The organism is Streptomyces sp. TAA204, from assembly GCF_000424965.1.
In genome coordinates this window covers 115343-171967 of record NZ_AUKW01000002.1, presented here as the reverse complement: position 1 = coordinate 171967, position 56625 = coordinate 115343, and the positions used below count along the sequence as shown (strand labels likewise).

The following is a 56625-nucleotide window of genomic DNA, read 5'->3' as shown; positions in this document are numbered from 1 at the left end:
CCTGCTCGAAGGCCCCGGAGACCCCAGCAGGGTCATCGACAACAAGATCACGGGTCCGGCGGACTCCTTCGGTTTCCAGATCGTCGCGGGGGAGGAGGCCGGCGCCGGAGCGTGGATGTATCACTGTCATGTGCAGAGCCATTCGGACATGGGAATGGCCGGGCTGCTCCTCGTCGCCAAGCCGGACGGCACCGTGCCCGGGCACGAGGGTCACCACTGACGCCCAGGAGTGTGCTACGTTGAGCGAGTTGCAGTTTTGGTACCCATGACTTGTGTGCGCCTGACGGTTGTGACCTTCAGGCGCATTTTTGTTTTCCGTTCTCTCGGATGGGGTCATTGCGGCGACGGAGCTCCGCGCAGTGCGGAACTCCAGCTTTACCTTTGAAGGAGATCGACATGGCATCTGGCACCGTGAAGTGGTTCAACTCGGAAAAGGGCTTCGGCTTCATCGAGCAGGAGGGCGGCGGCGCCGACGTCTTCGCTCACTACTCGAACATCGACGCCCAGGGCTACCGGGAGCTCCACGAGGGCCAGAAGGTGACCTTCAACGTCACCCAGGGCCAGAAGGGCCCGCAGGCCGAGAACATCGTTCCTGCCTGATCTTGAAGTAAACGGTTGGGGTCCGCACCTGACGGGTGCGGACCCCGACGCGTGCCCGGACGCACCCGCGTCCCGCTGAATCTCTCAGCCAATTCGCATTCCCCCGGCTCGTTCTTGTGGTCTCTCCACGGCCTCCCGCCGCGGAGCCCTCCTCGGCGCGCGCCGCCTCGAGGAAGGTCTCTTCCGTGAATCGCCGTACCCGCTCCGCCTCCGCCCGGCAGCGCCCCGCCCGCTCCCGCGGTCCGGCACCCGCCCGCAGGCCCTCACCCGCCGCGCCCAAGGACTTCGCCGTACCGGTCAGCACCACACCCGTGCTCCCCCCGGCAGAGGCCTTCGCCGACCTGGACATGCCCGCCCCGCTGCTGGCGACCCTCGCCCAGCAGGGCGTGAGCGTGCCCTTCCCCATCCAGGCATCCACGCTGCCGAACTCGCTCGCCGGCCGCGACGTGCTGGGACGCGGACGCACCGGGTCCGGCAAGACCCTGGCCTTCGGCCTCGCCCTGCTCGCCCGTACCGCCCCCCGGCGTGCCCAGCCGCACAAGCCGCTGGCACTGGTCCTGGTGCCCACGAGGGAGCTGGCCCAGCAGGTCACCGCCGCCCTCACCCCGTACGCCCGCTCGCTGCAGCTGCGGCTGGCCACCGTCGTCGGCGGCATGGCCATCTCCCGCCAGGCAGCGGCGCTGCGCGGCGGCGCCGAAGTGCTGGTGGCCACTCCCGGCCGCCTCAAGGACCTCATCGAACGCCGCGACTGCAGCCTGGACGAGGTGCGCATCACCGTCCTGGACGAGGCCGACCAGATGGCCGACATGGGCTTCCTGCCGCAGGTCACTGCCCTGCTCCGGCAGGTTCCGGCGGACGGTCAGCGCATGCTGTTCTCCGCCACGCTCGACCGGGACGTCGACCGGCTCGTGCGGATGTTCCTGACCGATCCGGTGGTGCACTCCGTGGATGCCTCGGCGGGAGCGGTCACCGAGATGGAACACCACATAGTGCACGTCGCGAGCACGGACAAGATGAGCACCGCCACGCAGATCGCTGCCCGCGACGGGCGCGTGCTGATGTTCCGCGACACCAAGCGCTCCGTGGACCGGCTGACCAAGGACCTGCTGCGCAACGGCGTACGGGCGGTGGCCCTGCACGGCGGGAAGTCGCAGCCGCAGCGGACCCGTGCCCTGGAGCACTTCAAGAGCGGACACGTCAATGTGCTGGTGGCAACGAACGTCGCCGCCCGCGGAATCCACATCGACGACCTCGACCTGGTCGTCAACGTCGATCCGCCCACCGACCACAAGGACTACCTGCACCGGGGCGGCCGCACCGCCCGTGCGGGCGCCTCGGGCAGTGTGCTCACCCTCGTGCTGCCCGAGGAGCGGCGAGAGATGGACAGGCTCATGGCCACCGCCGGGATCTCCGCGCGTACGGTCAAGGCCGCCTCACGTCAGGAGGACCTGGTCCGCCTCACCGGTGCCCAGGACCCCTCGGGCGTGCCTGTGACGGTCGCCGAGCCGGTCACGGCCCAGGCGGCCGGCGGAGGCCGGAGCCGCTCCGGCAAGCGCGGCGGCGGCAACCGCGGCCGTGCCGGGGGCGGCGGCAACCGCACGAGCGGTGGCGGCCGGAGCGCAGGCGGCGGCCGGACGGCCACGGCAGGGCGAGCCGACGGCAGCAGCAAGAGCACCGCCGGCAACGGCAACGGGCAGGGGCCGGGTGCGCGCGGTGCCGCCGGCGGCAGGTCCCGCCGCCCCGGGGGCGGGCGCCGCACCTCCGGCCCCGCCGCCCCCGGCAGCAGAGCCGCGTAACGCGCGGGCGGGGCCAGGGCCGCGGGCTGTTTGCCGCGGGCGGGGCCCGGGCACCTCGTGACCTGGCCGGGCACGTCGTCGCATGCCGTCTCCGACCGGCATGACATCGCACCGCGTGCACGCCTCGTCCCCGCCCCGCCCCGTTCGTCTGGAGGGTGAGATGGCCGGTGCACCTCACGCAGCCTCCGCCCGCACGGCGCCGGAGGCCCCCGGGCCTCCGGCGGCCTGGGTGGGTGTCGAGGAGGAGTTCCCGGTCGCCGACGCGGCGCCCGGCACTCCCGTACCCCGCTGCCCGGAGACGATCCGGGCAGCGGCGGGCGGACTCGCCCCCGTAGGCGGCACACAGCCGAAGGGGGAACCCCACACCGCCCGGGCTGAAGCCGCCCCGGGTGTCCGCACCCGTCTGAGCGATCCGGCACGGCAGCTCCGTGCCGGAAGGCGGTCCGTGCGCCCGGTGGCCGGCTCGCGGAGCGCGGCGTGAAAGCCCCCGTCGTGTCACCGCGGCCGGAAACGGGGGGCGCGGCGGCGCTTCCGCAGCCGCGCGGCGCCCTGTCCGCCGCGGTGATCCGGGCCCTTCGTACGTCCCCCGGGCCTGCCGGGCCCGCCTGGCCTCCCGCGGCCGGGAGCGGTCCCTTCGGTGAGGACCTCCAGCTGGCGCTGCACCTGTGCTACGAGCTGCACTACCGGGGCTTCCGCGGCGTCGACGCCGGGTGGGAGTGGGAGCCGGAGCTGCTGCGGCTGCGCGGAGTGCTGGAGCGGACCTTTCTGCACGGGCTGCGGACAGGCGTCGGCGGTGGCGACGACGTCTCCGCGGAGCTGGACGCGCTGCTGACTCAGCCGCCCGGGGGAGGGGGGATTCCCCGCCGGCTGGAGAAGCGGGGGGAGTGGTGGCAGATGCGGGAGTTGTTCGTGCACCGCTCCGTCTACCACCTCAAGGAGGCGGACCCGCACGTGTGGGTCGTGCCGCGTCTGCACGGCCGTGCCAAGGCGGCGCTGGTGGCCGTGGAGTACGACGAGTTCGGCGCCGGGCGCGCGGAGAGGGTGCACGCCCGTCTCTTCGCCCGGCTGCTGGCCGGCGCGGGGCTGGACCCCGGCTATCTGAGCCACCTCGAGGACGTGCCGGCGCCCGCGCTCGCGCTCGTCAACATGATGTCCCTGTTCGGACTGCACCGCGGACTGCGCGGAGCCCTCGTGGGGCACTTCGCCGCCGCGGAGACCACCACGGCGCCCGGCGCGCGGCGGCTGGCGCGGGCCCTGGAGCGGATGGACGGGCACCCGGACTGCGTGTTCTTCTACCGCGAGCACGTCGAGGCGGACGCCGTACACGAACAGGTGATGCGCCGGGACGTCGTCGGCGGTCTGCTCGAGGACGAGCCGGAGCTCGCCGCGGACATCGTGCTGGGCATCCAGGCCACACAGCTTCTGGAGGAGCGGCTGGCAGCGCACCTCGGCCGGGCCTGGGACGCGGGGGCGACGTCACTGCGGCGGCCGCTGCCCCGCTGACCCCGCGGGGCCTTCGGCTTCCGGAGGACCGGCCGATTCCGCCGGGCCCGCGGACGTCCCCGCGCCGGGCGAACGCGGACGGCGCCGGTGGCTGGTGTCGCACCACGGGTAGTCGCCGCTGCGGCGGCAGGCGCACAGGGCCACCATGAAACGGTCCGAGGTGACGGTACGGCCGTCGCCCAGGTCCACCTCGACCGGACCCTCGACGAGGACGGGACCGCCGGGATCGATCACCACGCGACGGGCGGCCCGCCCGGTGCGGGACTCCGGCCGCGCACCGGACTCCGGGCGGCCGGCCTGCGGCAGGACAGCGTCAGGCCGACCGGGCTCGTGACGGTCATGTTCCGGACGGTTCGCGTCGGGCACGGACGACCACCAACTCCTCTTCTCGCTGTCCGGGAGCGATGAGCCCCCGCTTCTCCAGCCATGCCGCCCGGCTGCGCAGTACCGGTCCGAAGGGCTGCCCGCTGCGAGCGGTCACCCGGGCCTCCAGCCCTCCCGTCCGCAGCGCCCGCAGGGTGGGGAAGTCCCCGCGGTGGACGGTCACGGGCAAGCCGGACAGCCGGGCGTTCCACCGTGCGGCGAGCGCCGCCCGCGCGGACAGATCGACGGCGTGCACCTCGGCGGCGCCGTACCGGGCGCCGGCGAGAGCGACCACGCCGGTGCCGGTGCAGATGTCGAGCATGCGGGCCCCTCGGGGCAGGCCGAGATGGCGGAGTGCCTTGAGCAGCAGATCCGAATCGCTCTGGGGACGGTGGACACCGGGCGGTCTCAGCAGCCACACGGACGGCCGGGTGCCTCGGCCTGAGTCCGCGAAACGGGCCGTGGGGCTGCCCGAGCGGCCCGTCGTCACCGCCCTCGCGGCGCCACGTACACGCGGTAGCCCGCCGGCATGTGGGGCAGTTGCGCCGAGGGCCACTCGCCGGCCCAGCGCGGGGGCGTCTGCCGGGGCGGCACCGTCACGGCCATCGGCTGCTTGCCGCCCGCGAGTTCTCGCAGGCCGGAGGCGGTGATGTTGATGTCGTGACCTCGGTCCTGGCGCGCGGCGCACCCCGCGTAGTGGCTGATGGGAACGGCGAGCGGACCGGTCAGGACGCACGGCTCCCGCAGACCGAGGCCGTGCATGGTCTCGGCCGCGGCGGTCATCTTCCGCGTCATGCGGTGGTTGCTGTCCAGCACGGAGCCCAGCACCTGGTACTGCACGCCGAAGTGGCTGCCCAGCAGCAGGGCGGGCACGGCGATCAGGACGAGGGGGCGCCGGCCGTTCGGCCTCTGGGCGAAGGCCCTGCGCACGCACTCGGCGACCGGAAGGGCGAGCAGCGCGTAGGAGGGCAGCAGGAAACGCGGCGCCGCGTACTCCATGAGGAACAGATACGGCAGCGCCAGCACCACCGCGGTGACCGCGGCCAGCACCGCGGCGTCCCGGCGCCCCGCGCGTACCGCCGCGGTGATCCCCGCCGCGGCCAGCAGCGGCAGCGCGAACCACCACAGCGCCGTCAGCGGGTCCTCCCAGGCCATGTCGCACGGACGGCACAGCATCCGCCCCTGCAGGCTGCGCACGTGGTCCCCGATCGCCACGTTCCATCCCATGCCGCCCTGGATCTCACTTGCACGGTGCAGACGCGCGAACAGCCCTCCGTACGCCGTGTACGCCTCCGCGATCCAGGGGCCGGCGCCGAGCAGCGCTCCGGCCGGCAGACCCCACAGCAGGGCCGGGCGGCGCCAGTGCGGCACCAGGAGGGCGGCGCCGCCCAGGGCCAGGAGCAGCCAGGCCGCGTCGGGCGGACGCATCAGCGCCACGACGCCCACGGAGAGGACGAGACCGGCCGCCGCCGCTCGGTCGGGCACGTTCCGTACGCACCGCAGGAAGCAGCCCACCGCTGCCAGCGTGCCGAAGGCGCACCACAGGTTCGGCATGGCCTGCGGCCCGTAGAAAAGGCTGATCCACAGTCCTGCGAAGAGCCCGCCGCCCCAGGTGAGGACGGGCACGGGCAGCAGGCGGCGCCAGACCCACAGCGCGGCGAACAGGCTCAGTCCGGACAGCACGGCGAGGAAGACGCGAAGGAGGAGGGTGGAGGAGGTGAAGGCGGCCACCGGTGCCACCAGATAGGAGATGCCGCGTGCGCGCGGGGCGCTGAAGTAGGCCGCGGGGCCCTCGTCGACCTGGCTGATGTAGACGGTCTCGTCCCAGCCGAGGCCGGTGCCGGGCAGGACGAGGAGAAGCTGCGCCAGCGTGTAGGCCGCCGCGACGGCTCCGAGGGGGAGCAGGGGACGTCCGGGAGGGCGGGGCCCGTACTCGGGGAGGCGTCTGAGTCGGTCGATGACTGGCGCGCTCGGAGCCGCAGGCAGCACGTACATGGCCGAACCTCGTCCCGCTCAATGAAACCGGCAGAGAGGTCTATGCGTAACACCCGATATGTCAGATTTGCGGTAATGGATGCCCCGGCCCGGTCACTTGCGTGCGCACATACGATCGCCCGTATGCGTTCTTCAGATCAGGCCGCGCACATAGCGGTGATCGGCTCCGGCGCGGTCGGCGGGCTCACCGCCGCCTTCGCGCACGAGGCCGGCCATGACGTCACACTCTGTCTGCGGGCGCCGCTCGATGAGCTGACGGTCCGTACGGGCGGCGAAGTGCTCCGCCCCGCCCTGCGTTTCGCGCGGCGCCCGGAGGAAGTCGCGCCCGCCGACTGGGTGTTCCTGACCACCAAGGTCCAGGACACCGAGGGTGCCGCAGGCTGGCTGCGGGCACTGTGCGGACCTGGGACCGTCGTCGCCGTCATCCAGAACGGCATCGACCACGCCGAGCGCGTCGCTCCGCTGCTGCCGCCGGGGACACGGCTCATGCCGACGCTCGCGTACATGCAGGTCGAGCGCGTCGCACCCGGCGAGATCGTCCACCACGCGGGCAGCGAACTGCACGTGCCCGAGGGCGGGGAGGCGGACGCCTTCGCCGGGCTCCTCGACAGCAGCCGTCTGAGAGTCCGCGGCGCCGCCGACTTCCGTACGGCCGCCTGGCGCAAGATGTTCACCAATGTCGCGGCCAACCCCCTCACCGCGATCCTCAAGCAGCGCATGCACATCCTGGGCGACCCGGAGATGCGGAAACTCGCCGAGGACGTCCTCAACGAGGCGCTTCTCGTCGCCCGCGCCGAGGGCGCACGGATGGACGGGGAGGACGTACGCCGCGCACTGCGGCAGAACACCTCGGTACCGCCCGACGGCGGCACGTCCATGCTCTACGACCGGCTCGCCGGCCGCCCACTGGAGCACGAGCACATCACCGGCCCCGTGGTGCGCGCCGCCGAGCGGCACGGCATCCCCGTACCGCTGAACCGCATGCTGCTGACACTGCTGCGGGCCGCGGACCGCGAACTGCGCGCAGAGACCTGAGACGTTCCGCGCCGCCTCCCGGCCGGGAGCGGGTTCACCGCGGTCCGCCGGGCAGCCCCCGCAGGCGCTCCATCTCCCGCCGGTCCCGCTTGGTCGGCCGCCCCGTGCCCCGGTCCCGGTGTCCGGCGGGCGCGACGGCCTCGCGGGGCGGTGGCGGCGGGCTGTTGTCGACGTAGCACTCGACGGCCACCGGAGCACCGACGCGTTTGCGGATGACGCGGGAGACGGCCACGACGCGCTCCCGTCCCGCGTGACGCAGCCGCACCTGGTCGCCCTCACGCACCGGATGGGCGGGCTTGACGCGTTCTCCGTTGACCCGCACATGTCCGGCGCGGCACGCCGACGCGGCCATCGCCCGGGTCTTGGTGAGCCGTACGGACCAGATCCAGATGTCGACCCGTACGGTTCCTCCGTCTGCAGCCATGGGTCCGACTCTAGAGGCACCCGGCCGGTGCGGGTCGGGCCCCGTGCGCCCGGGCGGCCGCGGGCGGACTTCAGCGGCGGGCCAGCCGCCGCTCTCCGCCCGCACCCGTCTCGTAGTCCAGTTCGTAGTGCGCGAAGACGGCGCGCTCGTCCGCGGCGGGCAGCTCGCCGTCGGTGGGGATCGAGGGGGCGGCCCGTACGTCCCGCCGGGAGTGGACGACGCGCAGATACTCCGGGCCGACCGTCGCGCCGGTCAGCGGTACGAACACCAGCCGGCGCCGCGTGGGCATACCGACGGTCACGGTGGCGAAGGAGGGCTTGTCGGTGCGCGTATCGACATAGACGGCCTCCAGCGTGCCGATCTTGCTGCCGCCGGGATCGACGACGTCACGGTCGCGCCACTCACGGATGTCGCCCGCTTCGAACATCTCCGCCGTCCCTCCGCAGTGTCGCCGGCGCGGCTGTCCGTCCGCCCGCACCGGTCCGTCACTCCAGCCTGCCGCGCCGCCCGGCTGTGCGCACGCGGCCCGCGTCCGCACGGCGGCAGCCCGCTGTTGCGGCAGGTTTGGTGCCGTGAGGCCGGGTGGTACTGGCGCGGGGTGGACACTCACCTCAGCCTCCGGGTCGACGGCCGGCAGCGGTCGCTGACCGTGGACAACCGCACCACGCTGCTCGACGCACTGCGCGACCGGCTGTCCGTCACCTCGCCCAAGAAGGGCTGCGACCATGGACAGTGCGGCTCCTGCACGGTGCTGCTGGACGGGCGGCGCGTGGTCAGCTGTCTGACCTTCGCCGTCGCACACGACGGCGCCGAGGTCACCACCGCGGACGGACTCGCCGGGACGGACGCGGAGCTGCACCCCGTACAGCAGGCGTTCCTCGACCACGACGGGTTCCAGTGCGGCTACTGCACGCCCGGACAGATCACCTCGGCGGTCGGCATGCTCGCGGAGGTGGCCGCGGGGCATCCCAGCGCCGTCACAGAACCGGACGGCCACCTGGGCCTGGACGAGGAGGAGATCCGCGAACGCATGAGCGGGAACCTGTGCCGCTGCGGCGCGTACGTGAACATCGTCGCCGCGGTCAAGGCGGTGAGCGGCCGGTGATCCCCTTCGACTACCGGCGCGCTCCGGACGCCCGTACCGCCGTCGCCACCGTCATGGCACGCCCGTACGCCGCCTTCCTCGGCGGCGGCACCAACCTCGTGGACCACATGAAGCTCGGTCTGGCAGCGCCCGAGCTCCTGGTGGACGTGAGCCGGCTGCCGCTCGACCGGATCGAGGAAATGCCCGACGGCGGTCTGCGCATCGGCGCGACGGTCCGCAACAGCGACCTCGCCGCGCACCCTGTGCTGCGCCGCCGCTATCCCGTCCTCTCCCAGGCGCTGCTGGCAGGCGCCTCGGGCCAGCTGCGCAACGCGGCGACCACGGCCGGCAACCTGCTGCAGCGCACCCGGTGCGGCTACTTCCAGGACGTGACCACGCCCTGCAACAAGCGCGAGCCCGGATCGGGATGCGCGGCGGTCGGCGGATGGAACCGCCACCACGCCGTCCTGGGCGCCTCCGAACACTGCCTCGCCGTGCACCCCTCGGACATGGCTGTGGCCATGAGCGCCCTCGACGCCGTGGTGACCGTGCTCGGTGAGGACGGCGAACACCGCATTCCCCTGCGGGAGTTGCACCGGCTGCCGGGCGACCTGCCCGAACGGGACACGCTCCTCGGACACGGGCAGCTCATCACCGCCGTCGAGCTGCCGCCGCTGCCCTCCCACGCGCGTTCGGGCTACCGCAAGGTGCGTGACCGCGCCTCGTACGCCTTCGCGCTGGTCTCCGCCGCCGCCGTGCTGGAGATCGAGTCAGGCAGGGTGCGCGAGGCGCGCGTCGCGTTCGGCGGGGTCGCGCACAAGCCCTGGCGCGCCACCCGCGCGGAGGAGGTCCTGCGCGGTGCCCGCGCGAGCGAGGACATCTTCCGGCAGGCGGCCGACGCGGAACTGGAGGCGGCGCAGCCTCTCCCCGGCAACGCCTTCAAGATCCCCATGACGCGCAACACGCTCGCCGTGCTGCTGCGCGAGCTGGCCGCACAGGAGCAGCGATGACCCGCGCCCACGACCTCCCGCAGACCTCGCAGCGGCCGGCACCCCTCACCCCGCGTGTGGTCGGCAGCCCGCTGCCGCGCCTGGACGGGTACGCCAAGGTCACCGGCACCGCGCCCTACGCGTGGGAACATCAGCTGGAGGACCCCGCGTACGTGCATCCCCTGACGGCGGCCGTCCCCCGCGGCAGGGTCGTGGCGGTCGACTCGGCTCAGGCGGAGGCGCTGGAGGGCGTCCTGGCAGTGCTCACCCCGGGCAACGCCCCGCGCCTGGCGGAGACCGGCGACGCCGAACTGGCGGTGCTGCAGTCCGACGAGGTCGCCTTCCGCGGCCAGGTCGTCGGTGCCGTGCTCGCCGAGACACCCGAGACCGCGCGGCACGCGGCCTCACTCATCCGTATCGAGTACGAACTGCAGCCGCACATCACGGAGTTGGACGCGGACGACCCGGACCTGTACCGGCCTGGGCTGGTCAACGCCGGTTTCCCCGCCGACTCCGCCGAGGGCGACGTCGAGGCCGCACTCGCCGCCGCGCACACCACGGTCGACGAGACCTACAGCACCCCCATGGAGCACAACAACCCCATGGAGCCCCACACGAGCGTCGCCGTCTGGGACGCGGAGGCGGCCGGGGGCCCGAGGCTGACGCTCTACGACTCCACCCAGGGGGCCCACCTGCTCCGGCAGACTCTCGCCCCGCTGTTCGGGCTGCCCGTCGAGTGGGTGCGGGTGATCTCCCCGCACGTGGGCGGCGGTTTCGGATCGAAGGGGATGCCGCACGCGCACAATGTGCTGGCGGTGCTCGCGGCGCGTCTCGCTCCCGGACGGCCCGTCAAACTGGCGCTCACACGGCAGCAGATGTTCCCGCTCACGGGTCACCGCACCCCGACGCTGCAGCGCGTACGGCTCGGCGCGGACCCGCGCGGACACCTGACCGCCCTCAGCCATGAGGTCGTCGAACACACCTCCCGGATCAAGGAGTTCGCGGAGCAGACGGCCGTGCCGTCGCGGCTGGTGTACGCCGCGCCCAACCGGCGTACGAGCCACCGGCTCGCGGCGCTCGACGTCCCCGTCCCGTCCTGGATGCGGGCGCCGGGTGAGGCACCGGGCATGTTCGCCGCCGAGGTCGCCATGGACGAACTCGCTCTCGCCTGCGGGCTGGACCCCATCGAGCTGCGCGCGCGCAACGAGCCGGGGAGGGACCCGGAGACCGGCAGGCCATGGTCCGGCCGGCATCTGCTGGAGTGCCTGCGCACCGGAGCCCGCCGCTTCGGCTGGGAGCGGCGCACCACCGCGGGAGTGCGGCGCGAGGGCGACTGGCTGGTCGGGCTGGGAGTGGCCGCCGCCACCTATCCGGCATGGACGCTCCCGGGCTCGGCCGCCGAGATCGAGTACCTCGGCGCCGACCGGTACGCCGTCCGCATCGGCGCCGCCGACCTGGGCACCGGCACCTGGACGGTGCTCAGCCAGATCGCCGCCGACGCCCTCGACCGCCCGTTCGAGGCCGTCCACCTCGAGATCGGCGACACCGACCTTCCGAACGCCAGCGTCGCGGGAGGGTCCTCCGGCACCAACGGCTGGGGTTCGGCGGTCGTGGCCGCGTGCCGGGCCTTCCGCGTACAGCACGGCCAGGACCCCGCCGCCGGCGCGCGTACGGTCTCCGCCGCGCCCGCGGACCCGGAGCTGGAGAAGTACGCCGCGCACTCGTTCGGGGCACAGTTCGCCGAGGCACGTGTCCACGCGGAGACCGGCGAGATCCGAGTGCCGCGCATGCTCGGGGTCTTCTCCGCGGGACGGATCATCAACCCCCGTACCGCACGGTCCCAGTTGATCGGCGGCATGATCATGGGGATGTCGATGGCGCTGTTCGAGGAAGGCGTCCTCGACCACGGCACGGGTCACGTCGTCAACCACGACCTCGCCCAGTACCACATCCCCACCAGCGCGGACGTCCGCGACATCGAGGCCGTCTGGCTGGACGAACCGGACCCGCACGCCAACCCGATGGGCTCCAAGGGCATCGGTGAGCTCGGCATCGTCGGCAGCCCCGCCGCGGTCGTCAACGCCGTGCACAACGCGACGGGCGTCCGGGTGCGTGACCTGCCCGTCACCCCCGACAAGCTGATGAGGTACTGAAGGCGCCCCGCCCGCAGGTATCTTGCGCCCCATGCCCCGAGACCGGACACGGACCGCGGACGCGGCCGCCGCCCCCGAAGCGTGCCCGCTCAAGGTCGTCGTGCTCGACGTCAACGAGACGCTCAGCGACATGACGCCGCTGCGCCGCCGCTTCGAGGACATCGGCGCCCCGGGCGATCTGCTGCCCACGTGGTTCGCCGGCGTGCTGCGGGACGGCTTCGCGCTGAGCGCCGCCGGTTCGTACGCGCACTTCGCCGACGTCGCACGCGAGGGTCTGCGTACGCTGCTCCCACAGGTGGAGGGCTGGTCCGGGGACACGCGGGCGGCGGCCCGGCATGTCCTGGAGGGCCTTGCCGGGCTGGACGTGCACCCGGACGTGCCCGCGGGGGTGCGTACGCTCCGGCGCTCCGGGTTCCGGCTGGTGACGATGACGAACGGAGATCCCCGGCTGACTGCCGGAATGCTCGAACGGGCCGGTGTCCGCGACCAGTTCGACGCGGTGCTCGGCGTCGGCGGCCCGCGCTGCTGGAAGCCGGTGCCGGAGGCCTACCGGTACGCCGTGCGCAGGGCGGGCGTCGAGCCCGAGGAGGCCCTGCTGGCGGCCGTGCATCCCTGGGACGTCGACGGTGCGCAGCGCGCGGGGCTCGCCGGGGCCTGGCTGCGGCGGGGGAGTGTCCACTATCCGGAGGTGATGTCCCCGCCCGTGTGGGCTGCCGAGGACCTGGAGGAGCTGGCCCGTCTGCTGACGGAGGCCGGCGGTCCGTCCGCACGGCAGTGACCGGGCGGTGACGGCGCGGCCGCCCTGCCGGGACGGGGGAGGCCGGCCGGGCGTGATCCGGAGACCTTGACAGGCAGGTCCGTTGCTGGATTACTGGACCGCGCCACAAGGCTAACCGAATGGTCGGTCGGGAAGTGCGAGGGCGTGGAAGGTATGACGCAAGCCATGAGCGGCGGTGCGGCGCAGACGATGTTCGCCGCGGACCAGGCGTCACAGGACCTGGGCATCACCCTGCTGGAGGCCGGGGGCGGCACCGCGAGACTGCGGATGACCGTGACGGCGTCCATGGTCAACGGCCACGGCATCGCACACGGCGGATATCTCTTCCTCTTCGCCGACACGGCGTTCGCCTGCGCCTGCAACAGCCACGGCCCGGTGACGGTCGCCTCCGGCGCCGACATCTCCTTCGTGCGGCCCGTCAGAGAGGGGGACGTGCTCACCGCGGTGGCCCGGGAGCGGACCCGCTACGGCCGCAGCGGCCTCTACGACGTGAGCGTCGTGCGCGACGGCAGTGGTGACGGCGACGGCAGCGGCGGCCAAGGCGCTGACGTCGTGGCGGAGTTCCGCGGGCGAAGCCGCACCGTGGGCAGCACGGAGGAGTCCTCATGACGGCGAGCGGGACGACCCCGGTGCCCTCCGGCGCGCCGCGCGGGACCGGCGAGCCGCTCCCGTCCGGGCTGCGGGACGCGGGCGAACGGATGGACCGGGACGAGCTGCGCGTACACCAACTCCGGCGGCTGCAGGCGACCCTGCGCACGGCGTACGACGAAGTGGAGCTGTACCGCAGGAAGTTCGACGCGGCGGGAGTGCGCCCGGAGGACTGCCGCACACTGGAGGATCTCGCCCTCTTCCCCTTCACCACGAAGGCGGACCTGCGCGAGACCTACCCGTTCGGGATGTTCGCCGTCCCCATGTCGCGGGTGAGCCGCATCCACGCCTCCAGCGGGACCACCGGCCGTCCCACCGTGGTGGGTTACACCGAGGGCGATGTGTCGATGTGGGCCGACATGGTCGCCCGCGCGATCCGCGCCGCGGGCGGCAGGCCCGGCCACAAGGTCCATGTGGCCTACGGATACGGCCTGTTCACCGGCGGACTCGGCGCGCACTACGGCGCTGAGCGTGCCGGCTGTACGGTCATCCCCGTCTCCGGGGGCATGACGGCCCGCCAGGTCCAGCTCATCCAGGACTTCGAGCCCGAGATCATCATGGTCACGCCGTCCTACATGCTCACCCTGCTGGACGAGTTCGAACGGCAGGGCGTCGACCCGCGCTCGACATCCCTGAGGACCGGCATCTTCGGAGCCGAGCCGTGGACGGAGGGGATGCGCGCGGAGATCGAGGAGCGCCTGGGCATCCACGCCGTCGACATCTACGGCCTCTCCGAGGTGATCGGGCCCGGAGTGGCCCAGGAGTGCGTGGAGACGAAGGACGGGCTGCACATCTGGGAGGACCACTTCTTCCCCGAGATCGTCGACCCCGTCACGGACGAGGTCCGGGGGGAGGGCGAGGAGGGGGAGTTGCTCTTCACCTCGCTCACCAAGGAGGCCATGCCCGTCGTGCGGTACCGCACCCGCGACCTGACGCGGCTGCTGCCCGGCACGGCCCGTCCGGCCTTCCGCCGGATGGAGAAGGTCACCCGCCGCTGCGACGACATGATCATCCTGCGCGGTGTCAACATCTTCCCCAGCCAGGTCGAGGAGATACTTCTGCGCACGTCCGGCCTCGCCCCCCACTTCCAGCTGCACCTGAGCACGCGCGCCCGCACGGACCGCATGACGGTACGTGCGGAGGCGCGGTCGGGAACGGGTGCCGGGGAGCGCGAGGCGGCGGCCTCGGCGGTCACCAGGGCCGTCAAGGAGGGTGTCGGGCTCAGCGTGGCCGTCGAGATCGTGGACCCCGGCACTCTGGAGCGCTCCGTCGGGAAGATCCGCCGCATCGTCGACGAGCGGGAGGGGCGGGGCTGAGCGTCGGGGCTGAGCGCGAGCGGTCAGCCCTCTTCGCCCGCGCCGAGGCCGGCCGTCGTGAACTGCGGGTTGGCGATCGTGAATCCGCCGTCGACCACGAAGGACTGGCCGGTGGTGTAGGCCGCCGCGTCCGAGGCGAGCCACGCGATCAGGGACGCGACTTCCCGTGGGTCGCCGGGGCGGGCCACGGGCAGGGCGGGCCGGCTGACGGTGTGGACGTCCACGCCCGCCAGGTTCGACATCGCCGTGGCGATGAGGCCCGGGGCGACGGCGTTGACGGTGATGCCGTGCGCGGCGAGTTCCAGGGCCATCGACTTGGTCAGTCCGCCCAGACCGTGCTTCGCCGTGTTGTACGCGGCCGCCGACGGCAGCGGCGTGTGCTCGTGGACCGAGGTGATGTTGATGATGCGTCCCCCCTCGCCCTGGCCGATCATCCGGCGGGCGGCGCGCTGGCTCAGCAGGAACGGGCCCTCCAGGTCCACCGCGACCACGTGCCGGAAGTCCTCGAAGGTCATCTCGGTGAACGGCGCCATGCGGTTGGTGCCCGCGGCGTTGACCAGGACGTCCAGCCGCCCGAAGACGTCCGCGAACTCCTCGACCACCTCCTCCGCGCCGGGCAGCACGGACAGGTCCAGGAAGCGGGTCTCGCTCCGCCGCCCGTGCCCGTGCACCTCCTCCGCCGTGCGCCGCGCCTCCGCCTCGTCCGCGAACCAGGTGACGCCGATGTCGTACCCCTGCGCGGCCAGCGCGGCAGCCGTCGCTCTGCCCATCCCGGACTCCGATCCGGTGACGACGGCGACCTTCCCTGCGGGGCTGCGGTTCGTGTGGTCCATGCTGGGCTGCTCCTCTGTCCGCGGACGCCTGTCACGGGCCCGGCGCGTTCTGCCGCCGCCGGGTGCTCCCGATGCTGCAAGAGTGCCCGCGATCACCGTTGCGGGCACGGGGAGGGGCGGGCGGCCGACGGCGGCGAAGTGCCTGACGGGCGGCGTGCCGTCAGGCCGCCGCTTCCAGCCTCAGCAGTGCCCGCTTGGCCGCTGCGCCCCCGACGTAGCCGCCCGCCGAACCGTCCGAACGGACGACGCGGTGGCATGGGATGACGACTGGCAGCGGATTGGTGGCACACGCACTCCCGACGGCACGGACCGCTCCGGGGCTGCCCGCCGCTGCGGCGACCCGGGCGTAGCTGGCGGTGCCGCCGTAGGCGATCGAGGAAAGACGAGTGATCACCTCGCGCCGGAAGCCCTTCGAAAGCCGCAGGTCCAGGACGAGGTCGAACCCGGTGCGTCTGCCCTCGAAGTACTCCTCGATCTGCCGCGCCGCCGGTGCCAGCCGTTCCGGGGCCTCCAGGACACGCGGGCTGATGCGGGCGGCGAGGTCGTCCAGCACGGCCTCGTGGCCGCCGTGGTCGACGGTGTCGTAGGCGACCCGTACGAGCCCTTCCTGAGTGGCGGCCAGCAGCAGCGGACCCACGGGCGTCTCCAGCGTGCGGTAGGCGACATCGAGCAGTCCCTCGCGCTCCGCGTCCGCGACCAGACGCGTGTGCAGCCGGCTCTGCGCCGCGGGGTCCTCGACCGGAAGTGCGTCGAACAGGTGCCCGCAGCCCCCCTCGGATGCGGCTGTCATCATCACTCGCCCCTCTCGTCGGTACCCCCGGGGTAGCTGCCGCGCAGCGACCTGATGCCGTCGGCGGCGGCTCTGCGCGCCGCGTCCGTGGTGCCGCCCGTGATCGCGGCGATCTCCTTGTAGGGCAGCCCGACCAGATAGTGGTAGGCCACTGCCGAGCGCTGGCGCTGCGGCAGAGACTTCAGGGCGTCCCACAGATCCCCGGCCCACAGATCCCCGGCCCACAGCTCTCCGGAGGCGGGCTCAGCGTCCGTCGCCGCCGCACCGCCCGGGGCGGCCGAGGGCTCCGGAACCTCTCCCACCGCGATGGGACGGCGGGCGTTGGCGCGGGCCGCGTCGATGGCCTTGCGGTGGGCGATCGTCACCAGCCACGCCTCCACGCGGGCGTCCTCCGGCAGGCGCGGATACGCCTTGAGCGCCGCCAGGAACGTCTCCGACCAGGCGTCCTCCGCGTCCGCCGGACCCACGACGGCGCGGCACACGCGCAGCACCAGCGGCCCGTACTCGGCCACGATCTGCTCGAAAGGTCTCAAGGTCACATCCTGTAGACGAATCACGGCCCGCGAACGTGAGCCGTCACAGCACCGCCCCTCCTCAGAAGAGACGGCCCGTTCCCGCCGCCGACTCCTCCAGGTCCAGCAGGAACCGTTTGCGCTCCAGCCCGCCCGCGTAGCCGGTCAGGGAGCCGTCCGCCGCCACGACGCGGTGGCAGGGGACGATGACGCACAGCGGGTTGCGGCCGTTGGCCGCGCCCACCGCCTGTGCCAGCCCGGGGTCCCCCAGCCGGCGGGCCAGCGCTCCGTACGAGCGGGTCTCGCCGTAGGGGATCGCCTCCAGCAGTTTCCACACGCGCTGGGCGAACTCCTCGCCCCGTGCGGCGAGCGGAAGGTCGAAGTCTCTGCGCCCTCCCGCGAAGTACTCCTCCAACTGCCGCCGCGCGTCAGCGAATCCCTCGTCCACGCGGGGGCCCAGCGCCTCCGGGGACGGCCCGCGCCGGTGCCCCTCGAAGTACAGTCCGCTCAGCGCGTCGCCCTCCGCGACCAGCGTCAGCGCGCCCAGCGGCGAATCGACGACCGTGTGCCTGGGTGCCGTCATGGCCCTGCTCCTTCCCTCCGGTGCGGCCCGTCGAAGCGGTCCGCACCAGGAAGACGCCGCGGGGACGCGGAACGTGAGACCGGCCGGCGGGAAACCGCCGCGGAGACCGGCCCGGCCCACGGCCTCCTCGCACCGCACGCGCACCGCACGCGCACCGTTCTCCTTCACCGGCAGCCACGCCTCCCGGCCGTCACCGTCCAGCAGCGCCCGGGAGAAGTAAGCCGTCGGAGAGGGGACGATAGGTGCCGTTGTCCCGGACGATGACGGTGCCCGCCCCGTACTCACCCGAAGGGATGACGCCCTTGAACTCCCGGTGTTCCAGCGGATGGTCCCGCGACCGGCACGGGCCGCGCCGCTCGCGTGCACTCCGGCGGGGGAAGAAAAGGCACCCGGTACACGCTGTAGTGAAGGCCGCGGTCACGGGTACTCCCGCCTTTGCGGGAGGACTTGCCGTACGGCCGTACGCCCGCTCGCACACAGCCGGTAAGGAGCATCTGTGAAATTCGGTGTATCGACCTTCATCACCGACCAGGGCATCCGGCCCGCCGCCCTCGGACGCGCAGTCGAGGAACGGGGGTTCGACTCCCTCATGATCGCCGAACACACCCATATCCCCGTGGAGCGCCGCTCGCCCTACCCGGGAGGCGGTGACCTCCCCGAGATGTACTACCGCACCCTCGACCCCTTCGTCGCGCTGAGCGCCGTGGCCGCCGTCACCGAACGGCTGCTGCTGGGCACGGGAATCGCGCTGGTCGCGCAGCGGGACCCCATCGTCACGGCCAAGGAGGTCGCCTCCCTGGACCTGATCTCCGGCGGTCGCGCCCTCTTCGGAGTCGGCGTGGGCTGGAACCGGGAGGAGATGGAGAACCACGGCGCCGACCCCGCCACCCGCGGCCGCATGGTCAACGAGCGGCTGCGGGCGATGCAGGAGCTGTGGACGAAGGAACAGGCGGAGTTCCACGGGGAGTTCGTCGACTTCGACCCCGTCTGGTCGTGGCCGAAGCCCGTGCAGAGCCCGCACCCGCCCATCTATGTCGGCGGAGGGGAGGGGGCCTTCGCGCGGGTGGCCGAGTTCGGCGGCGCCTGGCTGGCCAACAGGGTCTCACCGGAGAAGCTGGCGGAGCAGATCGAGCAGATGCGGGGCATCGCGGGACGCGACGTACCGGTGACGGTCTACGCCGTCGGCGACGACCCGGAGCAGATCGAACGGTACGCACAACTCGATGTGGAACGGCTGCTGCTCCATCTGCCGACCCTCCCGGAGGACGAGTCGCTCCGGACGCTCGACCGGCTCGCCGCGACCGCCGGCCGGCTGCGCTGAGCGGCTGCCGCGATGCCGGGGATGACGCGGGAAGAGGCGCGGGAGCACTTCGCACGGGCGCGGGTGGCCACTCTGGGGACCGCCGGCGCCTCGGGGCGCCCGCACCTCGTCCCCGTCGTCTTCGCCCTGAGCGGTGACACCCTCGTCTTCGCCGTCGACCACAAGCCGAAGCGGACGGGCCGGCTGAGGAGGCTGGAGAACATCCGCGCCGAGCCCGCCGTCTGCCTGCTCGCCGACGCATGGGACGAGGACTGGGACCAGTTGTGGTGGGCGCGGGCCGACGGCACGGGACGCGTCCTGGACGCTCCCGCCGGCTCGGCGCTCGCCGCGCGGTACGCCGGTCTGCTCGTGGAGAAGTACCGCGCGCAGTACGACAGCCGTCCGCCGTCGGGGCCGGTCGTGGAGGTCACGGTGGAGCGGTGGTCCGGCTGGCGCGCGTCCTGACGGCAGAGGCACGGGCACACGGGCGGTGGCCGAAGCTGTGGTTCCGCATGTCCGGGCCCGGCGTACGCGTTGTCGGCCACACGTGCGACGATCCGCCCCATGGCGACAGTGAGTGAACTCCTCCCCGTCGGCGCCGTGCGGCTGGACGCCCCGGCGGCCGACTGGCGGGAGGCGGTACGGGCCGCCGGCGAGCTGATGGTGCGGACGGGCGCCTGCACCGGCCGGTACACCACGGAGATGACCGAGAACGTCGAGGAGAACGGTCCGTACATCGTCATCGCCCCCGGCATCGCGCTCGCCCACGCGCGGCCATCCTCCGCCGTGCTGCGCACCGGTATGTCCTGGGTGCGACTGGAGCGGCCCGTCGAGTTCGGGCACGAGACGAACGACCCGGTGGATCTCGTGGCCGGTCTCGCCGCGAAGGACTCAGGCGCCCACCAGTCCGCTCTCGCCGAACTGGCACGGCTGCTGGCCGACCCCGGCACCGTACGCGCCCTTCGCGAGGCTCCCACCGCCCGCGCGCTGCACGCACTGCTCGCCGGTGAGAGCGATGGCGGAGCGAGCGGCGGGCAGGACCAGGCCGGCGGGCGGGCCGATCCGGGCAGCCGTGGCGGAACCGGCAGCCGGGGTGACAGTGCCGGGCAGGCACGGCGGCGGGCCGGAAGCAGCGGGCAGTCCGTGCACAAGATCCTCACCGTCTGCGGCAACGGCCTCGGCACGAGCCTGTTCCTGAAGAACACCCTGGAACAGGTCCTCGACCGCTGGGGCTGGAGTGCCCACGTCACCGTGGAGGCCACGGACACCGTCTCCGCGAAGGGCAGGGCGTCCGAAGCCGTCGCCGTACTCACCTCACGCGAGATCGCCGCGACGCTCGGGGAGGTGGGCGTGCCGGTGCGCGTCATAGAGGACTTCACCAGCACCGCCGAGGTCGACGGTGCGCTGCGGGACACCTACGACGTCTGAGGACGGGGAAGGGGGCGGCTGAGTGGGCCCGCTCATCACCATCGCGGAGTTTCTCGTCAACGAGATCCTCAGCCAGCCGGCGTTCCTGATCGGCATCATGACAGGCGTGGGCCTGGCCGCGCTGAAGAAGCCGGCCGGGCAGATCGCAGGCGGAGCCATCAAGGCGACGCTCGGATTCCTGCTGATCAGCGCCGGCGCGGGGCTCGTCGTCGACGCGCTGGCCCCGCTGGGCGAGATGATCAAGGGGGCGACCGGGGCGCACGGGGTCATCCCGACCAACGAGGCGATCGTCGGCATCGCGCAGGAGCAGTTCGGTGCCCGTGTCGCGTGGCTGATGATCGTGGGCTTCGCGCTCAGCCTGCTGCTCGCCCGCTTCACACCGCTCCGGTACGTCTTCCTGACCGGACATCACATGCTGTTCATGGCGACGCTGACGACGATGGTGCTGGCCACCGCGGGGCTGCCGTCGGTGGCGGTGGTGAGCGTCGGCGGCGTGCTGATGGCCGTGATGCTCGTGTCCATGCCCGCCTTCGCCCACCCGTGGACGAAACGCGTCACGGGCAACAACAGCATCGCCATGGGCCACTTCGGCACCGCCGGCTATGTCGCGGCGGGCGCCGCCGGACAGCTCTTCGGCCGGCGCAGCCGCAGCACGGAGGAGATCCGCCTGCCGGAAGGGCTGCGCTTCCTGCGTGACTCGATGGTGGCGACCGCGCTGTCCATGCTCGTGATTTACCTGGTCATGGCCGTCGTACACCTGGTGAAGGCGGGGGAGAAGGCCGCGTTCGAGGCGTTCGCGGCAGGCGGCGGTGAGGCCGCCGCAGACGTCGGCGACTATCTGATGAACGCCGTCATGCAGGGGCTGCAGTTCGGGATCTCCGTGGCCGTCATCCTCTTCGGCGTCCGCACGATCCTGGGTGAACTCGTCCCCGCCTTCCAGGGCATCGCGGCGAAGGTGGTGCCGGGCGCGGTGCCTTCGCTGGACGCGCCGATGGTCTTCCCCTACGCGCAGAACGCGGTGCTCATCGGCTTCCTCTCCAGCTTCACCGGCGGGCTGGTGAGTCTCGGCCTCCTCACCTACGTCCTCGGGCCCGCCTTCGGCCTCGCGCTCGTGCTGCCGGGCCTCGTACCGCACTTCTTCACCGGCGGTGCGGCGGGCGTCTACGGCAACGCGACGGGCGGCAGGCGCGGCGCGGTCGTCGGCGCCTTCCTCAACGGCGTGCTGATCACCTTCCTGCCCGCGCTGCTGCTCAAGGTGCTCGGAACCTTCGGCGAGGAGAACACCACCTTCGGCGACGCCGACTTCGGATGGTTCGGCACCCTCATCGGCAACGCGGCCAAGGCGGGCGAAGTGGGCGGCGTCGTGCTGATGCTGCTGATAGCCGGGATCGTGCTGGCGGGCGCCGTGGTCGTACAGAAGCGCGTCGTCGAGCCCGGCTGGGACCCGGGCGCGCGCCGGGACGCCCTGCTGCCCCCGGACGGGGACGCGCCGTCGGACGGAACGGCGCCGGGCGGGGCCGGGGGCTCTCCGGCCTCAGAAGACGCGCGGATTCCGGCGCAGAAGCGGATCGCACCACCGCCCGGTGCCCCGGCACCGCCGCCGCCCCCGGACGAAGAGGGGCGCTGAACGCGGACCGTCACACCGAGCCGGCCGTGAGTACGTGCGCGCTGACGCCGAGCAGCGACGGTACGGACTCGGTGCGGCGCAGCGCGCCCATGACCTGCCGCTGCCGGTCCTCGCCGTCCAGCCAGGACGGAGCGTCACGCATCAGCCGGACAGCGCCCTCGACGCCGTACTGTCCCCGCGTCACCAGCCCCGCCTCGGCGAACTCGCCCACAGTCAGTCCGGGTCCAGAATGCCCGTGACCGCCTGGAGTTGGAGGCCCTCCAGGACCTCCCCCTGGGTCAGCGCCCGCTGGTGGAGCTCCGTCAGCTGCTCCGCGTCCAGGGCACGGCTGCGCGTCCCGTTCAGGGCGATCAGCGCCTGCCACATCAGCCGCTTGCCCTCCACCCCCACACGCAGCGCCTCCAGTTCGACGATGCTGCTGAGCGGGGCGCGGCGCAGGACGAAACCGTTCGTCTTGGCCCGGCCCGCCTTCTCCAGCACCCATCCGGCGGCGATCCTGTACCGCCGGGCGGGCACGCCGAGGTCCCTCATGATCCGCAGCAGCGCGGAACGGTCCTGTGCGACGTCGTCAGCGAGGCGGACGAGTGTCTGTCCTGCGGGTGACCGCGCGTGCTGCTTGGCCACGCGGCGCGCCAGTTCGGTGCCGCTGGTCGCTCCCAGCAGGTGGTCGTTGAGGTAGAGGGCCAGCGGTGCGGTCATGTGCACCGAGTGGGTGGCCCCCCTCTGTGCCCTGCTTTGCGACCTGCCTTGTGCTGTGCCTCGTGGCGTGCTCGCTGCCTGGGTCATGGTGCCTCCCGTCCGGGGCGGCGGTGCCCTTCCAGGCTCCCACCGGGGCACCCTCTGTCAACTTGTGTCTGATCCCGCCGCCGCTCCGTCCGCGGCGCTGCCGGCGGTCCCGGTGCGCAGCAGTGCCGTGACCGCGGCGTCGAGCCGGCCCAGGCTGGGGACGTACGCGCGCTCCGGCGGCGAGGAGCGCGCGGAGGGCCTCGGCCGTGCCGGGTCCGGCGGTCGCGCACTCGGTGAATTGCTCCATCCAGGTTTCCGTGCCGCCTCGTGCGGCGGTACCTCCCGCAGCAGGCCTGCTGTCCGTCCGCCCAGCCGGGTCAGCTCGTCGCGGTGTGCCGCTTCGACGAGGGTGCCCCCGGGTGGGGAAGCGGCGGCAGAGGGTGCCGATGCCCACGCCCGCGTCCTTCGCGACCGCCTCCAGAGCCGCGCGTCGGACGCCCTGGCCCGAGAGCGGCCAGCGGCACGTGCGTGCCGTTCAGCGCGAACGCCCGTACCGCCGCGGGCGGCAGCCGTGTGCGGTTGCGCCTCGCGTCTGCCCGCCCGGGGCCGGGGCAGGGGTCGGCAGGGCTTCTCCTCACCGGCGGGGCAGCTTGATGAGCGGGGGGCGCTCCGGTGGAGTGGACGTAGTGGAGGCTCCTCCGTTTCGCCTCGTACCGGAGGGTCTCCTCCGCCGCGCGAGACGGGACAGACCATGGCCGACACCGCCCCCATCAGCACGCCCTTCACGGACGGGTCCACCGCCGGAGAGGTCATCTCCGGAATCGACCTGACCGGGCGGCGGGCCGTCGTGACCGGCGGGGCCTCCGGCATCGGCACCGAGACGGCCCGTGCGCTGGCGCAGGCGGGGGCGCAGGTGACGCTCGCTGTACGCGACACCTCGGCGGGGAAGAGGGCGGCGGAGGAGATCGGCGGGTCCACGGGCAACCGCCCGGTCGCCGTCGCCCCGCTGGACCTCGCCGACCGCAGGTCCGTGGCGGCGTTCACCGGCGCCTGGGAGGGCCCGCTGCACATCCTGGTCAACAACGCCGGAGTCATGGCGACTCCCGAACTGCGCACCCCGGAAGGGTGGGAGCTGCAGTTCGCCACCAACCATCTGGGGCACTTCGCGCTCTCCGTCGGGCTGCACCGGGTGCTCGCCGAAGCGGGCGGGGCACGGGTGGTCTCGGTCAGCTCCAGTTCGCATCTGCAGTCCCCGGTCGTCTTCGAGGACATCCATTTCCGGCTGCGCCCGTACGACCCGTGGGAGGCGTACGGGCAGTCCAAGACCGCCAACGTGCTCTTCGCGGTCGAGGCGTGGGAGCGATGGGAGAGCGACGGGATCGCGGTCAACTCCGTGATGCCCGGGGCGGTCTCCACGCGGCTGCAGCGTCATGCGGGTGAGGAGGAGATCGAGCGCATGCGGGCGGCGGCCGGTCCGGACGTCCCGGCGTGGAAGACGCCTGAGCAGGGTGCGGCCACGTCAGTGCTCGTCGCGGCCTCCTCCCTGCTGGAGGGAGTGGGCGGCCGGTACTTCGAGGACTGCAACGAGGCCGCGGTGAACACAGGCGGATCGGGCCGGGGCGTAGCGGCTCACGCGCTCGACCCGGAGGCCGCCGCGCGTCTCTGGCAGGTCTCCGTGGAGTCCTTCTCCTCCTGAGAGAACTCGGCGGCGGAGCCTCCCCGCGGACGTTCCGGCGGGGGTCGCCGCCGGCCTGCGGGCCGGTCGTCTTCAGTGGGCGCACCTGCGAAATCCGCGGTGTCGCGCTGTCTGCACAAGAAGGCACTTCTGTCCGGATGTCCCAGTCCGCTTGTGTCCATCAGGTGAAGGTCCGTCCACGGGGGGAGCGATTCCGGTGAGCGCGACACCAGGATGTGCCTGCCTTCGGGCGTCGTCCCGGAGGCAGGGCAGATCTTCCCCCCACTCCAAGGACAGAACATGTCTCTTACGTCTCTCAGCCGGCGTGCGCGTCTCTCGCTCGCCGGTGTGGCGGCCGGAAGCGCCGCCGTACTGGGCTTCGCGGTCATCCCCGGCAACGCGACGGCGGCTCCGCCGCAGAAGCCGGCAGCGGCCGCTGCGGCCAAGAGCGAGCAGGGCGTCAAGGCCGATGCGATCACGCGGGCGCAGATGCTGGAGCGCGCCGCCACCTGGCTCACCGCCAACGACGGCGCGCAGGTTCCCTACAGCCAGACGGAGGTGTGGTCGGACGGGTACCGCCAGGACTGCTCCGGCTACGTCTCGATGACGCTGGGTCTGTGGAAGTCCGGTCCCAACACCGTCGAACTGGCGGGCAACCGGGACCTGACCACCCCGATCGAGCTGGGCGACCTCAAGCCCGGCGACCTGCTCATCGACGCGGACGGTTCCAACACCACGCGCCACGTGGTGATCTTCGAGGGCTGGACCGACGACTCGCGCACCGCCTACTCCGCGTTCGAGCAGCGCGGGGGCCACGGCACGGACCACCGGGTTCTCGACTACGGCCTGGACGCCGGAAGCGAGTACAAGCCCTACCGTCCCAACAACCTGACCGACTGAGGCGACACCGGCCGCTCGACGGCCCGTCGCCCCCTGCCGGAGCGCTCCCGTCCCCTCGGGCGGGAGCGCTCCGCCACGGTGCCGCTCACTCCTTCACGGCGCCCGCGTTCGCGCCGCGGACGAAGTACTTCTGGAAGCAGAAGAACAGCACGGCCACCGGGATCGTGGAGAGCAGCGCCGCCCCGAGCTTGAGCGGGTACTGCGTGCCGGAGCCCAGCCCGCCGGCGACAAACCGGGCGAGACCCGTGGTGAGGGTCTCGTAGTCGCTGGACTGGGTCGCCACCAGGAAGTGGGTGAACTCGTTCCAGGAGCCCTGGAAGGACAGCAGCGTCACCGTTATCAGAGCGGGCCGCGACATCGGCAGTACCACGTACCAGAAGATGCGCCCCACGCCCGCTCCGTCGATCCGTGCCGCTTCCTCCACCTCGCGCGGTACGGACTCGAAGAACTGCTTCATGATGAAGATCCCGGCCGCGTCGAAGAGCAGCGGGACGATCATCCCCGTGTAGGTGTCGAAGATTCCCAGGGTGTTGAGCACCAGGAACTTCGGGATGAGCAGCACGACCGGCGGGACCGCCATCACGGCGATCACCAGCGAGACGAGCACGGCACGTCCGCGGAAGCGCAGCCGGGCCAGCGCGTAGCCGGCCGCGGAGTCGAAGAGCACCCGGCCCAGGGTCACCAGGACCGTGACCAGCGTGCTGTTGCCGAGCCACCGCAGGAACGGCACACCGTCCCCGGCTCCGCCGGTCCCGCTGAGCTTCTCGAACACCGCGGTGGTCGGGACCTGCGGCAGCAGCGACAGCGGGTTGGAGGCCGCCTCCGGGTCGGTCTTGAAACTCGTCGACACCTGGATCAGGAAGGGCAGCGCGTACAGCAGGGCGCAGCCGAGCAGCAGCGCGTACCCGGCGAGCCGAGCGGGCCGCGGGAAGCGGGCCAGTACCGGCCGTTCCTCGGTGGTCGTCCCCGGGTCATTCCTGCGCACCGCGTGCTCCCTTCCGCATCTTCGTGAGCGGCGTGCGCGCACCGCGCTCACGCAGCAGCCAGCGCTGGACCGCGGTCATCAGCAGCACGATTCCGAGCAGGATGAAGGAGATCGCGGCGCCCTGGCCGAACTCCGCGTTGTCGAACCCGTAGGAGTAGGACAGGAACGCGGGGGTGAGCGTGGTGTTGGCCGGTTCGCCCTGTCCCAGCACGTACACCTGGTCGAAGACCTGCCAGGTGGCGATCAGCCCGAGCGTCGTCACCAGGAACATCACGGGGCGCAGTGCCGGAAGCAGCACATGGCGCAGAACGTGACGTCGCGACGCCCCGTCCAGGGCGGCGGCCTCCTCCAGTTCGCGGGGGATGTTCTGCAGGGCCGCGAGGAAGATGAGCATGAAGCTGCCCGAAGTGGTCCACACGGCCAGCATGATGAGGGTGCACATGGCCACGGAGGGCCCGGCGAGCCACTCGGACCAGGGCAGTCCCATCAGTTCGTGCTCGGCCAGCACCCCGCCGGGCCGTTCCGCGTCGATGATGCCCAGGGCGCCGCACAGCACCCACAGGACACCGCGCGGATCGTCGAACCAGTTCGGTCCCTTCACGCCGATCCAGCCCAGCAGCTGGTTGACGGCGCCGCTGCCCTGGAAGAGGAAGAGGAAGACGGTGCACACCGCGATGGAGCTGGTGACGGAGGGAAAGTAGAACGTGGTGCGCAGCAGGCTGCGGCCACGCAGCATGCGCTGATTGACGACGATGGCCAGGGTCAGCGCGAGCCCCGTCTGCAGCGGCACCGTCAGAAGCACGTAGTAGAGGTTGTTGCGCAGGGACGTGGCCAGCAGTGAACGGGCGAGAGAGTCCTCGGCGAGGAGGCCGCGGTAGTTCTCAAGACCGACGAAGTCGGCGCCGGGAGTGAACGGATTGGACTGTCCGTCCCAGTCGAGAAGGCTGACCCACGCGGCCATCAGTATCGGCAGCGCGACGAAGAGCCCCAGGCCCACGACGACGGGACTGACGAACAGCCAGCCCCACGCCCCCTCACGGCCCCGGGCCGTGAGGGCCGTCCGGGACGGCGAGCGCCCCCGGCGTCCGGGCCGCCGCGGAAGGGGCGGCGGCGCCGGACGCTCGGTCACAGAGGTGGACATGCGGGTCAGTCGCCCTTCTTCATGGCCTGCTCGCCGTTGCGCTGCAGCGTGGAGAGGATCTCGGCGGGATCGCCCGTACGCAGCGACTGCAGGTCGGCGTTGAACTGGTCGAGGACCTTGGTGAAGCCGGGGACGGTCACCGGGCTCTGGGCGTACTCGGCGCCCTCGGCCCATCCCTTGGCCTCCGGGTGCTGCTCCGCGAAGGTCTTCATCGCGCTCTCGCGCGAGGGCATGACGCCGATCGCGTCGGAGGAGGCCAACTGCTCCTTCGCCGACGTCAGATGGCGCACGAGATCGACGGCGGCCTCCCGGTGGGCGCTGTCCCGGGCCACTCCCCAGCAGTTGCTGAAGACGAGCGTGGCCTTCCCCGCGGGGCCCGCGGGCAGCGGCACGACCTCGTAGTCGACGTCGGGGAAGTCCTGCTTCATCGCGCCGGCCAGCCAGTTGCCCTCGACGACCATGGCCGCCCTGCCCTTGCCGAGCGCTTCACCGGCCCAGCCGGTGTCGACCTGCTTGGCGTACTTCATCGATCCGGAGCGCAGCATCTTCTTCGCGAACCGCAGTCCCTCGGCGTTCTCCTCGGTGTCCGCGGTCATCCTCGACTCGGTGCGGTCGGTCATCCAGCCGCCCGCCTGCTTCATGAAGGCCCCGAGCCGCTGGTGTTCGGGGGTGATGACCAGCCCGGTCGTCCTGCCGGAGGTGAGCTTCCGGGCCGTCTTCTCCAGCTCTTCCCAGGTGGTGGGGTGGTCCTCGTCCGTCAGCCCGGCCTTCTTCCACTTGTCCGTGTTTATCGCCAGGCCCAGCGTCGAGGAGTCCTTGGGGAGGCAGACCAGCTTGCCGTCATAGGTGAAGGCCTCGCGCAGCTCGGGGGCGAAGTCGTCCGCGTCCGGGACCTCGTCGCCGTAGGCGTGGAGCGAGCCGCCCTTGGCGTAGTTGGCGAACTGGTCGGAGTTGACGTAGAAGGCGTCGGGCGGCCGGTTGCCCGCGAAGGACTGCGCGAGCTGCTGCTCGATGTCCTTGGCGAGCTGCACGGTGACCTCGTGCCCGGACTTCCTCTCCCACGCGGTCGTGGCCTTCTTCACGGCTTTGGTCTCGGCGTCGCCCGAGGTGGCGATCAGTACGCGCAGCGACTGCTTCTTGCCGGTGTCCTGTTCGGGTCCGCTGTCGTTCTTGTCGAATCCCGAAGAACAGGCCGTCGCGGTGGCGGCCAGCACCGCGCATGCGGTGACGGCCACGGTGGATCGGCGGAACATGCGGGCCTCCTGGGGCAGTTGATGAGGGAGCGGCGATGAGGAGTGAGTGATGGGGAGTGAGTGATGAGTGGGACGAGGAGGGGAAGCGGTGGAACAGGCGCTGCGCACGGGCCCGGCGGCTCAGCCGGAAGCGGCGCCGATGCTCGCCCGTACGACGAGTGAGGGCGGCAGCAGCACCCGCTCGGGCGGCTTCGCCGCGTCGGACATACGGGCCAGCAGCAGCCGCATGGCCTCCCGGCCCACGGCGTCGATCGGCTGCGCGACGCTTGCGAGGCCGGGAGTCAGCAGCGGGGCGAGAGAGGAGTCGTCGAAACCCACGACGGACACCTCACGCCCAGGTGTGCCGCCGCGCTCGCCGATCGCCCGGTAACAGCCCAGCGCGAGCGTGTCGCTGGCGGCGGCCACCGCCGTGACGCCCGTCTCCAGCAGGGGCCGTGCCGCCTGTGCCGCGGCGCCCACGTCGTCGAGGCTGTACGCGCGGTGGCCCGGTGCTTCAAGTCCGAGCCTGTGCAGGGCGCGCCGCCAGCCCTCGGCGCGGTCGTCGCCGGACCCGGAGCCGGCGGGCCAGCCGAGGAAACCGATGCTCCGGTGTCCCTCTGCCGCGAGCTTCTCCACGGCGGCCTCCGTACCCGCGGCGCCGTCCACGTCGACCCAGTCGCCGATCTCCTGCCGGGACCACATCCGGCCGAACGCGACGAAGGGGATGCCGCGTTCGTCCAGCCACGCCTGACGGGGGTCGCCGCGCTCGGTGTTGGTCAGGACGAAAGCGTCGACGCCGTGCTCGCTCAGCAGTTCCTCGTACGCGCCGAGCCGCCGCTCACCGGAGCCGGCGGCGAACAGCAGCAGGCGGTAACCCGCAGCGTCCGCGGTCTCCGACAGCGCGTGCAGGAAACGGTCGAGGACGACGGTGATCGTGCCGGGGCCGCTCGGCTCGACGCCGTACCCGATGAGCCTGCTGGCGCGCGTGCGCAGCGAGCGGGCCGCGCGGTGGGGGCGGTAGCCCATCTCGTCCACCGCCTGCCGGACCCGCTGCAGAGTCTCCGGGCGCAGCAGATCAGGGGTGTTGAGCGCGTTGGAGACGGTCTGGGTGGAGACTCCCGCACGCCGGGCGACCATTGCCATGGTCACCGGGCCCGGGGCGCCGGACTCCGGTGGCTGCGGGGGCTGGGGCGAGGCGGAACGTGCGGGCATGGGTTCTCATTTCGGTGCCGGTCACCGGCCGGGCGGGACTCAGGACGGGTGTGCTGGACGTGCGGCGTGCGGCGTACGGACCTGCGGGACGGGGGTGCGTGGGACGGAGACGGGCGGGGTGGAGCGATCCCCGGGCAAGATGGGCAAATTGGGCTCTTGACCGCCTTGTTAGGGTCGTTGGATCGATCCAATGACTGAGAGGCTGCGCCCACGTGGACACGACTGTCAAGGCTCATGACGGCACCGGCGCCACGAACGCAGGCGTCGTGCAGGAAGGGTTCCAGCCCTTCCTGCACGACGCCTGCCTCACGCTCAGTGCTCCCAGCATGGTGGTCTCCCGCCCGGACGGTCAGCTGACGGGCGGACCCGACGGCTTCTACCACGGCGACCGCAGAGGACTCTCACTGCTGACCGTGACTGCCGCCGGGGTGCCCAACGCCCCCATCAGCGGGGGCCCCGACAGCGCCGAGCGTGCCTCGTTCCGTACGGTGCTGCGCGGGCTCGCCGAGCACAGTCCCGACCCCGCCGTCACCCTGGAGCGCGAACGCGGCGTGCAGCCGGGGGAGTTGACCGAGACACTCACCGTCGCCAATGCCGGGCGCAGCACCGCCCGCGTGGAGCTGGTCCTGCACGCCGCGAGCGATCTGGCCCCCATGGAGGCCGTCAAGACCGGCCGTCCGGGCGCCTGCCTGCCTCCCGCGCACCAGCCCGACGGGTTCACCTGGTCCGATGCGTCGCTGACCGTACGGCTGTCGTGCTCACCCGCACCCGACCGCACCGCGCCCGACCGCACCGTGCCCGACCGCACCGCGCCCGACCGCACCGCGCCCGACCGCACCGCGCCCGAGCGCGGCGGCACGGGCGAGATGCGCTTCGGTCTCGAACTGGCCGCCGGCGAGCGCCGGCAAATCACCCTGCGCTGCACCGCCGAGGACCGCGAAGGCGACGCCTTCCCCGCCGCGTCATCCGGCGCGCGTGCCGCCCTGGCGGCCGGCGCCGCGCTGCGCAGCGCCGACCGCGGTCTCGACCACTGGTTCGCCCGCTCCACCTCCGACCTGGGATCACTGCTGCTCGCCGATCCGCGGGAGAGCGACGACACCTTCCTGGCGGCCGGAGCACCGTGGTTCCTGACCCTCTTCGGACGGGACTCGATCTGGGCGGCCCGCATGCTGCTGCCGCTGGGCACCGATCTCGCGGGCGGCACGCTGCGCACCCTCGCCCGCCGCCAGGGCGGCGTCAGCGACCCGTCCACGGAGGAGCAGCCCGGCAAGATACTCCACGAAGTGCGACGCGGCGGGCTCCACTTGAGCGACCACCTGACCCTGCCGCCCTGCTACTACGGCACCGTGGACGCCACCCCGCTCTGGGTGACGCTGCTGCACGACGCATGGCGCTGGGGCATGGACCCCGAGGAGGTCCGACGCCTCCTGCCGCACGCCGAGTCGGCGCTGGAGTGGATGGAGCGGTACGGCGACGCCGACGGCGACGGTTTCCTGGAGTACGTGGACGGCACCGGACGCGGACTGGCCAACCAGGGCTGGAAGGACTCCGGCGACGCCGTACGGCACCGGGACGGCAGGCTCGCGCAACCCCCCGTCGCGCTGTGCGAGGTCCAGGCGTACGCACACGAAGCGGCGCTGGCCGGTGCCGCGTTGCTGCGCGCCTTCTCCCGTCCCGGCGCGGACCGCTGGGAGGAGTGGGCGCAGCGGCTGAGGCTGCGCTTCCGGGAGAGTTTCTGGGTCGGGGACGCCGAAGGGCCCTATCCTGCCGTCGCGCTCGGGCATGACAAGCAGCCGCTGGACGCGCTGACTTCGAACATCGGCCATCTGCTGGGCACCGGACTCCTGGACGAGGAGGAGAGCAGCCTCGTGGCCGCCCGCCTGGCCGCCCCGCACCTCGACTCCGGCTTCGGCCTGCGTACGCTCGCCGACGACAGCGAGGGCTACAGCCCGCTCGGTTACCACATCGGGTCCGTCTGGCCGCACGACACGGCGATCGCCGTGCAGGGCCTGGTCCGGGCGGGACAGTACGCCGCCGCGGAGCCGCTGGCCGCCGGACTGGTGCGTGCGTCGGCCGCCTTCGACGGGAGGCTGCCGGAGCTGTTCGCCGGACACGGCTCCCGCATCGACAACCGGCCCGCGCCCTATCCCGCTTCGTGCCGTCCGCAGGCATGGGCGGCGGCTTCCGCGGTGGCGGTGCTCCAGTCCGTGCTGGGGCTCCGGGCGGACGCTCCCGCCGGCGAACTCACGGTACGTCCGCGACTGGCCGCCGCGTACCGGCCGTTGGACGTCGGCGGACTGCGGCTGGGGGAGCGGGAGTTCGGTGTGCGCGTGGACGGAGACGGCAGCCCGCACGTGACCGGACTGCCGGAGCAGCAGGTGGCCTGTGCCGCGGCGGACGTGTTCTAGACCGGGGCCGGTACTCGTCGCATACTGGTTCCCTCGGGGATGAAGGGGGACAGATGACTGTTTTCGTGCTGCTCTTCGCTGCCGCCGCGTCAGCCGTCGGATGGCTGGCGGCAGTTCTGGTCCGCAGGGAGCGCCGCCGCGGCGAGGTCAGCGCCGACGGTCTGCGCATCGAAGCGACCGCGACCGCCGGACTGCGTGAGGGACGGCGCCGTGCGCGCGCCGGCCGCGACATGACCACGGCCTCGACCGACGTGTATCTGCGGGACCGCTGAGGAAGAGGGCGGCGGGGCAGGGGCGGTGCGCGAACGGTTACGCCGCTGCCCCGCCGTTCCCCGCCAGGGTGCGCACGAACTGCTCCAGCTCGGCGACACGGTCCGCCAGTTCGGGCGCGTTGTGCGTCTCCGGGTCGCGCAGCAGCAGCTCGATCTGGACGAGCTTCTCGGTGATCTCCGCCAGCCGTTCCGCGCCTCCCGCCCCGGCGCCCAGGGTGCCGGGCTCGCCCGTAGCGTCGGGCAGAGTGCCCTCCAAGGGGCCCTCCGCCGTCGGTCTGCCCGCCCTGCCGGGTGACTGCTCGGCCACCAGCAGGCGGCGCAACTGCTCAGCTTGAACAGCGAGTTGACGGTTCTTGCGGTCCAGGTCCAGAAACACGTTGACCTTGGTGCGCAGCACCCACGGGTCGATCGGCTTGGAGAGGAAGTCCGCGGCGCCCAGGGCGTAACCACGGTAGGCGTAGTCCGCGTCCACATCGGTGCCGGTCAGCAGGATGATGGGCACGTCCTTGGTCTGGTCGAGCCGCTTGATGTTGCTGGCGGTCTCGAACCCGTCCATGCCGGGCATCAGGACGTCGAGCAGTACGACCGCGAAGTCTTGGCGCAACATGGCCTTCAGCGCGTCCTCACCCGAACGTGCCGTCACCAGCTGCTGGTCCAAAGGCCCCAGTACGGCCTCCAGCGCGATGAGGTTCTCCTCCATGTCGTCGACGATCAGGATGCTGGACCTGTCGGGTGTGAGCGCGGTCATGGCGCGGCCCCGGGGGAGTCGCTGCCCTCGTCACCGGACGCCTCTCCGGTGTGGTGCGCGCGTTCCCCGTCGTCCTCCGCCGCCGGCCCGCCGCCGTTGGGGGAGGGAGCAGCGGGCGGCTGCGCGCTCCCGGAGGCCGGTGGCGCGGGCTGCGGGCCGGAGCCGGACCGCGGCCGGAGCAGCCGGTACATCGCCCCGAGCAGTTCGTCGAGGTCCACCGGCTTGGGGACGTAGATGTCGGCGCCGCTGTCGAGGGCCTTCTGCGAGTCGCCCGACATGGCCTTCGCCGTGAGCGCGATGACCGGCAGACCTGCCAGGCGGGGCGTCCGGCGGATGCTGCGGATCGCCTCGTAACCGTTCATCTCGGGCATCATGATGTCCATCAGGACGATCGACACCTCGGGCGAACGGTCGAGCACGTCCAGGCCCTCACGGCCGTTCTCCGCGTACTTCACGGAGATCCCCACGCGGCCCAGCACGTGGGTGAGCGCGAAGACGTTGCGGATGTCGTCGTCCACGATGAGCACGTTGCTGCCCGACAGGATCCGGCCGGGCTCCCCGCTGAGCCACCGCTTGAGCTGCGTCGTCTCGGGCCAGGTGTCGTCGTGGCCCTCCTCGCCCGCCGTGGAGGGCCCGGCTGCGGTGGCGGCGCCGGCGGCCGAGCCGGGGGAGGGCGGCCCGGCGGGGCGTGAGGGTGCGCCGGCAGCGGGTCCGGCGGGTTCGGGCCACGCGGTGGGAGTGCGTCCCGCGGATTCCGTCTCCGCGGGGGGCGTCTCCCGGGGTGCGGGCCCGGCCTGCTCGGTCCGCTCGTGCGCAGGCTCCGGCAGCGCGGCGGGAACGGGCGGGGACGTGACCGCCCGCGCGTCCTCCCGAGCGGTGGTGACCGCGGGCCGCTCGGCCGATCTGGCGACCGGCGGCTCCGTCGCGGTCGGCTCCGGCGTGGTGGAGACGGTGCCGGGGTAGATCGCAGGGACGTACAGGGTGAAGCGCGAGCCCACGCCCTGCTCGCTGTCGACGTCGATCCGGCCGCCGAGCAGTCCCGCGATCTCGCGGCTGATGGACAGGCCGAGCCCCGTTCCTCCGTACTTGCGGTTCGTGGTGCCGTCGGACTGCTGGAACGCCTCGAAGATCACCGCGAGCTTCTCCGGCGGGATGCCGCTGCCGGTGTCCTTGACCGAGAAGGCGAGCACCGATTCGGCCTCCCGCAGTGTCTCCTCCTCGAACTCCCGCGTCGTCACGCGCTCCACCCGCAGCTCCACACCTCCGGAGTGGGTGAACTTCACGGCGTTGGAGAGCAGGTTGCGCAGGATCTGCTGGATCCGCTGCTCGTCCGAGAACAGCTCGCGCGGCACGTTCTCGCCGACCGCGATCTCGAAGGCGAGGCCGCGGTCGATGGTCATGGGACGGAACGTCGCGTGCACGTAGTCGAGCAGCTTGGTCAGCGGCAGCGTCTTGGGACGTACGTCCATGCGTCCGGCCTCGACCTTGGACAGGTCCAGGATGTCGTTGATGAGCTGGAGCAGGTCCGAGCCGGACCGGTAGATGGTGTTGGCGAAGTCCACCTCCTGCTCCGAGAGCCGGCCGTCGGGGTTGTCGGCCAGGAGGCGGGCCAGGATCAGCAGCGAGTTGAGCGGGGTGCGCAGCTCGTGCGACATGTTCGCCAGGAACTCCGACTTGTACTGCGAGGAGGTGGCCAGGAGGGCGGCCTTCTCCTCCAGTTCGGCGTTCGTGCGCTGGAGTTCGTCCGAGCGCTGCCTCAACTCGGCGGTCAGCCGCTGGGATTCGGAGAGCAGCACCTCGGTGCGGGCGTTGGCGATGATGGTGTTGATCGAGACCCCGATGGTGTGCACGAACTGGTCGATGAAGGTCAGGTAGATCTCGTTGAACTTGCTGAACGAGGCCACCTCGATCACGCCGAGGGCACGGTCCTCGAAGAGGATCGGCAGGATGAGGATGTTCGCGGCGGGCGCCGCGCCCAGCCCCGACTCCACGCGCACGTAGTCCGGGGGCGCGTCCTCGATGAGGATGCGCTTCTTCTCGGCGACGGCCTGTGCGATCAGGCCCCGAAGCCTGGACTCGGCCTGCGCTCCGCTCTCGTCCGGGCCGCTGATGCCGTACCCGGCGATGAACTCCAGCTCCTCACCCGGCGCTCCGGCCGGCCCGACCAGGAAGAACGCCCCGGCCTGCGCGTTCACCAGCGGTGTCAGCTCCCGCAGGATCAGGTCGGCGACCTCCACCAGGTCGCGGTGACCCTGCATCAGACCGGCGATACGGGTCAGGTTCGACTCCAGCCAGTCCTTCGTGCGGGTGGTCTCCCGCAGATTCCCCACCATCAGATTGACGTTGTCCTTGAGTTCCGCGACCTCGCCCCGCGCGTCGACGGAGATGGAACGGGACATGTCGCCCTGGGTGACGGCGCTGGCGACCTCGGCGATCGCGCGGACCTGCGTGGTCAGGTTCAGCGCGAGCTCGTTGACGCTGGTGGTCAGGCCCTTCCAGGTGCCGTACACGCCTTCGACGCGGGCCTGCCCGCCCAGTTGCCCTTCGCTGCCGACCTCACGTGCGACGCGGGTCACCTCGGAGGAGAAGGAGGAGAGCGTGTCGACCATCGTGTTGAGGGTGGTCTTCAGCTCCAGGAACTCGCCGCGGGCGTCGACGTCGATTTTCTTGGAGAGGTCGCCGTTGGCGACGGCGGTGGCGACCTGGGCGATGTTGCGGACCTGCGAAGTCAGGTTCGTGGCCATGAAGTTGACGTTGTCCGTGAGGTCCTTCCAGACCCCGGAGACGCCGTGCACCTGCGCCCGGCCGCCGAGGTTGCCCTCGGTGCCGACCTCGCGGGAGACGCGGGTGACCTCGTCCGAGAACGCGCGGAGCTGGTGGACCATCGTGTTGACCGTGTCCTTCAGCTCCAGGATCTCGCCGCGGGCGTCGACGTCGATTTTCTTGGAGAGGTCGCCGTTGGCGACGGCGGTGGTCACCTGGGCGATGTTGCGGACCTGCGAAGTCAGGTTCAGCGCCATGGAGTTGACGCTGTCGGTGAGGTCCTTCCAGACACCCGAGACGTCTCTGACCTGGGCCTGTCTGCCGAGGTTGCCCTCGGTGCCGACCTCGCGTGCGACGCGGGTGACCTCGTCGGCGAAGGCGGAGAGCTGGTCGACCATCGTGTTGAGGGTCGTCTTGAGCTGGAGGATCTCGCCCTTGGCGTCGACGGTGATCTTCTGGCTGAGGTCGCCCTCGGCGACGGCGGTGGCCACCTGGGCGATGCTGCGGACCTGGGAGGTGAGGTTCGAAGCCATCAGGTTCACGTTGTCCGTCAGGTCTCTCCACACGCCCGAGACGTCCCTGACCTCGGCCTGTCCGCCGAGGTTGCCCTCGGTGCCGACCTCGCGTGCGACGCGGGTGACCTCGTCGGCGAAGGCGGAGAGCTTGTCCACCGTGGTGTTCACGGTGCCCATGAGCTGGAGGATCTCGCCCTTGGCGTCGACGGTGATCTTCTGGCTGAGGTCGCCGCGGGCGACGGCCGTGGAGACCTGGGCGATGTTGCGGACCTGGGAGGTGAGGTTCGAGGCCATCAGGTTCACGTTGTCGGTGAGCTTCTTCCAGACACCCGAGAGCCCCCTGACCTCGGCCTGTCCGCCGAGGTTGCCCTCGGTGCCGACCTCGTGCGTGACCCGGGTGACCTCTTCCTCGAAGACGGAGAGCTGGTCGACCATGGTGTTCACGGTGAGCTTCAGCTCCAGCAGCTCACCGGCCGTCTTGACCGTCACCTTCTGTGTCAGGTCACCGCGGGCGACCGCCGTGGTCACCCCCGCGATGTCCCTGACCTGCTTGGTCAGTTGTTCGGCCATCGTGTTGATGGCTTCGGTCACGCGCCGCCAGTCGCCGGAGAGGTCCCCGACGTCGGCCCGTCCGCCGAGCTGTCCCTCGGTGCCGACCTCGCGTGCGACGCGGGTGACCTCACCGGTGAACATGGAGAGCTGATCGACCAGACGGTTCAGTCCGCTGCCCAGCCGCCCCAGCTCCCCCTGCGGGCGGCGGTCGCCGTTGTGCGGCTCCACGTGCCGGGTCAGGTCCCCGCCGGCGACGGCCTCCACCACACGTGTCGCCCTTGCCACGGGCACGGCCAGCGCGTCGACGAGCTGGTTGGCGTCCTGCACGTTCACGGCCCAGGCCCCCTGGCCCGGGCTCGCGCTGACACGCTCGTCCAGCTGTCCCCGCTTGGCGACCTCCTGCCGTACGCGCCGCAGCTCCGAGGACAGGTGCTCGTTACGGGCCGCGATCTGGTTGAAGACCCCGGCCATCTCACCCAGTACGCCTTCGGCCTCGGTCGCCGCGCGTACGGAGAAGTCCCCGTCCGACAGCGACCTCATAGCTCCCAGCAGTGGACGCAGATCGCTCTCGCGTACCGGCTGCCTGTGCTGGTCTCCCATGGCACCCCATTCACAAGCGTCCTGGAGGTACGGCCTTTATCCTATTGTAGTGGCTTTGGTGCTATCTCATCCGAGTCAGGAGAGACCCGTGAGACTGCCGTTCTCCGGCCTGAGCGACCCGGTGTCGCGGACGGGTCTGCCCGCCACCCAGCTGGCCCCGTCCCGCGCCCGCACTCTCGTACGCGCATCCATCGAGGAGCGCGCCGCCGCCACACCCACCGCACGCCGGACGGTCGACCGTCTGGCGGAGGACGCCGCACTCCTGGTCAGCGAGCTCGTCACCAACGCCCTCATGCACGCGGGCACCGACATCGAGATCGCCGTGGGCCTGGAGACGGCGCAGCCGGGCCCCGGCGCGGAACACGAAGGCAACGGCGAGCGCCCCTCCGCGGAGGGCGAGGTCACCGGTGTACTGGTCGAGGTGGCCGACCGGCAGCCCGGAGGCCGCATCCCCGGGCACACCCACGCCCGCCGCGGCGGGCGTGGCCTGGGCATCCAGATCGTGGGGGCACTCGCCGAGTCCTGGGGGGTGACCTACAGGCGCACCGAGAAGGTCGTGTGGTTCCGCCTCGCCGTCTCCGAGATCGTGCCCAGGCCGGCGGGGACGCTCAGCGAGGCCCTGCACCGGGAGCTGAACGCGGCGGACATCTTCTCCACCGCCCCCCGCGCCGACCGCCGACGGACCGCCGAGTGGGCCGACCGCGGCGGCGCCTTCCTGGCCGAGGCCAGCGAACTGCTCTCCGGGCAGCTCGACGAGGACATGGTCGCAGCCCTGGCGGGCCAGCTGCTGGTGCCGCGGCTCGCGGACTGGTGCGCCGTGTGGCTGAAGACCGAGGACGGCGGGATGCGGCTCTCCCGCGCCTGGCACGTGGACGAGCGGCGGGTGGACGCGCTCCGCTTCGCGCTGGAGCCGGACCCGCCGCCCGCGACGCTGCGGACGGCGGGCATTCCCTGGCCCTGGCCCCAGGGCGCGGACGAGAACGGGACGAGCGGTTCGGCCCTGGCGTTCTCACTGGTCGCGGGCGGCTCATGCCTGGGGTCGCTCATCATCGGCCGGAGCGGGCCGGCGGAGACGACCGACTCCGTCGCCCGCACGGTCGAGGACGTGGCACGCCGGGTGGCGCAGGCGGTCTTCACCGCCCGCCAGTACACACGGCAGACCAGCATCAGCCGCGCGCTGCAGCGCAGACAGCTGCCCCCGTCGCTCGCCAGCCCTCCCGGAGTGGAATCGGCGATCGTCTACGAGCCGCACGCCCGCGGCCAGACCGTCGGCGGGGACTTCTACGACCTCTTCCCCATGGGTAACGGGCGCTGGTGCTTCCTCCTCGGCGACGTACAGGGCAAGGACCCCGAGGCGATGTCCGTCACCGGGCTGACCCGTCACCTGGTGCGGCTGCTCGCGCGCGAGGCCCGCGGCGTCGAGTCGGTGCTCGGCCGCCTCAACGCCGCCATGGCCGAGGAGGGCGCCGAGGCCGTGGCCGTCGGAGGGGAGGCCGCCCAGCCGCGGTTCCTGAGCCTGGTGTACGGGGAGCTGGAACCCGACCTCCGGGCGGGCGGTGCACACTGCACCATCGCCAGCGCGGGCCATCCCGCGCCGCTGAAGCTGACCGCCCGGGGACGTGTGGAGACGGTGGTGGAGTCGCAGATGCTGCTCGGCATCGACGAGGGCACCGAGTTCGCGGCGTACGCCTTCGACCTCGAACCCGGCCAGACGCTGCTGTGTGTGACCGACGGAGTGACCGAACGCCGCAGCGGCCACCGGCAGTTGGATGACGACGACGGCCTGGCGGGGATCCTGGCCGGGTGCGTGGGCATGGGTGCCATGGCGGTTGCGGAGCGGGTGCGTCAGGCGGCGCACGACTTCGGCCCGGAGCCGGTGGAGGACGATCTGGCCATCCTCGTCCTGCACGCGGTCGTCGGGTGAGACCCGGCCGCCCCGTTCAGGGGATGATCCCCTCCCGGCGTGCGGCCACCACCGTCTCCAGCCGTGTATGGGTGCCCAGCTTCCGCATGGCCGAGCGCAGATACGCCTTCACCGTCTGCGGCCGCAGCCCCGTGCGTTCCGCGACTGCCGCGTTCGTACCGCCGCCCGCGACACATGCGACCACGTCCACCTCGCGCGGAGTGAGCACAACGGTGCGGCCCGGCTCCCCGGAGCGTCCGGTCCGGCATGCGGTGGCCAACCGGCCGCAGGCGTCGAGGAGTTCCTCGCGCAGTGCGCCTTCCGGCACCCGCTGTGCGAGAGTGCGCAGCTCAGCGTGGGCCGCCCGTACCTCCTCCCACACGGCCGTGTCCTCCGCCGGTGCCGGCGGCACCTGAGCCAGCCGCTGTGCCTCCTCCCGCACGGCCAGGGTCTGTTCCAGTTCGCGTACGGCGTCGGCGGCGCTCTCCAGCGCACGGTCGCCCAGCTCGAGCGACTCCCGGAGCGCCGCGTACAGCACGCCGCGCACGCGGCGCCTGACGACCACGGGCACCGCCAGCACGGAACGCAGGCCCTCCCTGGCCACAGCCCCGTCGTACTCGTGGCTGATGACACGGCTGGAGCGGTAGTCGGAGACCGACGCCGGTCTCCCCAGTGCGACCGCCTTGCCGCCCAGGCCGCTGCCCGGCGCGATGGCGAGACCGCTCAGCGCGTGCGTCGTGGTGCCGGTCAACTCGGAGATACGGAAGCCGTGCCCGTCGCCCAGCATTCCCGCGAAGACCACGGGCAGGCCCGACGTGCGGCGCACTCGCGACATCGCCGCCCGCACGGCACCGGCCTCGATCGGATCCGTCATGTCATCCACCTCCCGGCCACATCACCCCCGTTCGGGGGTGGTGAGACCCCGATCACTCTCGCACGATGCTAAGGCCCACCACTCACGGACGAGGAGGTCCCGGTGACCGGACATTCCACGGCGCTCTCGTACACGAGCGGGACCGCCACGACGCCCCTGCTCGGCGAGACGATCGGCAGCAACCTCGACCGCACCGCGGCGGCCCACCCCGACCGTGAGGCTCTGGTGGACGTCCACGGGGGCAGGCGATGGACGTACGCGCAGTTCGTCGCGGACGTCGACCGGCTCGCGCGCGGGCTGCTGGCACGCGGCATCAGCAAGGGAGACCGGGTCGGCATCTGGGCGGTCAACTGCCCGGAGTGGCTGCTCGTCCAGTATGCGACGGCGCGCATCGGCGCCGTCATGGTCAACATCAACCCCGCGTACCGTACGCACGAACTCGCCTTCGTGCTCCGGCAGTCGGGTGTGCGGATGCTCATCGCCTCCACGTCGTACAAGACCAGCGACTACCGCGCGATGGCGCGGGAGGTGGCCGGCGAATGCCCCCAGCTGCTGGAGACCGTGCACATCGGCACCCCCTACTGGGAGGTGCTGACGCACGCGGGCGAGGACGTCCCGGACGACCAGCTCAGGGCCGCGGAGGCTCTGTTGAGCTGCGACGACCCGGTCAACATCCAGTACACCTCCGGCACGACCGGATTTCCCAAGGGCGCGACCCTCTCCCACCACAACATCCTCAACAACGGCTTCTTCGTGGGGGAGTTGCTCAGCTACACCGAGCGGGACCGGGTGTGTCTGCCCGTGCCCTTCTACCACTGCTTCGGCATGGTCATGGGCAACCTGGCGGCCACCAGTCACGGCGCGTGTGTGGTCATCCCGGCGCCCTCCTTCGAGCCCGAGGCCACGCTGCGGGCCGTCCAGGAGGAGCGCTGCACCTCCCTGTACGGGGTGCCCACCATGTTCATCGCGGAGCTGGGGCTGGCCGACTTCGCCTCCTACGACCTGAGCACGCTCCGTACCGGGATCATGGCCGGGTCGCCGTGCCCGGTGGAGGTGATGAAGCGGGTCGTCGCCGAGATGCACATGGAGGAGGTGGCGATCTGCTACGGCATGACCGAGACGTCACCGGTCTCCACGCAGACGCGCCGGGACGACGATGTGGAGCGGCGCACGGCGACCGTCGGCCGGGTGCTGCCGCATCTGGAGGTGAAGGTGGTGGATCCCGCCACCGGTGTGACGGTGCCGCGCGGCGAGCCGGGGGAGCTGTGCACGCGCGGCTACTCGGTGATGCTGGGCTACTGGGAGGAGCCGGAGCGGACGGCGGAAGTCATCGACGCGAGCCGCTGGATGCACACCGGCGACCTCGCGGTGATGCGCGAGGACGGCTACCTCGCCATCACCGGCCGCATCAAGGACATGATCATCCGCGGTGGGGAGAACGTGTATCCGCGTGAGATCGAGGAGTTCCTGCACACCCACCCCAAGATCTCCGACGTGCAGGTCGTCGGGGTGCCGGACGAGCGGTACGGCGAGGAGATCCTGGCCTGCGTCATACCCCGTGACCACGGCGACCCTCCCACGCGGGAGGAGATCGCCGCCTTCTGCGAGGGCCGGCTCGCGCACTACAAGATCCCGCGTTCCCTGCGGGTGCTGACGGAGTTCCCGATGACGGTCAGCGGCAAGGTGCGCAAGGTCGAACTGCGGGAGCAGGAGCCGGGGCCGTCCGGCCCGGGGGCGGCCTGAGCGTGCCCGGCGCCCGCGTGCCGGAGCCCGCCCGGGGTGTGCCCCGGGCTCCGGCCGTCAGTGCCCGAAGAGCGGCTCCAGCTTGCGGGCCGTCCGCTTCAACGCCTCGCACAGCTCCAGCACTTCCTCCCGTGCCACCACGAACGTCACCGTCGAGATGCTGACCGCACCGATCACCCGGTTCTCCGCGGCGCGCACCGGCACGGCGACGCACCGGACGTTGGCCTCGTTCTCCTGCTCGTCCAGCGCATAGCCCTCGGCCCGCACCTTCGCCAGCTCCTCGCGGAGAGCGGGGAGGGTGGTGATGGTCGCGTCCGTACGTCCGGGCAGGCCCGTGCGCCCGGCCAGTTCGCTCAGCGCGTCCTCGTCGAGGTCGGCGAGGATGCACTTGCCGATCGCCGTCGAGTGCAGCGGCTGGTACATGCCCACTCTGGAGGACATGGCGAAGGGCTGGTCACCCTCCACCTTGTGGGTGTAGATGATGCGGTCGCCGCTGCGTACGCCGACGTGGACGGTCTGCCGTACGTCCTTCTGGAGTTCGACGATCACGCGCTCGATGCTGTCCCGGCTGCCCGAGCCGGTCACCGCCGCGCCCAGCGCCCGTACGGCGGGACCGATGCTGTAGCGGCCCCCGTCGTGCGCGACCGCCCAGCCCTCCTCAGTCAGCACGCGCAGCAGGCGGTGTGCGGTCGGCTTGGACAGACCGGCCGAGGCGGCGAGCCCGGCGAGCGCGGCCGGTCCCTGCGACGAGCAGAGTGCGTCGATCAGCCGGAGCAGGCGCCGGGGGCCGGCCCCGTCGCCCGTCGCGCCGGAAGACGGCCGCGCAGAAGTCATTGACACCACCAGGGACTCTTCATAGGTTGCAGAGGATTCTAGTTGACGGAATCATGTTCCGGGAGTCGGAATGCACGACCAGTACCAACCAGCACAGCACGCGCGAGGAGTCCCGATGACCGCCCAGGCGGAGGTGCCGACCCGCGGCAGCCGCAGCGATCCCGGTCCCCACGGAGATGCGGCACCCGTGAAGTCCCCTGCCGAGGAGCGCCGTTGACGGCAGAGAACAGCCACCCCCGCGTCCTCCACCTCGGACTGGGCAACTTCCACCGCGCCCACCAGGCCGTCTACACCGAGGACGCCGCCCGCGCCGGGGAGACCTGGCAGATCACGGGCGTCGCCGGCAGCACCCGCGGCGTCGTGGAGGCCCTGCACCGTCAGGACATGCGCTACAGCGTCGTCACGCTCGGCCCCGAGCAGACGGACGTACGCCAGGTCGCCTCCATCACCGACGCGTTCGTCGCGGCGGACGAACCCTCGCGCGTCGTGGAGGAGATCGCCGACCCCGCCACCCGCATCGTCTCCCTGACAGTCACCGAGAAGGGCTACGGCATCGCCGCCGGCACCCGGCGCCTGGACACGAGCGCCCCCGGCATCCGCCACGACCTGGAGGGGCACCCGCCGCACAGCACGGTCGGCCGCCTGGCAGCCGGACTGCTGCGCCGGTCCCGCGGGGACGGCGCCCCCCTCACCCTGCTCAGCTGCGACAACATCACGGCCAACGGCACCACCCTGGCGGGCCTGCTGCGGGACTTCGCCGAGGCCATGCCGCCGCGCGACGGTGCCGAACTGCTGGCCTTCCTCGACGGAAGCGTCAGCTGCCCCGACACCATGGTCGACCGCATCGTCCCGGCCACCTCGGACGCGCACCGCCGGCTGGCCGCCGAGGCGGGCCTGTCCGACCAGGTGCCGGTGCCCGCCGAGCCGTTCTCGATGTGGGTGATGAGCGACAGCTTCGCCGCCGGACGGCCCGCCTGGGAGTCTGCGGGCGCCGTCCTGACCGACCGCGTGCACGACTACGAGACGGTCAAGGTGCGGCTGCTCAACGGCTGCCACTCGCTGCTGGCATACCTGGGCATGCTCACCGGCCGCGGCCTGATCGCCGAAGCAGCGGCCGACCCCGGCATCGCCGCGGCGGCCGCGCGGCTCGGCGACGAGTACGTCCCCACCCTCACCCTCCCCGAGGGGTTCGACGTCCCCGCCTACCGCAAGGAGCTCGACGAGCGCTTCGCCAACCACCGCCTGGCCCACGGCACCGTGCAGGTCGGCAGCGACGGCTCCCTCAAGCTCGCTCAGCGCGTGCCCGACGCCGCCCTGTGGCACCTGGACCGCGGGCGGGTGCCCGTCATGCTCGCCCTGACGGTCGCCGCGTGGTTGACCTGTGCGGCCCGTCCCGGTGCCACGGCAGGCGGCTCGGCGGACCTGCCCCCCGACCCCGCAGCCGCCCGCCTGCGCGAGCTGGGCGAGGCCGCCGCAGCCGGCGGCCCGGCGCAGCGGGCACGTCACCTGGCACGCGCCTGTCTGCAGGACGAGGCGTTCCTGGGACAGCAGCTCGGCGAGCGGCAGGAGTTCGTGGACGCCGTCGCCGAACTCCTCGCCCTGCTGGAGGACTCGGGCGTCACCGCGGCGCTGGAGGCGACACGGTAGACCGCCCAGCACGAGCAGCCCGTGCCGGTCCGGGCACGACCAGCGCCACACGGAGGGCTTCCCCATGACGACACCCGCACGGCGGCTTCCCCGCCCCAAGGACCTCGCCCCCCTGCTGAAGATGAAACCGCGGCACAAGGACGCCACCGCGCGGAGGCTGGCCTCGGCCCACACCATCCAGGACCTGCGGCGCATCGCCAGACGCCGCACCCCTGCCGGGCCGTTCGACTACACGGACGGCGCCGCGGACGGGGAGGTCGGCGTGCGCCGCGCGCGCGAAGCCTTCGAGGACCTGGAGTTCCGGCCGGGCATCCTGCGGGACGTCGAGCACGCCGACACCTCCACGACCGTGCTCGGAGCACACTCGGCCCTCCCGTTCGGCCTGGCGCCCACCGGCTTCACACGCATGATGCACACGGCGGGCGAACGCGCCGTGGTCGCCGCCGCACAGCGCGCCGGTATCCCCTACGCGCTCTCGACGATGGGCACCACCTCCATCGAGGACGTCGCCAGGAGCGGGCCCTCGGCACGCAAGTGGTTCCAGCTCTACCTCTGGAAGGACCGCGAACTCTCCCGCGAACTGGTCGCCAACGCCAAGGCGGCGGGCTACGAGGCGCTCGTCGTCACCGTCGACGTGCCGGTGAACGGCAACCGCCTGCGGGACCTGCGCAACGGCATGACCATCCCGCCGCAGCTCACGCTCAAGACGTTCCTCGACGCCTCCTACCGCTGGGAGTGGTGGCTGAACTTCCTGACCACCGAGCCGTACTCGTTCGCCTTCGACAAACGCGGCGAAGGCGCGCTCACCGATCTGGTGAGCAAGCTCTACGACCCGACGGCCACCTTCGAGGACCTGGCGTGGATACGTGAGACGTGGGACGGGCCGATGCTCGTCAAGGGCATCCAGACCGTCCAGGACGCCGAACTCGTCATGTCCCACGGCGCGGACGGCGTGATCGTCTCCAACCACGGCGGCCGCCAGCTCGACCGCGCGCCCGTTCCGCTGCACCTGCTGCCCGGGATCGTCGACGCGGTCGGCGACCGGGGCACGGTGATGCTGGACACCGGGATCATGAACGGCGGCGACATCGTCGCCGCGCTCGCCCTCGGAGCGGACTTCGCGCTCGTCGGACGCGCCTATCTCTACGGGCTGATGGCCGGCGGCGAGGCGGGAGTGGCACGTGCCGTCGAGATCCTCGCCGCCGAGACGGAACGCACCATGAAGCTGCTCGGAGTCACCTCCGTCGGTGAACTCGGCCCGGAGCACGTGCGGTTGATGAGCAGGCGTACGCCCGTCGTGACCTGACCCGACCTGACCCGACCCTGACCTGGGGTACGTGTGCGCGGCGCCTTCGGCGGCCGTCCGCCGTGACGTGCGGGACTGGTGGCCGTGGTCTTTCTGTGCGAGCGTGACCGTGCCGCTGAGCAGGAGCGGTTCACCGCGTACCGGACGTCTGCGGCGCCGTGTCCGCGCCCCGCACGAAGGAACAGGACATCCATGGACCGCATCGCCTCCCACGCGCTGCCGCAGGAGACGACCACCGAAGTGGAACGGCGCGGGGCGACCGTCGCCGTGCTGCCCGTCGGCAGCTACGAACAGCACGGGCCGTACATGCCGCTGGCGACCGACACGCTCGTCGCCTGCGCCGTCGTGGACCGGCTCGCCGCCGCGTACCCGGTGCAGCCGCTTCCTCCCCTGACGATCTCCTGCTCGCAGGAGCACGCGCGCTGGCCCGGAACGGTCAGCATCACCGCGAGCACCCTCATGGCCGTCGTGCGGGACGTCGCGTCGTCGCTGCGGCGCTCCGGCGTCGAGGGGCTCGTCCTTGTGAACGGCCACGGCGGCAACTACGCGCTGCGGAACGTGGTGCAGGAGGCCTCCGCCGACGGGTACCGCATGGCGCTCTTCCCCACCGGCGCCGACTGGGAGGAGGCCGCCGCCGGGGCGGGCGTGGAGACACCGGCCCGCAGCGACATGCACGCCGGTGAGCTGGAGACGTCCATCCTGCTGCACACCCGGCCGGGCGCCGTGCGCGAGGGGTACGAGTCGGCGGACTGGCTGCACGACGACCGCAGGCACCTGCACACCCTCGGACTCGGCCCCTATACGGACTCGGGTGTCGTCGGCCGTCCCTCCCTGGCCTCCGCACGCAAGGGCGAGGACGTGCTCACCGCGCTCGCCGGCTCCTTCGAGGGGCACCTGCGCGCTCTGGGACAGGTGTGACGATGTCCGCGGAGCCCACGGGGATACCCTCCGCCGGCCGCGCCGGGGAGAGCACGGACGGCACGCTGTGTGCCGAGGGGGCATGGCAGCGGCTGCTGCACGTGCGCACCGCGCAGGAGGCGGACAGGGCCGGGCTGAGCAGGGCGCAGGACGGCACGTGGCGGTGGCGGCAGCAGGCCACCGACGAGGCCGCACGCCTCGCCTCCCTCTACACACCGCTCTGCCTCGCCGGTGCCCACTGCGCCTTCGCACAGCTCGGACAGAGCCTCGACGGCTTCATCGCGACCCGGACCGGCCACGCCAACTACGTCACCGGCGAGGAGGACCGGCTCCATCTGCACCGGATGCGCGCACTGGCGGACGCCGTCCTCGTCGGAGCGGGCACCACGATCGCCGACGACCCACGGCTGACGGTGCGGGCCTGCACCGGCGCCAACCCGGTGCGCGTAGTGCTCGATCCGCGCGGGCGGACCTGGGAGCACTCGCCCCGCTCGCAGGTCTTCACCGACGGACGGGCACCCACCCTCCGGGTCGTCGGCTCCGGCGCCGCCGCCTGCGGCCCGGACAACTCCGGCAGCCAGGTCGAGGTCCTCGAAGTGCCCCGCGACGAGAAGGGGTTCGACCCGCGGCTAGTGCTGGAGGCTCTCTCGGGGCGCGGCCTGCGCCGGGTGATGGTGGAAGGCGGGGGCGCGACCGTGTCCGGATTCCTGCGCGCGGACGTGCTGCACCGGCTCTACGTCACGGTCGCGCCGGTCCTCGTGGGCGACGGCGTGCCAGGGCTGCGCTTCCCCGGGCCCGTACGGATGGGGGAGGCCCTGCGCCCCCCGACCCGAGTCTTCCCGCTCGGCCCGGACGTGCTCTTCGAACTCGACCTGCGCCGGAGCTGAACGGCGCGCCGCGAGCAGACGTACGGCCAGCACCCCCGCCCCCGGCAGGCTGGAGAGCAGCGCCAGCGCCCCGTAGACCACGGCGGTGGCCAGGCCCTGCGCCGCTCCCAGCCCCGCGGCCCCGAACGCCAGCGCGCACACGCCCTCGCGCGGGCCCCAGCCGCCGACGTTCACGGGCAGCGCCATCACCAGCAGCGCCAGCAGCAGCGGCGGGATCAGCATCGTGAACGGCGCCGGGGTTCCCGCCACGCGCGCGGCGGCGAGGAAGAGCCCGAGGTGCCCGCCGAGCGCCAGGACGGACAGGCCGAGGACACCGGGCCAGCTCTCACGTGCCAGCAGCGCGCAGCGCGCATCACCGGCGAAGGTCTCCAGGGACCGCCGCAGCTTCCGTGCGTGCCTGCCCGTACCGAGACCGGCCCATGCGGCGACGGCGGCGAGGCAGCCGGTCAGGGCGAGCGCCGTCAGGGGCACGTGGAAGGCGTCCAGGACCGGCAGATAGCGGGAGCCCGCGACCAGCGACACGACCGCGACGGTCACGAGGACGACCTGGCCTGCGGTGCGTTCCAGGATCACCGCGCGCACGCCCCGCCCGAGGTCTCCGGTGTCCCGGCCGTTGCGCACCGCGCGGTGCACGTCGCCCAGGACGCCCGAGGGCAGCGTCGCGTTGAGGAACAGGGCCTGGTAGTAGTCGGCGACCGCCGTGCGCAGCCGCAGCGGGATGCCCAGCCGTCCGGCCACCAGACGCCAGCGCCAGGCGCTGAAGACCGTGGCCGGGACGCTGAGGGCGAAGGTGACCAGGACGGCCTCGGTGTCGATGCGGCCGAGGGCACCCAGCAGCGCCGAGGTTCCCAGCCGGTGCACCACGGCGACGAGGATGCCCAGCGCGACCGGTACGCGCAGACGGCGCCATATGGTGCGCGTCATGCGGGCGCAGCCCCTGCCCTGCCGGGTAGCGCGAGCAGGTCGCGGTGGTGCACCACGGCTCTGAGCGCTCCGGCATCACAGGCGTCGAGTCTGCGGCGCAGATAGTCCTCGCTCGCCGCTTCGAGCTCCGGCTGCTGGGCGCACGCCGCCGCGACCCAGCCGCGCAGCCACTGCGCGGTCAGTTCCCGCTCGCCGGAGCCGAGTTGCCAGGGGCTGGGACGGGTGACCACGGTGGCGCCATGGCGTTCGAAGGCGGCGGTGGCGGCTTCGACGGCGTCCGGCCCCAGCAGCCTGCGTCCGCCGGTGGAGCGGCGCTGATGAGCGTTGAAGGCCGCCTCGAACTTCGCGTCCAGGGGCTCGGGCGGGTCGAACTCCACCCGTCCCTCGACCGAGAGCGCCAGCAGCACCGCGCATCCCGCCCCGGTACAGGCGGCGGCCATGCCTTCGATCTCCTCGGCGGTCAGCAGGTCGAGCAGAGCGGAGGCCGTCACCAGCGACGTGCCGGCGAGGTCGGCGGCCTGGAGGCCGGTGATGTCGCACTGCTCGGGCACCACGTCGAGCCGGCTGCCGTCGCCGGTCTGCCGCGGCATGCGCGCGGCGATACCGTCCAGCAGCGCGGGGTCGCTGTCGTTCATGATCCAGCGCTGCGCCCCGCCGAGCCGCCCGGCCAGCCAGCGCCCCATCGAACCGGTGCCGCAGCCCAGGTCGCGGACCGTCGTCGACCCGCCGGGGGGCGGGGAGTCCGCGAGGAACGCCCGCAGCGGGCCGAGCAGTTCGCCCGCGCGGGCCGGGGCGTCGGCGCGCTCACGCAACGCCAGCCACTCGGGGGCGTAACGGGATGCGCCGACGGTGTTCACATGGTCCTCCGTGGTTCGCCTGGTTCGTCCGGCCCGCGTGGTTCATCTGCGAAGACGGGCCAGCACCTCGTCCAGCCGACGTGCGGCTTCCGGCCAACCTTGCAGCCCGGAGCGCCGGGTGCGCGCGGTTGTTGTCACAAGACGATGAATCGAGGACTCGGTGAGCCAGCTGCGTATAGCGGCGGCGAGTTCGCCGGAGTCACCCGGACGCACCAGGATGCCCGGAACATCTCCGTCCGGCGTGCGTCCCACGGTGTCGGGGACAGCCCCGACGGCCGTGGCCACCACGGGAACACCGCGTGCCAGCGCCTCGGTGAGCACCATGCCGTACGTCTCGGCGTGCGAGGCCAGCACGAACAGATCCGCGGCGTCGTAGGCGGCGGCCAGCGGCTCTCCCGTCAGCGGCCCCCTCAGCCGGACGCGGTCGCTCAGGCCGTTCCGGTCGAGCACGCGGCGCAGATGCGCGGTGAAGTCCGGGTCGCGGTCCAGTGCTCCCACGAACTCGCAGGTCCAGGGCGCGTCCTTGACCTGCGAGAGGGCCTCGGCCAGCAGGTCCTGCCCCTTGCGCGGGGTGACCGCGGCGACGCACAGCAGCCGCGGTGCGCCCGCTTCCGCGCCCCCGTGCCCGCCCCCGTCCCCAGCCCCGCCCCTGCTGCCGCGGGCGAGCGGCGCCGGGTCCGTACCGGGGCAGACGGTGTGGACCTTCGCCTCGTCCAGGGCGTGCCGTTCCGCCGCGTCCCGGCCCGCCCAGCCGCTGGTGACGATCACCGCGTCCGCGGCGCGCAGCGTCTCCCGCTCACGCGCCTCGAGCTCCGCCGCGACCGTCGCGTCCAGCCCGGTCTCGTCCGCCAGCGGCAGATGCACCAGCACGGCGAGTCGCAGCCGTCCCGTCTGCGGTACGACGATCTCGGGCACTCCGCAGGCGACGAGCCCGTCGACGAGGACGAGGGCGCCGTCGGGCAGTCCGGTCAGCGCCTGCTCCAGCCCGGCCCGGTCGGCGGCGGACGGGCGGGGCCAGCCGCCGGGCAGGGCCACCTCGTGCACCGGCCGTCCCGACGCGGCCAGCTCGCGGCACATGCGCAGGTCGTAGGCGTTGCCCCCGCTGGGGGCACCCGGGTCGCCGACGTCGCCGGGCATCAGGACGAACAGCGGCTCCGGCTCCGTGGCGGCGGCCGGAGCGCTGTCCGCCGCGTTCACAGTGCGCGCTCGTAGCTCGCCCATGCGACGTGCGACTCGTGCAGCGTCACCATCAGCCCTTCCAGGCCGCGTGCTCCTTCGCCGAGTGCCCCCTCGTGGACCCGGTCGGCGAGGCGGTCTGCCACGTGCCTGGCGAGCGTCTCCGTGGAGGTGTTGACTCCGGCGAACTGCGGTTCGTCGTCCAGATTGCGGTAGTTGAGCGCGGCGAGGACCTCGCCCAGCTCGTTCGTCGCGGCGCCGATGTCCACGACGATGCCGTCGGCGTCGAGTTCGCGCCGGCGGAAGGTCGCGTCCACCACGAACGTCGCGCCGTGCAGGCGCTGTGCGGGTCCGAAGACATCACCGCGGAAGCTGTGGGCGATCATCATGTGGTCACGAACGGTGATGCTGAACATCTGCTCACTCTCCGGTACGGGTGGTTCCTGTTGCTCCGGCGCCGAGCGGATCGTCGCCGTAGGTGATGAGGTGGCACAGCGCGGGGAGCTCCCCGTCGGCGATACGGGGCATGACCCGGGGCAGTTCGCCGAATTCGGACGTGCCGGTGATCAGTGTTCCGAGTGCCGGGTCGGCGAGCAGGTCGAGCGCGAGAGCCATCCGGTCGGCGAACGTCCGGCTCGCCCGCCGGGCCGGCGGCAGCGAACCCACCTGGCTGCTGCGGAGCGCCAGCCTGCGGGAGTGGAAGGACTCCCCGAGCGGGACGCTGATCTTCTGCTCGCCGTACCAGCTCAGTTCGACGACCTCGCCGTCCGGGGCAAGCAGCTCCAGCGAGGTGAGCAGTCCCTCCTGCGTGGCGCTGGCGTGAACGACCAGGTCACAGCCCCCGGTTGCCTCGCCGGGCAGGGCGAAGCCGACGCCGAGAGCCGCGGCCGTACGGGCCCGGGAGGGGTCGGAGTCGATCAACTGGACGCGGGCGGCGGGGAAGCGGGCGAGTACGGCGGCGACGCAGGAGCCGACCATCCCGGCACCGACGACGGCGATCCGGTCGCCGAGCATCGGTGCCGCGTCCCACACCGCGTTGACGGCGGTCTCCATCGTCCCCGCCAGCACGGCCCGTTCGGCGGGCACCGCCTCGGGGAGGGGCGTCACGGCGTCGGCCGGCACGACGTAGCGGGTCTGGTGCGGGTAGAGGCAGAAGACGGTTCGGCCGACGAGCTTCGGATCGCCCTCCTCGACGACGCCCACGTTGAGATAGCCGTATTTCACGGGCCCAGGGAATTCGCCCTCCTGGAAGGGCGCCCGCATCAGACCGTGCTGGCTTGCGGGCACCAGACCGTGGAAGACCAGTGCCTCCGTACCCCGGCTGATCCCTGAGAACAGCGTGCGGACGAGCAGTTCACCGGGGCCGGGGGAGGGCAGGCCGACGGAGCGGATCTCGCCGTGCCCCGGTGAGCGGAGCCAGTACGCGCTCGCAGTGCGCTCCATCAGTGCCTCCAAGTGGCAATCGCAATTCCTCCACATCTCAGAGGCCACACGTACCATAATCAGCCCCGTCCGACTCCGCCACACCTGCACCTGGAGGTGCGATGATCACCGAATACGGGCGGGTCACAGGCCAGTTGGAGCGCCAGACGGCCCTGGGAGTGGCCGCTCAGTTCCTCCTCCTGGGAGTGCTGTGGGCGATCAGCGGGCTGGGGCCCGCGGGCTGGCTGACGGGGGCACTGTGCGGGCTCGCCGTCGGGGCCGTACTGGTCCGCTCGCGGAAGCCGTCCCTGGGGCCGGCCGACCAAGTCACCCTGAGCCGGGCCGTCCTCACCGGAGGGACGGCCGCGCTGGTGGCGGACGCGGGCGGGCAGGCGCCCGTCACGCTCGTCGTGGTGCTGGCCACGGCCGCGCTCGTTCTCGACGCGGTCGACGGCATCGTGGCCAGACGCACGGGGACGGAGTCCTCGCTGGGCGCGCGCTTCGACATGGAGGTCGACGCGTTCCTGCTGCTCGTACTGAGCATATTCGTCGCCTTCACCGCCGGAGCGTGGGTGCTGGCCATCGGCGCCATGCGGTACGTGTTCGTGGCGGCGGCGCAGGTCCTGCCCTGGCTGCGGGAGCCGTTGCCGCCGAGCATGGCACGCAAGACCGTCGCGGCCATCCAGGGCGTCCTGCTCGTCGCCGCGGCCTCGGAACTCTTCCCCCACCCCGTCTCCGTCTCTCTCGTGGCCTTCGCCCTGGGCGCGCTCGTGTGGTCGTTCGGGCGCGATGTGCTCTGGCTCCGGCAGACGCGTCCGCCGCTGAGAGCACACGCTTCCGAAGTGGCCGGCGTGCACGGGAGATGAGACGCCTTGACCCCGCTCCGGATTCGCGGTATCCAACCGGCCGCGTTTTGATGATTGTTGACAAGATTCCGGAGCGACTGGATTGATCGTGTATACCGTCCGCTGAGCGGTGAATTGCCGATCGCGGAGGTCCGTGAGCGGGGTCACCTGGGAAAACAGCACACGCAGGACGCGAGCGCGCATTCGAAAGCGGTGTACGCGGTCGCGGCCCAGGTGTTCTCTCCGCAAGAGTCCGATGATGGTTGTCCGGGAGGTATGCTCAGCGCATGGCAGACCCTGATATCTCTGCGAACGCTGCGCCGCAGCGATCTGCTGTCGATCGGGTGGTCGAGGTTCGGCTGCCCACGGTGTACGGAGATTTTCTTGCCGTCGGGTACATGGACCGCAGCTGCGGACATGAGCAAATAGCCCTCGTGCACGGAGAAATAGCCGCTCACGGGGCACTGACCCGGGTTCATTCGGAGTGTCTGACGGGGGAGGTCTTCGGGTCCACGCACTGCGAGTGCGGAGACCAACTGGGCACGGCTCTGCAGATGATGGTCGCCGAGGGTGCGGGCGTCCTGATCTACATACAGGGTCATGAAGGCCGCGGTATCGGGCTGCTGGCGAAGTTGAAGGCGCTCAAGCTGCAACAGGCCGAAGGTCTCGACACCGTCGAGGCCAATCTGGCACTCGGACTCCCCGTCGACGCCCGCGAATACAGTGTGGCCGTCGATATCCTGAACGATCTGGGCGTGGAATCCGTACGCCTCCTGTCGAACAACCCGAGAAAGCGGGCGGCCCTGGAGGCGAACGGAATCAAAATCGATGAGCGCATCCCGCTGCTGATCCCGCCCAACAAGGAGAACTATAATTATCTGTGGACCAAGCGGGAACGGCTCGATCACAGTCTCCCGCACCTCGACGGACTGCTCGGCTGATCCGGACTCCGCTGCACACGCGGCGAGTTGAGGACAAGGGAAGCACCGGCGGACGACGTGGCCCGCAACGCGCGAGGGCCGTGCCCCACATCATGTGGAGCACGGCCCTCGCGCGTCGGGCGTGCCTCGCGGACACCCCCTGCGCATGTCTCAACCGAGCGTGGCGAGAGCCTCGTTGAAGGTCTTCGACGGACGCATGACGGCCTCGGCCTTGGCATCGTCGGGCTGGTAGTAGCCGCCGATGTCGGCAGGCGAGCCCTGGACACCGGCCAGTTCCCCGACGATGGTCTGCTCCTGCTCCGTCAGCGTCGAGGCGAGTGACGCGAACGCCTCGGCCAGCGGGGCGTCCTCGGTCTGCCGGGCCAGCTCCTGCGCCCAGTACAGCGCCAGGTAGAAGTGGCTGCCGCGGTTGTCGATCCCGCCGAGCTTACGGGTCGGCGACTTGTTCTCCTCCAGGAAGGTCGCCGTCGCACGGTCCAGGGTGTCGGCGAGGATCTGGGCACGGGCGTTGTCCGTCGTCTGGGCGAGGTGCTCGAAGCTCACCGCGAGTGCGAGGAACTCACCCAGGCTGTCCCAGCGCAGGTAGTTCTCCTTGACCAGCTGCTGGACGTGCTTGGGCGCGGAACCGCCGGCTCCCGTCTCGAAGAGGCCGCCGCCGTTCATGAGCGGTACGACGGAGAGCATCTTCGCGCTGGTGCCCAGCTCCAGGATCGGGAAGAGGTCGGTGAGGTAGTCACGCAGGACGTTGCCCGTGACGGAGATGGTGTTCTCGCCGCGGCGGATACGCCCGAGGGAGAACGCCATCGCCTCGACCGGGGACATGACCTCGATCCGCAGCCCCTCGGTGTCGTGCTCGGGGAGGTACCGCTCGACCTTCGCGATCAGGTTCGCGTCGTGCGCGCGCTCCGCGTCGAGCCAGAACACGGCCGGGTCGCCCGTCGCGCGGGCGCGGGTCACGGCGAGCTTGACCCAGTCCCGGACAGGTGCGTCCTTCGTCTGGCACATCCGGAAGATGTCACCGGTGCTCACGTCCTGTTCGAGCACCACGGCGCCGGCGCTGTCGACCACCCGCACGGTGCCGGTGGCCGGCACCTCGAAGGTCTTGTCGTGGCTGCCGTACTCCTCGGCCTTCTGCGCCATGAGACCGACGTTGGGCACCGACCCCATCGTTGCGGGGTCGTACGCGCCGTTCGCGCGGCAGTCCTCGATGACCGCCTGGTAGATGCCCGCGTAGCTGCTGTCGGGGATGACGGCGAGGGTGTCGGCCTCCTGGTCGTCGGCGTTCCACATGTGACCCGAGGTGCGGATCATGGCGGGCATGGAGGCGTCGACGATGACGTCGCTCGGCACGTGCAGGTTGCTGATGCCCCGGTGGGAGTCGACCATGGCCAGGTCGGGGCCCTCGGCGAGCTCGGCCTCGAAGGACGCCTTGATCGTCGCGCCCTCGGGCAGGGACTCCAGCCCCTTGTAGATGCCGCCGAGACCGTCGTTCGGGCTCAGTCCGGCCGCCGCGAGCGTCTCGCCGTGCTTGGCGAAGGTCCCGGGGAAGAACGCACGCACGACATGACCGAAGATGATCGGGTCGGAGACCTTCATCATCGTGGCCTTCAGGTGCACCGAGAAGAGCACCCCTTCGGCCTTGGCGCGCGCGACCTGCGCCTTGAGGAACTCGCGCAGCGCCGCGACGCGCATCACGGAGGCGTCCACGACCTCGCCCGCCAGCACCGGCACCGACTCGCGCAGAACCGTCGTGCTGCCGTCGTCGCCGGCCAGTTCGATGCGCAGCGTGCCGTCCTCGGGGACGACCGCGGACTTCTCCGTGGAGCGGAAGTCGTCGCCGTCCATGTGCGCGACGTTGGTCTTCGACTCCGGCGTCCAGGCGCCCATGCGGTGCGGGTAGGCCCGCGCGTAGTTCTTGACCGAGGCGGGCGCGCGGCGGTCGGAATTGCCCTCGCGCAGGACCGGGTTGACGGCGCTGCCCTTGACCTTGTCGTAGCGCGCTCGGACGTCCCGCTCCTCGTCGGTCTTCGGGTCGTCCGGGTAGTCCGGCAGCGCGTAGCCCTGCTCCTGCAGCTCGGCGACGGCCGCCTTGAGCTGGGGGATCGACGCAGAGATGTTCGGCAGCTTGATGATGTTCGCCTCGGGCGTCTTCGCGAGCTCACCGAGGGCCGCGAGCGTGTCCTCGGTGCGCTGCCCCTCCTCGAGACGTTCGGGGAACCCGGCGATGATCCGCCCCGCCAGGGAGATGTCGCGGCTTTCGACACGGACGCCGGCCGTCGAGCCGTAGGCCCGGATGACGGGCAGGAACGAGAACGTGGCCAGGGCCGGGGCCTCGTCGGTCTGCGTATAGATGATGGTCGAGTCAGTCACCGGTACTCCGCTTCCACGTCTACATCGTCTCGATGTCAAGATATCTCGTCGCCGTCCGTTTCGGACACCGCCCCCTGTCTCGAGTGCCGGTTCGACTCCGGGGGGCCTGCCGCGCATCATCCACGCGCAGCGCCCCCGCTGCACACCGTCCGGCAGGTACGGGACGGGAACGGGACGTGTCACGGCCGGCCGGTGCGTGCCTCAGGAATCGCCGGCCGGGCCGCTTCCCGGCCGGCGCAGCTCCTCGTTGATGCGCCGTGCCTCCTCGAGCTGGTCCTCGAGGATGACGATGCGGCAGGCGGCCTCGACGGGCATTCCCTCGTCGACGAGTTCACGGGCGCGGGCAGCGACGCGCAACTGGTAGCGGGAGTAGCGGCGATGGCCGCCGTCGGAGCGGAGGGGGACTATCAGCCGGGCGTCGCCGACGGCGCGGAGGAAAGCGGGGGTCGCGCCGATCATCTCCGCGGCGCGGCCCATGGTGTAGGCGGGATA

At 71.8% G+C, this 56625-nt stretch carries 53 protein-coding genes and 1 pseudogene (2 of these 54 only partly in view); 27 read left to right on the top strand and 27 right to left on the bottom strand.

Annotation, left to right across the window (positions count from 1 at the left end; genetic code table 11):
* The 4 genes from H343_RS0103560 to H343_RS0103540 form a co-directional block, all read left to right on the top strand.
* A protein-coding gene (locus tag H343_RS0103560; RefSeq protein WP_028430003.1) for a multicopper oxidase domain-containing protein crosses the window boundary here: on the top strand, positions 1–220 show its end. It extends 770 nt beyond the left edge of the window; the window shows 220 of its 990 coding nt (coding positions 771–990); the start codon falls outside the window, past its left edge; the stop codon is at positions 218–220.
* 176 nt (positions 221–396) lie between these two features.
* The gene (locus H343_RS0103555) at positions 397–600 is read left to right on the top strand and encodes a cold-shock protein (RefSeq protein WP_028430002.1); all 204 of its coding nucleotides are present in this window, start codon (positions 397–399) and stop codon (positions 598–600) included.
* A gap of 185 nt (positions 601–785) precedes the next feature.
* A complete protein-coding gene (locus H343_RS28735; RefSeq protein WP_037902264.1) occupies positions 786–2396 on the top strand; it encodes a DEAD/DEAH box helicase in 1611 nt (536 codons plus the stop codon).
* Between the two features lie 477 nt (positions 2397–2873).
* A complete protein-coding gene (locus H343_RS0103540; RefSeq protein ID WP_051264557.1) occupies positions 2874–3899 on the top strand; it encodes an iron-containing redox enzyme family protein in 1026 nt (341 codons plus the stop codon).
* Here H343_RS0103540 and H343_RS33850 read toward each other — a convergent pair.
* The 3 genes from H343_RS33850 to H343_RS28725 form a co-directional block, all read right to left on the bottom strand.
* Positions 3873–4136 (bottom strand): CDGSH iron-sulfur domain-containing protein, encoded by a 264-nt coding sequence (locus H343_RS33850; protein WP_199778867.1) that lies wholly within the window; start codon positions 4134–4136, stop codon positions 3873–3875. The two genes, H343_RS0103540 and H343_RS33850, sit on opposite strands and share 27 nt — an antisense overlap.
* A 100-nt stretch (positions 4137–4236) precedes the next feature.
* The gene (locus tag H343_RS0103530; RefSeq protein WP_028429999.1) at positions 4237–4683 is read right to left on the bottom strand and encodes a methyltransferase domain-containing protein; all 447 of its coding nucleotides are present in this window, start codon (positions 4681–4683) and stop codon (positions 4237–4239) included.
* 65 nt (positions 4684–4748) lie between these two features.
* Complete coding sequence (locus tag H343_RS28725) at positions 4749–6257, bottom strand: hypothetical protein (protein ID WP_486586770.1); 1509 nt, start codon at positions 6255–6257, stop codon at positions 4749–4751.
* 123 nt (positions 6258–6380) lie between these two features.
* On the opposite strand from H343_RS28725, the gene H343_RS28720 reads away from it, so the two are divergent.
* Positions 6381–7292 (top strand): 2-dehydropantoate 2-reductase, encoded by a 912-nt coding sequence (locus tag H343_RS28720; RefSeq protein ID WP_037902258.1) that lies wholly within the window; start codon positions 6381–6383, stop codon positions 7290–7292.
* A gap of 34 nt (positions 7293–7326) precedes the next feature.
* Here the strand turns inward: H343_RS28720 and H343_RS0103515 are convergent, their stop codons facing one another.
* Entirely contained in the window at positions 7327–7821 is a 495-nt protein-coding gene (locus H343_RS0103515) for an RNA-binding S4 domain-containing protein (RefSeq protein WP_486586769.1), read from the bottom strand.
* Complete coding sequence (locus H343_RS0103510; protein WP_028429997.1) at positions 7787–8143, bottom strand: PRC-barrel domain-containing protein; 357 nt, start codon at positions 8141–8143, stop codon at positions 7787–7789. Before H343_RS0103510 ends, H343_RS0103515 begins: the two co-directional genes overlap by 35 nt.
* 171 nt (positions 8144–8314) lie before the next feature.
* On the opposite strand from H343_RS0103510, the gene H343_RS0103505 reads away from it, so the two are divergent.
* The 6 genes from H343_RS0103505 (at position 8315) to paaK (ending at position 14684) form a co-directional block, all read left to right on the top strand.
* Positions 8315–8821 (top strand): (2Fe-2S)-binding protein, encoded by a 507-nt coding sequence (locus H343_RS0103505; protein WP_028429996.1) that lies wholly within the window; start codon positions 8315–8317, stop codon positions 8819–8821.
* Positions 8818–9810 carry an FAD binding domain-containing protein gene (locus H343_RS0103500; RefSeq protein WP_028429995.1) on the top strand — a complete coding sequence of 331 codons (993 nt, stop codon included), beginning with the start codon at positions 8818–8820 and terminating at the stop codon, positions 9808–9810. The genes H343_RS0103505 and H343_RS0103500 overlap by 4 nt, the downstream gene beginning before the upstream one ends.
* Entirely contained in the window at positions 9807–11942 is a 2136-nt protein-coding gene (locus H343_RS0103495; RefSeq protein ID WP_051264554.1) for a xanthine dehydrogenase family protein molybdopterin-binding subunit, read from the top strand. Before H343_RS0103500 ends, H343_RS0103495 begins: the two co-directional genes overlap by 4 nt.
* Positions 11943–11973: 31 nt before the next feature.
* A complete protein-coding gene (locus tag H343_RS0103490; RefSeq protein WP_078504982.1) occupies positions 11974–12720 on the top strand; it encodes a haloacid dehalogenase type II in 747 nt (248 codons plus the stop codon).
* Between the two features lie 153 nt (positions 12721–12873).
* Entirely contained in the window at positions 12874–13329 is a 456-nt protein-coding gene (gene paaI, locus H343_RS0103485; RefSeq protein ID WP_028429992.1) for a hydroxyphenylacetyl-CoA thioesterase PaaI, read from the top strand.
* A complete protein-coding gene (gene paaK / locus H343_RS0103480; protein ID WP_028429991.1) occupies positions 13326–14684 on the top strand; it encodes a phenylacetate--CoA ligase PaaK in 1359 nt (452 codons plus the stop codon). Before paaI ends, paaK begins: the two co-directional genes overlap by 4 nt.
* Before the next feature lie 23 nt (positions 14685–14707).
* Here paaK and H343_RS28715 read toward each other — a convergent pair whose 3' ends face one another.
* The 5 genes from H343_RS28715 to H343_RS35770 all read right to left on the bottom strand — a co-directional run bounded on the left by H343_RS28715 (position 14708) and on the right by H343_RS35770 (position 18012).
* Positions 14708–15517 (bottom strand): SDR family oxidoreductase, encoded by an 810-nt coding sequence (locus H343_RS28715; RefSeq protein WP_037902256.1) that lies wholly within the window; start codon positions 15515–15517, stop codon positions 14708–14710.
* Between the two features lie 160 nt (positions 15518–15677).
* A complete protein-coding gene (locus H343_RS0103470) occupies positions 15678–16310 on the bottom strand; it encodes a methylated-DNA--[protein]-cysteine S-methyltransferase (protein WP_486586768.1) in 633 nt (210 codons plus the stop codon).
* On the bottom strand, positions 16310–16840 hold the full coding sequence (locus tag H343_RS0103465; protein ID WP_028429989.1) for an RNA polymerase sigma factor: 531 nt from the start codon (positions 16838–16840) through the stop codon (positions 16310–16312). Before H343_RS0103465 ends, H343_RS0103470 begins: the two co-directional genes overlap by 1 nt.
* A 61-nt stretch (positions 16841–16901) precedes the next feature.
* On the bottom strand, positions 16902–17402 hold the full coding sequence (locus H343_RS0103460; RefSeq protein WP_028429988.1) for a methylated-DNA--[protein]-cysteine S-methyltransferase: 501 nt from the start codon (positions 17400–17402) through the stop codon (positions 16902–16904).
* 190 nt (positions 17403–17592) lie between these two features.
* The gene (locus H343_RS35770) at positions 17593–18012 is read right to left on the bottom strand and encodes a DNA polymerase ligase N-terminal domain-containing protein (RefSeq protein WP_078504980.1); all 420 of its coding nucleotides are present in this window, start codon (positions 18010–18012) and stop codon (positions 17593–17595) included.
* Between H343_RS35770 and H343_RS0103455 the strand changes: the two genes are divergently transcribed.
* The 4 genes from H343_RS0103455 to ulaA all read left to right on the top strand — a co-directional run bounded on the left by H343_RS0103455 (position 17899) and on the right by ulaA (position 21757).
* Positions 17899–18723, top strand: a complete 825-nt coding sequence (locus H343_RS0103455; protein WP_028429987.1) for an LLM class F420-dependent oxidoreductase — start codon at positions 17899–17901, stop codon at positions 18721–18723. The two genes, H343_RS35770 and H343_RS0103455, sit on opposite strands and share 114 nt — an antisense overlap.
* Positions 18724–18735: 12 nt before the next feature.
* Complete coding sequence (locus H343_RS0103450; protein WP_028429986.1) at positions 18736–19167, top strand: TIGR03668 family PPOX class F420-dependent oxidoreductase; 432 nt, start codon at positions 18736–18738, stop codon at positions 19165–19167.
* A gap of 99 nt (positions 19168–19266) precedes the next feature.
* On the top strand, positions 19267–20130 hold the full coding sequence (locus H343_RS0103445; RefSeq protein ID WP_028429985.1) for a PTS sugar transporter subunit IIA: 864 nt from the start codon (positions 19267–19269) through the stop codon (positions 20128–20130).
* 22 nt (positions 20131–20152) lie between these two features.
* On the top strand, positions 20153–21757 hold the full coding sequence (gene ulaA / locus H343_RS0103440; protein ID WP_028429984.1) for a PTS ascorbate transporter subunit IIC: 1605 nt from the start codon (positions 20153–20155) through the stop codon (positions 21755–21757).
* A gap of 10 nt (positions 21758–21767) precedes the next feature.
* Here ulaA and H343_RS0103435 read toward each other — a convergent pair whose 3' ends face one another.
* Together H343_RS0103435 and H343_RS0103430 are read right to left on the bottom strand one after the other, a co-directional pair.
* Positions 21768–21968, bottom strand: coding sequence for a hypothetical protein (locus tag H343_RS0103435; protein ID WP_028429983.1), 201 nt, complete (start codon positions 21966–21968; stop codon positions 21768–21770).
* A gap of 2 nt (positions 21969–21970) precedes the next feature.
* Positions 21971–22456, bottom strand: a complete 486-nt coding sequence (locus H343_RS0103430; protein ID WP_037902253.1) for a hypothetical protein — start codon at positions 22454–22456, stop codon at positions 21971–21973.
* Positions 22457–23234: 778 nt separating this feature from the next.
* Between H343_RS0103430 and H343_RS0103425 the strand changes: the two genes are divergently transcribed.
* Positions 23235–24179, top strand: a complete 945-nt coding sequence (locus tag H343_RS0103425; RefSeq protein WP_028429981.1) for an SDR family NAD(P)-dependent oxidoreductase — start codon at positions 23235–23237, stop codon at positions 24177–24179.
* A 279-nt stretch (positions 24180–24458) separates the two neighbouring features.
* A complete protein-coding gene (locus H343_RS0103420) occupies positions 24459–25058 on the top strand; it encodes a hypothetical protein (RefSeq protein ID WP_028429980.1) in 600 nt (199 codons plus the stop codon).
* A gap of 85 nt (positions 25059–25143) precedes the next feature.
* Here H343_RS0103420 and H343_RS0103415 read toward each other — a convergent pair whose 3' ends face one another.
* The 4 genes from H343_RS0103415 to H343_RS0103400 form a co-directional block, all read right to left on the bottom strand.
* Positions 25144–26043, bottom strand: coding sequence for a carbohydrate ABC transporter permease (locus H343_RS0103415; protein ID WP_199778866.1), 900 nt, complete (start codon positions 26041–26043; stop codon positions 25144–25146).
* The gene (locus tag H343_RS28710) at positions 26030–27184 is read right to left on the bottom strand and encodes a carbohydrate ABC transporter permease (RefSeq protein WP_051264553.1); all 1155 of its coding nucleotides are present in this window, start codon (positions 27182–27184) and stop codon (positions 26030–26032) included. Before H343_RS28710 ends, H343_RS0103415 begins: the two co-directional genes overlap by 14 nt.
* Before the next feature lie 5 nt (positions 27185–27189).
* Positions 27190–28437 carry an extracellular solute-binding protein gene (locus tag H343_RS0103405; protein ID WP_028429978.1) on the bottom strand — a complete coding sequence of 416 codons (1248 nt, stop codon included), beginning with the start codon at positions 28435–28437 and terminating at the stop codon, positions 27190–27192.
* Positions 28438–28557: 120 nt separating this feature from the next.
* Positions 28558–29628 carry a LacI family DNA-binding transcriptional regulator gene (locus tag H343_RS0103400; RefSeq protein WP_028429977.1) on the bottom strand — a complete coding sequence of 357 codons (1071 nt, stop codon included), beginning with the start codon at positions 29626–29628 and terminating at the stop codon, positions 28558–28560.
* A 212-nt stretch (positions 29629–29840) separates the two neighbouring features.
* Between H343_RS0103400 and H343_RS28705 the strand changes: the two genes are divergently transcribed.
* Together H343_RS28705 and H343_RS28700 are read left to right on the top strand one after the other, a co-directional pair.
* Entirely contained in the window at positions 29841–32036 is a 2196-nt protein-coding gene (locus H343_RS28705) for a glycogen debranching N-terminal domain-containing protein (RefSeq protein ID WP_051264552.1), read from the top strand.
* A 53-nt stretch (positions 32037–32089) separates the two neighbouring features.
* The gene (locus H343_RS28700; protein WP_037902250.1) at positions 32090–32308 is read left to right on the top strand and encodes a hypothetical protein; all 219 of its coding nucleotides are present in this window, start codon (positions 32090–32092) and stop codon (positions 32306–32308) included.
* 37 nt (positions 32309–32345) lie between these two features.
* Here the strand turns inward: H343_RS28700 and H343_RS28695 are convergent, their stop codons facing one another.
* Positions 32346–33056, bottom strand: a complete 711-nt coding sequence (locus tag H343_RS28695) for a response regulator (RefSeq protein ID WP_037902248.1) — start codon at positions 33054–33056, stop codon at positions 32346–32348.
* Entirely contained in the window at positions 33053–37486 is a 4434-nt protein-coding gene (locus tag H343_RS28690; RefSeq protein WP_051264551.1) for a HAMP domain-containing protein, read from the bottom strand. The genes H343_RS28695 and H343_RS28690 overlap by 4 nt, the downstream gene beginning before the upstream one ends.
* On the opposite strand from H343_RS28690, the gene H343_RS0103375 reads away from it, so the two are divergent.
* Positions 37485–39410 carry an ATP-binding SpoIIE family protein phosphatase gene (locus H343_RS0103375; protein ID WP_078504979.1) on the top strand — a complete coding sequence of 642 codons (1926 nt, stop codon included), beginning with the start codon at positions 37485–37487 and terminating at the stop codon, positions 39408–39410. The two genes, H343_RS28690 and H343_RS0103375, sit on opposite strands and share 2 nt — an antisense overlap.
* Positions 39411–39426: 16 nt before the next feature.
* On the opposite strand, the gene H343_RS0103370 is transcribed toward H343_RS0103375, so the two are convergent.
* On the bottom strand, positions 39427–40263 hold the full coding sequence (locus H343_RS0103370; protein ID WP_028429975.1) for a LuxR C-terminal-related transcriptional regulator: 837 nt from the start codon (positions 40261–40263) through the stop codon (positions 39427–39429).
* A gap of 102 nt (positions 40264–40365) precedes the next feature.
* Between H343_RS0103370 and H343_RS0103365 the strand changes: the two genes are divergently transcribed.
* On the top strand, positions 40366–42006 hold the full coding sequence (locus tag H343_RS0103365; RefSeq protein ID WP_028429974.1) for an AMP-binding protein: 1641 nt from the start codon (positions 40366–40368) through the stop codon (positions 42004–42006).
* Positions 42007–42063: 57 nt separating this feature from the next.
* On the opposite strand, the gene H343_RS28685 is transcribed toward H343_RS0103365, so the two are convergent.
* The gene (locus H343_RS28685) at positions 42064–42840 is read right to left on the bottom strand and encodes an IclR family transcriptional regulator (RefSeq protein ID WP_051264549.1); all 777 of its coding nucleotides are present in this window, start codon (positions 42838–42840) and stop codon (positions 42064–42066) included.
* A gap of 213 nt (positions 42841–43053) precedes the next feature.
* Here H343_RS28685 and H343_RS28680 point away from each other — a divergent pair, with 213 nt between their 5' ends.
* The 4 genes from H343_RS28680 to H343_RS33840 all read left to right on the top strand — a co-directional run bounded on the left by H343_RS28680 (position 43054) and on the right by H343_RS33840 (position 47598).
* Positions 43054–44487 carry a mannitol dehydrogenase family protein gene (locus tag H343_RS28680; RefSeq protein ID WP_051264548.1) on the top strand — a complete coding sequence of 478 codons (1434 nt, stop codon included), beginning with the start codon at positions 43054–43056 and terminating at the stop codon, positions 44485–44487.
* 64 nt (positions 44488–44551) lie between these two features.
* Positions 44552–45793, top strand: a complete 1242-nt coding sequence (locus tag H343_RS0103350; RefSeq protein ID WP_028429973.1) for an alpha-hydroxy acid oxidase — start codon at positions 44552–44554, stop codon at positions 45791–45793.
* Between the two features lie 192 nt (positions 45794–45985).
* Positions 45986–46711, top strand: a complete 726-nt coding sequence (locus H343_RS0103345) for a creatininase family protein (RefSeq protein WP_028429972.1) — start codon at positions 45986–45988, stop codon at positions 46709–46711.
* A gap of 2 nt (positions 46712–46713) precedes the next feature.
* Complete coding sequence (locus H343_RS33840) at positions 46714–47598, top strand: RibD family protein (protein WP_078504977.1); 885 nt, start codon at positions 46714–46716, stop codon at positions 47596–47598.
* A 105-nt stretch (positions 47599–47703) separates the two neighbouring features.
* Here H343_RS33840 and H343_RS28675 read toward each other — a convergent pair.
* The 5 genes and pseudogenes from H343_RS28675 to H343_RS0103320 form a co-directional block, all read right to left on the bottom strand.
* Positions 47704–48522 (bottom strand): annotated as a pseudogene (locus H343_RS28675) (lysylphosphatidylglycerol synthase transmembrane domain-containing protein); the annotation flags it as partial.
* A complete protein-coding gene (locus H343_RS0103335) occupies positions 48519–49379 on the bottom strand; it encodes a class I SAM-dependent methyltransferase (RefSeq protein WP_028429971.1) in 861 nt (286 codons plus the stop codon). The gene H343_RS0103335 and the pseudogene H343_RS28675, both read right to left, overlap by 4 nt.
* Before the next feature lie 42 nt (positions 49380–49421).
* Complete coding sequence (locus H343_RS0103330; RefSeq protein ID WP_051264547.1) at positions 49422–50600, bottom strand: glycosyltransferase family 4 protein; 1179 nt, start codon at positions 50598–50600, stop codon at positions 49422–49424.
* Positions 50573–50971 carry a 6-carboxytetrahydropterin synthase gene (locus H343_RS0103325; RefSeq protein WP_028429969.1) on the bottom strand — a complete coding sequence of 133 codons (399 nt, stop codon included), beginning with the start codon at positions 50969–50971 and terminating at the stop codon, positions 50573–50575. The genes H343_RS0103330 and H343_RS0103325 overlap by 28 nt, the downstream gene beginning before the upstream one ends.
* A gap of 4 nt (positions 50972–50975) precedes the next feature.
* Positions 50976–51998, bottom strand: coding sequence for a zinc-dependent alcohol dehydrogenase (locus tag H343_RS0103320; protein WP_028429968.1), 1023 nt, complete (start codon positions 51996–51998; stop codon positions 50976–50978).
* A gap of 101 nt (positions 51999–52099) precedes the next feature.
* Here H343_RS0103320 and H343_RS0103315 point away from each other — a divergent pair, with 101 nt between their 5' ends.
* A complete protein-coding gene (locus tag H343_RS0103315) occupies positions 52100–52843 on the top strand; it encodes a CDP-alcohol phosphatidyltransferase family protein (protein ID WP_028429967.1) in 744 nt (247 codons plus the stop codon).
* 266 nt (positions 52844–53109) lie between these two features.
* A complete protein-coding gene (ribA, locus tag H343_RS0103310) occupies positions 53110–53763 on the top strand; it encodes a GTP cyclohydrolase II (RefSeq protein ID WP_051264546.1) in 654 nt (217 codons plus the stop codon).
* Positions 53764–53913: 150 nt separating this feature from the next.
* Here ribA and H343_RS0103305 read toward each other — a convergent pair whose 3' ends face one another.
* Both H343_RS0103305 and H343_RS0103300 read right to left on the bottom strand, forming a co-directional pair.
* A complete protein-coding gene (locus tag H343_RS0103305) occupies positions 53914–56133 on the bottom strand; it encodes an NADP-dependent isocitrate dehydrogenase (RefSeq protein ID WP_028429965.1) in 2220 nt (739 codons plus the stop codon).
* Between the two features lie 201 nt (positions 56134–56334).
* Positions 56335–56625: the 3' portion of a MerR family transcriptional regulator gene (locus tag H343_RS0103300; RefSeq protein ID WP_028429964.1), read on the bottom strand. Its footprint extends 51 nt past the window's final position; only the last 291 of its 342 coding nucleotides appear in the window; the start codon falls outside the window, past its right edge — the gene reads right to left on this strand; its stop codon occupies positions 56335–56337.

Coding starts and splice junctions, on each gene's coding strand:
- H343_RS0103555 (WP_028430002.1), top strand. CDS start 397: ATGGCATCTGGCACCGTGAAGTGGTTCAACTCGGAAAAGGGCTTCGGC.
- H343_RS28725 (WP_486586770.1), bottom strand. CDS start 6,257: ATGTACGTGCTGCCTGCGGCTCCGAGCGCGCCAGTCATCGACCGACTC.
- H343_RS28720 (WP_037902258.1), top strand. CDS start 6,381: ATGCGTTCTTCAGATCAGGCCGCGCACATAGCGGTGATCGGCTCCGGC.
- H343_RS0103510 (WP_028429997.1), bottom strand. CDS start 8,143: ATGTTCGAAGCGGGCGACATCCGTGAGTGGCGCGACCGTGACGTCGTC.
- H343_RS0103495 (WP_051264554.1), top strand. CDS start 9,807: ATGACCCGCGCCCACGACCTCCCGCAGACCTCGCAGCGGCCGGCACCC.
- H343_RS0103490 (WP_078504982.1), top strand. CDS start 11,974: ATGCCCCGAGACCGGACACGGACCGCGGACGCGGCCGCCGCCCCCGAA.
- paaI (WP_028429992.1), top strand. CDS start 12,874: ATGACGCAAGCCATGAGCGGCGGTGCGGCGCAGACGATGTTCGCCGCG.
- paaK (WP_028429991.1), top strand. CDS start 13,326: ATGACGGCGAGCGGGACGACCCCGGTGCCCTCCGGCGCGCCGCGCGGG.
- H343_RS28715 (WP_037902256.1), bottom strand. CDS start 15,517: ATGGACCACACGAACCGCAGCCCCGCAGGGAAGGTCGCCGTCGTCACC.
- H343_RS0103470 (WP_486586768.1), bottom strand. CDS start 16,310: ATGATGACAGCCGCATCCGAGGGGGGCTGCGGGCACCTGTTCGACGCA.
- H343_RS0103460 (WP_028429988.1), bottom strand. CDS start 17,402: ATGACGGCACCCAGGCACACGGTCGTCGATTCGCCGCTGGGCGCGCTG.
- H343_RS35770 (WP_078504980.1), bottom strand. CDS start 18,012: ATGGGTGTGTTCGGCGATCATGAGGGAGTCGAACCCCCGTTCCTCGAC.
- H343_RS0103450 (WP_028429986.1), top strand. CDS start 18,736: ATGCCGGGGATGACGCGGGAAGAGGCGCGGGAGCACTTCGCACGGGCG.
- H343_RS0103445 (WP_028429985.1), top strand. CDS start 19,267: ATGGCGACAGTGAGTGAACTCCTCCCCGTCGGCGCCGTGCGGCTGGAC.
- H343_RS0103430 (WP_037902253.1), bottom strand. CDS start 22,456: ATGACCGCACCGCTGGCCCTCTACCTCAACGACCACCTGCTGGGAGCG.
- H343_RS0103425 (WP_028429981.1), top strand. CDS start 23,235: ATGGCCGACACCGCCCCCATCAGCACGCCCTTCACGGACGGGTCCACC.
- H343_RS0103420 (WP_028429980.1), top strand. CDS start 24,459: ATGTCTCTTACGTCTCTCAGCCGGCGTGCGCGTCTCTCGCTCGCCGGT.
- H343_RS28710 (WP_051264553.1), bottom strand. CDS start 27,184: ATGTCCACCTCTGTGACCGAGCGTCCGGCGCCGCCGCCCCTTCCGCGG.
- H343_RS0103405 (WP_028429978.1), bottom strand. CDS start 28,437: ATGTTCCGCCGATCCACCGTGGCCGTCACCGCATGCGCGGTGCTGGCC.
- H343_RS0103400 (WP_028429977.1), bottom strand. CDS start 29,628: ATGCCCGCACGTTCCGCCTCGCCCCAGCCCCCGCAGCCACCGGAGTCC.
- H343_RS28700 (WP_037902250.1), top strand. CDS start 32,090: ATGACTGTTTTCGTGCTGCTCTTCGCTGCCGCCGCGTCAGCCGTCGGA.
- H343_RS28695 (WP_037902248.1), bottom strand. CDS start 33,056: ATGACCGCGCTCACACCCGACAGGTCCAGCATCCTGATCGTCGACGAC.
- H343_RS0103375 (WP_078504979.1), top strand. CDS start 37,485: ATGGCACCCCATTCACAAGCGTCCTGGAGGTACGGCCTTTATCCTATT.
- H343_RS28690 (WP_051264551.1), bottom strand. CDS start 37,486: ATGGGAGACCAGCACAGGCAGCCGGTACGCGAGAGCGATCTGCGTCCA.
- H343_RS0103370 (WP_028429975.1), bottom strand. CDS start 40,263: ATGACGGATCCGATCGAGGCCGGTGCCGTGCGGGCGGCGATGTCGCGA.
- H343_RS28685 (WP_051264549.1), bottom strand. CDS start 42,840: ATGACTTCTGCGCGGCCGTCTTCCGGCGCGACGGGCGACGGGGCCGGC.
- H343_RS0103350 (WP_028429973.1), top strand. CDS start 44,552: ATGACGACACCCGCACGGCGGCTTCCCCGCCCCAAGGACCTCGCCCCC.
- H343_RS0103345 (WP_028429972.1), top strand. CDS start 45,986: ATGGACCGCATCGCCTCCCACGCGCTGCCGCAGGAGACGACCACCGAA.
- H343_RS33840 (WP_078504977.1), top strand. CDS start 46,714: ATGTCCGCGGAGCCCACGGGGATACCCTCCGCCGGCCGCGCCGGGGAG.
- H343_RS0103330 (WP_051264547.1), bottom strand. CDS start 50,600: ATGGGCGAGCTACGAGCGCGCACTGTGAACGCGGCGGACAGCGCTCCG.
- H343_RS0103325 (WP_028429969.1), bottom strand. CDS start 50,971: ATGTTCAGCATCACCGTTCGTGACCACATGATGATCGCCCACAGCTTC.
- H343_RS0103320 (WP_028429968.1), bottom strand. CDS start 51,998: ATGGAGCGCACTGCGAGCGCGTACTGGCTCCGCTCACCGGGGCACGGC.
- H343_RS0103315 (WP_028429967.1), top strand. CDS start 52,100: ATGATCACCGAATACGGGCGGGTCACAGGCCAGTTGGAGCGCCAGACG.
- ribA (WP_051264546.1), top strand. CDS start 53,110: ATGGCAGACCCTGATATCTCTGCGAACGCTGCGCCGCAGCGATCTGCT.